Genomic DNA, 57,671 nt, shown 5'->3' with positions numbered 1-57,671 from the left:
CAAATTTATAGTATTGATATTCGCTCACGATGCCCTGCTATCCGTTAATGTGGAATTGAAAGGTTTGTTCTAACAGCGGCTGAGTCTGAGCGGTGAGCGCAATGGGTTCGCCGTTTATAAAACGCCTTGGATCCATCGTCACAAATCCCCAAAACTGCAAAAAGCGCTCAATAAATCGCGTTTCGATAAGTCCGCTTAACAACGCTTCCGGCGGGGCGTAATCGTCCGTTGGGAACGCCTTTAACACATCAGGAAAAGCAACCATCACTTCTTGAGTAAGCTGATCGACGCTGTGATGCGCTCAGTACCTCATCAATACTCGAGGGCGCAGTGACGCGCTCTTTATGCGGCTGGGTGAGCTGATAAAGCCTATCCAATGAGTCTAGAGTCTGCCAAAGCAACAGCAATTGGCGAAAGGAAATTTGCCCAGTCAGCTCAAGCTTTTGCTGATGAAGCACCCCCGATGTTGGATATCCAACTACTGGGGGTTACCTCATTTTTACCAGAGGGGCCTGGGCGTGTACTTAACTCACCGCTTCAGGCTTTTTTTCGGCCACCGGTTGCTCAGCGCGGCGCTTGTGTTTGCGGTATTTAGGATGGGTGATCGGAATGGCAGAGAGTAGCGTTTGGGTGTACTCGTGCTGCGGCTGATGGTAGACGGTTTCGGTCGGCCCTTCTTCCACCACATGACCAAAGTACATCACTGCCACCTTATCGGAGATATGACGGACCACCGATAAGTCGTGCGAGATAAAAATCATCGCCAAGTTCATCTCTTGCTGGAGTTTCAACAACAGATTAAGAATTTGTGCCTGCACCGACACATCCAAAGCGGAGACCGACTCGTCACAAATCAGCAGTTTCGGTTTGAGGGCGATCGCCCGCGCAATACCAATCCGCTGCCGCTGACCGCCCGAAAACTCATGCGGGTAGCGGTTTACCGCATCGTGGGGCAAGCCGACTTTATCCAACAGCTCAAGCACCCATTGGCGACGCTCTTTCGCGGTACCAACATTGTGAATAATAAAGGGCTCTTCTAAGATCCCGCCGATGGTATGACGCTGGTTGAGCGACTCGAGCGGGTCTTGAAAGACAATCTGCATGTCTTTACGCAGTGGCCGCATCTGACGTGGCGACAACGGGGTGATGTCTTTACCTTCAAAGAAGATCTTACCCTCGGTGGGTTCAAACAACTTGAGAATGGTACGACCCAGGGTACTTTTGCCACACCCCGACTCCCCCACCAGACCAAGTGTTTCACCTTGGGACACCGACAACGATACGCCATCGACGGCTTTAATGGTGTAGCCTTGACGAAGCAGGCCTTTGCCGGAGACAAAATACTGCTTCAGATTTTCTACTCTGAGGACTTCCTTGCTCATCGCGTTCTCCTGCAACTATGTCGATGATGGCGCTGCATCAAAGTCTTCCAACGGGCGAATATCAATCATCTGCTTGGGTTGGTGAGTACGCCCCGGCATTAACCCCAGCAAACGCTTGGTATACGGATGGGCGGGGTTGTCAAATAAAGTAAAAATATCGGCCCGTTCGCGAATTTGGCCATCGTACATCACTGCCACGTCGTCACACACCTCGGCGACCACGCCCAGATCGTGGGTGATAAAAATCACCGCCATGCCGGTTTCTTCTTGCAGCTCGTTAATCAAGTCCAAAATCGAGGCCTGCACCGTCACATCTAGGGCGGTGGTTGGCTCATCACATATCAAGATATCGGGCTTACAGGCCAGTGCCATGGCAATCATGACCCGTTGACGCATCCCCCCGGACAGGTTATGCGGGTACTCGTTCAATCGCTTTTCTGGCATCGGGATTTTCACCTTGGCCAGCATGTCGAGCGCACATGCCGCGCGCGCTTTTTTATCCAGCTCTGGGCGGTGTAGCATCAAGACTTCATTGATTTGCCGACCCACGGTATGCACCGGATTCAGCGCCGTCATCGGGTCTTGAAAAATAATAGAGATCCGATTGCCACGCATCGCATAGCGCTCTTTGGCGGGCAGAGTGACCAAGTCAGTCCCGCGATACAGAATCTCGCCGCCGGTCACTTGCCCATAGGGTTTAGGCAGCAAGCCCATAATTGACATCGCAGTAACACTTTTGCCACTGCCCGACTCTCCCACCAAGCCGAGCGTGCGCCCGGCTTTTACTTCAAAGCTCACCCCGTGAAGTACCTCACGGGGGCCATCGTCAGTGGTAAAATTAACGGTCAAATCCTTAACCGAAAGAATGACATCCTGGGTCATAAGCGCCTCTACAGCTTGTATCTGTCATCAATGATGGTCACCGGCTCAAAGGCTTTATCGTCGTCCATGGCCTCTTCGGTAGCGTCTTTCATCGCTTCATCAATCCAGAAGGTGCCAAAGCCCATCACGCGGCCGCTGGTGACCATGTTTTCGGTGCGCTTGGTCATCGCGTTATCTGGGATTTGTACATAACGCCAAAAACCTTGACGCACATACGGCACCATGTACCCCGGTACAATCACACTGGCTTCTGAGATCTTAGCGCGGATCTGGTGCGACAGCTGGTATTTCTTCGCCATATCGAATTCGGTCTTGTACGCCATGATCAGCTTATCCAGCGCCGGGGAGCTGTAATTGGTGTGGTTATTGGTTTGCGTTTTATTAGCGTTATCCGAGTGGAAGTACTCCCAATAGGCCGGAATTTCCGAGGTACCCATATTAAGAAAGGCCAACTGATGCTTTTTCTCGAGTACGTATTTAAACGCCGATGAGCCATCGACCAAGTTAATAGTAAATTCCAGCCCTGCTTGCTTAGCCTGCTCTTTTAAGTAAGCAATGCGTGGTGTGTGCTGCTGATACCCATAAGTAATCGCGAAGCTTAAACGCTCGCCTTTGTCATTGACGCGAATACCATCGGCGCCAACCTGGTCAAAGCCGGCTTGTTCGAAATGGCTGATCGCTTTTTTAGGATCAAACGCTGGCGGTGTTGCACCATCATTGTCGTATTCACCATGACCAAAGCCCATTGCATGCGGTTTACGCGAGTAATCGCCACGGGTGATTTTTTCAATCATGCCGTCAAAATCGGTGGCATAGAGAATCCCTTTGCGTACATTGATATCATCCAGCATTGGCATGGCCGAGTTCATCCACAAACCGCCCGCGCCAACCGGCACTTCGTTATACCCCCAGAACTTGGTGATATAGCCTTTTTTATAAGGTTCAGATTGGGTTTTTTCATGCCAGATATCTGGAAGAACCAAATCGAACACATCCAAATTGCCCTTTTCAAAATGCTTCATGGCAATGTCGTTATCGCGGATCACGCGCATTCGAATACGCTCAACATTGTAGCGATTTTGGTAATAGGGGTTGGTATAACCCCACCAATCGTCGACATGATTAAAGGTAAGTCGGCGTCCTTTTTGCACACGGCCCAGCTCATAGGGCCCCATGGTGGGCTCGGCTTTAAAGTTATAGCGGCGCACATAGTCGTCAGCAATGCCGTCTTGGTTTTCATCTTTGCGCGGATTAGCGTAAAAATGCGCAGGGCGCGGAATTAAGCTTCCTAAGGTATACATTAATTCTTCTTGGTTTTTCTCTACTGCACTCGATATGGCCACAGTATGGGCGTCAATTTTCTCCACGCTACCAATGGTGTTGGTGTAATAGTCGTTATACCAAGGGGCAACAATGTCTTTAGAGCGATAAAACTGCATCATAAACACAAAATCATCGGCGGTCATTGGCTCGCCATCTGACCAGGTCGCCTCAGGGTTGAGCTTAAAATAGATGGTTTTGTTATCGTCGCCATAGGCCCACTCGTTGGCCAAGTCCGGAATCCATTCCAGTGTATCTGGGTGGCGCTTTACCAGTGAGGGCATTTCATCAAGAAAGTAACTGCGCAGGCCTGAGTTTGAATCCGGCCCCACAGTGCGTAATGTCTGCGGAAAACTCTGCAAATGGGTACGCAGTGTACCCCCGCGCTTGGCGTCGGGAGACCCTATTTTGGGGGCATCCCAGTTAGTTTGCCAATTGAGATTTTCAGGCAATTCCGCCGCCCAGCCGCTGAGGCTAAACAGGGAAACGGAGGTAGCAAAGATCAGTTTTTTCATCGTGATGTCCTTATCTTGATGCACACATTGCTTGTTATATTTAAAAATTGCTGGTTGTATTTAAAATCAGTCATAACGGGTGAACTTTTTCGGATCAAACGCGGCTCGGACCGCTTCCCCAATAAAGGTCACCATCACCAACACCAACACCAGAGACGACACCACAGAGGCAACAATCCATGGCGCATCCAGATTTGATTTACCTTGCTGTAACAGCTCGCCCCAACTTGGCGTCGGTGGCATCAGCCCCAAACCGAGATAATCCAGCGCCGTTAACGCGGTAATATTGAGGGCGATGGTAAAGGGCGCCAAGGTCACAATCATCACCATGGTGTTGGGCAAAATATGGCGAAACAGGATCCGGCTAGTAGAGGCACCCAATGCACGCGCCGCCATCACATAATCACGCGACGATTCTTTGTACGTCATGGTGCGCATATACCAGGTAATCGCCATCCAGCCGAATAGCACGTTAATCCCCACAAACAGGGCAAACGTGGGTTGGAGAATCGAGACTAGAATCATGATCACGTACAAAAACGGCACCATCGACCAAACCTCGATAAAGCGTTGGAAAAACAAATCAAACTTACCGCCCCAAAAACCCATCGCACAGCCCACCGCGGTACCAATCGCATAAGACGCAGCCATGGTGAGTAACGCAAAGCCCATGGCAATACGAAATCCGTACACCAAGCGAGCGAGGATATCGCGACCAATCTCATCGGTGCCAAGGTAATGCTTGTCTGCGGCACTTGGCGCCGTGGGCGGAAAGTCGCCACTAAAGTCTTGCTCAAGCGGGTTCCACGGCACCAGAGGCATGACTACATAATTGTCGCCACTTTGTGCCTCAAAGGCTTTGGCGAGTTGACGATAGTTGGCTTCGCTGGTGCCCACTTGACCAAAATCACTCGCCAAATACACATCACTCAGTACCGGGAAGTAATACTCGCCGTTGTATTTGACCATTAACGCTTTACTGTTGATCAATAGCTCGGCAAATAGCGACAGCACCAACATGGTGGTCAAGATCATAAACGACCAGTAACCACGTTTAATTTGCTTAAAACTGCGGATTTTCTTTTGAGTTAAAGGGCTCATCGTCAACATATCAAGATCCAAACTTCACGCGAGGGTCAATCAAGGCAACACAGATATCAGAGATGATATTGCCCGCCAGCAGTAATAGCGCATTGATGGCAACAATCCCCATCACCACCGGATAGTCACGCTCCATAATCGATTCATAGCCAAGTAAGCCGATGCCGTTGATGTTGAAAATGACTTCAATCAAAAACGCCCCCGTCATAAAGAACAGCAAGGAATTACCAAAGTGACTAGCAATCGGGATCAAGCTATTGCGCAGCGCGTGCTTGCGTACCGCCGAACGAAACGGTAACCCTTTGGCAATGGCGGTGCGGATATAATCCGCGGAGAGGTTTTCCATCAGGTTGTTTTTCATCGTCATGGTCAGGGTGGCAAAATCCCCAATCAGATAACAAATCAGCGGCAGTACCGCATGCCACATCACATCTTTGGCGCGTTCCCAAAAACTGGTCGCGTCATAGTAGGCATCGCCAACAAAGCCGCCCATCGGGAACCATTCGAGGTGATAACTAAATAGGGTGATCAGCAAGACCCCCACCACATAACCCGGCAGGGCAAAACCAATAAAGATAAGTACTGAGGAGGACGAATCAAACACCGAGCCGTGCTTGAGGGCTTTGTAATAGCCAAGCGGAAGAGAGATAAAATAACTGATGAAGAAGGTCATTCCGCCGTAAAACAACGAGACGGGCAGACGCTCGGCGATCATGTCGGTGACCGGCTCGTAGTAGCGGGTTGATTCACCCAAATCGAAGTTGGCAAGTTTACCGAGCCAATCGACATAGGCTTCTAGCACAGGTTTATCGAGGCCGTAAAATGCCTTAAGTTCGGCAATCTGATCGTCCGATAACGCCGAGCTGTCACCAGCACGTTGCAAGCTCGAGCCGCCATCGGCTTGTGCCTGCATTTGCGTCATCATTCGCTCGACCGGCCCACCCGGCACAAGACGGGTGATACCAAAGATCAAAATGGTAATGCCGAGAAATGTCGGGATCACCAACAGTAACCGGCGTAAAAAGTACGACAGCATAGTCCACTACTCCCTGTTAACTGTCTGATATTTTTGCAGGTCATTGATCCTGCCGTTGTGCTCTCTTGGCCATCCTAAGCACTGAAAGCAACAATACGTATTACACACTTACATAATGTGGCCTATATTTATCTCGATTTTTAGTCACGATCAACGATAACAGCCTGTCAGAAGTGATTTTTTTGCTACAAAACAGCGAAAGCCATGCTATTTTTATACTGCGTTGTGCTAGCTTTCTTATCACTAAAAGCAATAAATATTTCAATCAATAGTCAAAAAGGTTTGGTTTAAAATGCAATAAAACTGACATTTCACCGAAACCTTGTGTCTTCTCGTGATCGCACGCACCGATAATCCACCACAGCGCCTGCATTGATAAGCAGACAGCCATCCTCCCGCTCCCCCCTCAATCTCATATTCATTCATCAGGATCAGTGCAATAGAGATAGTGACTTGTTTCACTAAAAACCATAGCTACCAGCATGAGTCACTAACTCCAATGATTGTGTGCAGTCGCCCCCCTGAACGTCCATCGCATCGCTAGGGTCAGGCTCGCTGACACTGAATAACCGTATTTATTAGGGGTTGGTAATTTTTAGCATTCCTCTACAATTGGTGCGACTATGCCGAGCATGCCAATGCTCGGCTTTTTTCACCCTATTAATGTAAAGAGTGCCTGATGGAATCCGTTTCTCGCGCCAAGCGCCTCTTCTCTACCACCCTACCGATGCTGTTTGGTGTGCTGTCACTGATGAGCTTTCAGTTGGTCGATAGTGCCTTCATTGGTCAATTGGGTGTACTCCCGCTCGCCGCACAAGGTTTCACCTTGCCGATTCAGATGATCATTATCGGGTTGCAAGTTGGCCTCGGCATTGCGACCACAGCGGTGATCTCGCGCGCGCTCGGCGCCGATCAGTGTCGCTATGCCAAGCAATTAGGCGGTCTGATTTTATTTATTGGCACCACAGGCGTGGCATTGTTTGCCGGCTTGCTCTATGCCTTGCGCCATCCGATCTTGCTGTTACTCGATGCGCCGGACAAGGTGTTCCCGGTGATTGATACTTATTGGCAAATTTGGCTCGTCAGTGCCTGGACAGGGGCGGTGCTTTACTTCTTCTATAGCTTGGCTCGCGCTAATGGCAACACAGTGTTGCCCGGCTCCATGATGGTGGTTACCAGCTTATTAAACCTTATCCTCGATCCTATCTTTATTTTTTGGCTCGATTGGGGCATCAATGGCGCAGCGGTGGCCACTCTGATTGCTTTTGGCGCTGGCATTGCCATTGTCGCCCCTCGCGTACTCGGCAAAGGTTGGGTTTCTTTTGACTGGCATGACGTCAACGTTAAGCAAAGTATAGGATCGATTGGTCACATTATGGGGCCAGCGATGATTAGTCAGCTGCTACCACCCGTCTCATCGATGCTGGCGACCAAGTTACTTGCGAGTTTTGGCTCAGCGGCAGTCGCCGCCTGGGCACTGGGCTCGCGGTTTGAGTTTTTCGCGATTGTCTCGGTACTGGCATTAACCATGTCGATGCCACCTATGGTGGGTCGTTTGCTGGGTAAAGGCGATTTGACCGAAGTGCGCCATTTGGTCAAGTTAGCGTGTCAGTTTATTCTCGGCTTTCAATTGCTGATCGCCGTGGTCACTTGGCTTGCCGCCGCTCCCCTCGCCGACTTGATGACCAGCGATCAGCAAGTTACCGATATCTTGCACACTCATCTTACGCTAGTACCCTTTAGCCTGGGCGCGCTGGGGGTGTGTATGTTGATGGTGTCAATTACCAATGCATTAGGCCGCTCATACACCGCCCTAACCATTTCTGCGCTCCGCCTATTTGCGTTTTTCCTGCCCTGCCTTTGGTTAGGGGCACAAATTGGCGAGCTGTTTGGCCTATTTGCCGGTGCCTTAATCGGTAACCTACTTGCGGGCGCGGTGGCTTATGCCATGTACCGACGTACGCTGGCTAAACTCATGGCGAGCGAGTAGATAGCCAAAACGTTAACCTTGGGGCACCGGCTCAGTTCGCACACAGACACGCCGTCAATCCATCCCTGGAGGCTCCGCCGCGCCATCCATGGCGCGGAGGGTCTGTTTAGCGAAATAAGCCGAACCGAACCCTATCTAGCGTTTGCCCCCAACGAAAAAGCCCGCTAATAACAGGCGGGCTCAAAGGGTAAATACAATTAACGCGCGGGGTTAATAACCCAGTTGCGTTAAGGTTGCCTCAATGTCTTTACCGTCGCTATCCGTTAACGTTTTCACCGCCATATTCGGACGATTGGTAAAGAAGCCATCCACACCGCGATCACGGTAGCGAATCATATCCTCGCGATCATCCAGAGTGTACATGTGCATCAGCAAGCCTTTTTCATGGCTCATGTCCACCATCCAGGTCTTCGCCAGATCCATATAGCTAAATTGGCTTGACCAGGCATCATCGAAGTTGGCTTGGGTACCTGAAGGCCCTACACCGATGGCACCGTTTTGTTTGGCGTAATCGAGCCACTCTGCGTAGTCCGCTTTCGAGGCTACTTCCTGACGCGCGTAGTACTGGGCGTAAGATTCGTCATCCGCTTTCGGTGCGCTATCTTTGGTCGGAATATAGCCATCACCTGCCCATAGTAGCAAGATTTTTGGCACATTCGGCATCACATCTTGCAGTGCTTCAAGGCTCGATTTATTGAAGGTTTGCAGGATCACTTTGCCCTTGGCGTCCTTATCTAGCCAACCGTGTTGGGTTAAATCTTGTTTCAAATCCTCTTCAATGCCAGGGAAGAATTCAGGCACCTTGGTCTCGATGTAAAGTCCTGGCTGATGGGCGCAGCCTTCGGCGATTTCTCGGACCTGGTCAAGTGTCACCAACTTCAAGCCACGAAAGCTTTCGCGTGCGCGTTCGGGATAGGCTTGGTTATACCAGCTACCGGCATCCAGTTTTTCCAGCTCTGCCCACGTAAAGGTGTTAACCGGATCACTGGCACGCTCAGGATAGACTGTCTCAATATTGGTGTTGCGCTTGAGGTTATCGTCATGCACGGCGATCAGTTTGCCATCTTTTGTGCGCTGCAGGTCCAGCTCGAGGTAATCCGCGCCCACTTCACAGGCAAGCTGATAGGCTGGCAACGTGGATTCTGGCGCGTTGTAGGAATCACCACGGTGGGCAATGACCGCGTGATCGGCCATGCCAAGTTGTTCGCTTAGCGCAGTGTCACTGGCTTGGGCAAAAGAAGAGAAGGATACGGCACTGGCCACATTCAGGGCAGTAGCTGTCACGCTCAGGGTCGCTTTTAATGATGTGTTCAACGGAAACTCCTTAATGTCGTTGAAGTTGGCGAGATAATTAAACGCTTGTTCAATTATCGAGACAGCATAGCAAAACCCTGATTTAAAGCGAAAAAATAAAAACGCCCTCAAAGAGGTGGGCGTCAACACGGTTAGGAAGCCAGCGGCCAGAGTGACTCTACTGCCTGCAGGGGGCGTTGATCGGGGTTAGATAAATAGTGGGGGCGCGGTGGCAACCCACTAAAGGGCTTCACCGTTTTGTTTTCCACACTATTGTAGACGAACATTAAAATCGAACGTGGGTCGTTGGCGATATTATCGGGTGAGCCATGCATCAAGTTACAATCATGGAACACCAAGGTACCGGCTTGTCCCGTTACAGAGGCAATGCCATTGTCTTCTAACAATGCCTCCATGGTCTCTGGCTTGGGCACCCCCAGCATTTGTTTTTTCAGCGATTGCTGATAGTTCTTCTCGCCGGTGTTGCCTTCACAAGACGCATAGTGATGGTGCGAGCCGGGGATTACATACAAAGGCCCATTGTGCTCGGTGTTGTCGGTTAACATCAGCCATACGGTCACGGCTCGCATCCGTGGCATTCCATCCTCAACGTGCCAAGTCTCGAAGTCAGAATGCCAAGGAAACGACTTGCCTTTAAACGCAGGCTTAATATTGACGCGCGATTGCATCAAATATGCGTCCGAACCCAAAATTTGCCGCACTTTATTGAAAATGCGCGGATCGCGTGAGAAGCGATCAATCAAATCACTGTAGGCAAAAGGTTTAAAAATAGTACGCAGCTCATCACTATCCGGCTCGGTATATAGCTCTTCATAGCCGGCCATATCATCGCGCAAACGGGTTATTTCACGCTTAAGCGGTGCCACCATTTCCGGCATGTAATCCTTCATAACCAGAAAGCCCTGGCGCTCGAACGTATCCAGCTCGTGCTGGCTTAAGCTATGCGGTACCTCTGGCTGCGCACTGCCGTACACAACAGGGTCTAGACGTGGGGAGAGGGTTTCTTTTCCATTGACGCGTGAGGGATACAAATCGGGAGTACCTTCCATTATTGACACCTCCTTCATGTCGTTCGTTTTTTAGTGATATCTTCTCGCTGTTTGAGGCCCTAAAGGGCGTGAATTGCACACAACACAGTTGCGGGCGGCTAATCAAAAATCAACCCCCAGCGCGTGCTATGCATCTTCTTGGATAACTGCGCGCTACCCTACCAGCTCCACATCGAACAGTGAACCTTTGTAAACCCACAACCGCTATGCGTCATAGTAAGCCATCCTAATGATCGCTTTCACCGCGATCCCGTTCAAATCCAAATGAGTTCGTGCTACCCTGCGCGCCTCCCACGGGAGACAAACATCTATTCGTCGATCGACTCCCATACGCATACGCTATACTGCGGATGGGCATCAGCCAGTGAAAGTGATCAATCCATGAGCCAAGGTACGCTTTACATTGTTTCCGCCCCGAGTGGCGCGGGCAAATCTAGCCTGATTTCAGCGCTACTGAATGATAATCCTCGCTATGACATGAAAGTGTCGGTATCGCACACCACCCGCGCCATGCGCCCGGGAGAAGAAGATGGCGTGCATTATCACTTTGTTGAGGTAGAAGCATTTAAGGCCTTAATCGACCAAGGTGCTTTTTTAGAGCATGCAGAGGTATTCGGCAATTATTACGGCACGTCCAGGGTCTGGATTGAAAAAATGCTTAACAATGGCGTCGATATTTTTCTTGATATCGATTGGCAAGGTGCCGAGCAAATTCGTCAGCAAATGCCCGCAAGTAAGAGTATTTTTATTTTGCCGCCAAGCCGTGAAGAGCTGGAACGACGCTTGACAACGCGTGGCCAAGACAGTGATGAGGTCATTGCCACACGCATGCAAGAGGCACGTTCGGAAATCTCTCACTATGCTGATTATGATTACCTGATTATTAATGATGACTTTGACGTCGCATTAATGGATATTAAGGCCATCGTCCGCGCAGAGCGGATGGGGCAAACCAAGCAAGCCAGCAAATATCATACAATGATCGACGACCTGCTGGCCGACTAACCCAAATATTGAGACGTGGCCGCATTGCAGCACAAAGCTAGCAATAGGTCGCGGCCTTTTGTATACTTTTCGGTCATTTTTAATGACCTGTTTATTACATAGCTGGAGTCCTTCATGGCACGCGTAACTGTTCAAGACGCCGTTGAAAAAATTGGTAACCGTTTCGATCTCGTTCTGGTTGCGGCTCGCCGCGCCCGCCAAATGCAAACCGGTGGTAAAGACGCCTTAGTCGCAGAAGAAAACGACAAGTACACTGTGCTCTCTCTACGCGAAGTAGAAGAAGGACTGATTAACAAAGAAGTACTCGACGCCCGCGAGCGTCAAGAGAAGCAAGAGCAAGAAGCCGCCGAAATGGCAGCGGTTAGCACCATTTCTGGTCAACGTTAAACGCGTCATTTATCAGGGACAGGCCGTTTGTATCTATTTGATAGCCTGAAAGAAGTTGCTAGTCAATATTTGCCGGAGTCACAGCTTGAAGCGCTCCGGCAAGCTTACCTAGTAGCACGGGATGCCCATGACGGGCAGACTCGTTCAACGGGCGAACCTTACATCATTCACCCCATTGCGGTAGCACGGATCCTGGCAGAAATGCGTTTGGATTGTGAAACCCTCATGGCGGCGTTATTGCACGATGTCATTGAAGACACCGAGGTGACCAAAGACGATCTGCAGCAGCGCTTTGGTGATGTGGTGGCTGAGCTGGTTGACGGCGTATCTAAGCTCGACAAGCTCAAATTCCGTGATCGCAAAGAAGCCCAAGCCGAGAACTTTCGCAAAATGGTCATGGCCATGGCGCATGACATTCGCGTTATTTTGATCAAACTCGGCGATCGTACTCATAACATGCGCACACTCGGCGCCCTACGTCCGGATAAAAAGCGTCGTATTGCCCGCGAAACCCTAGAGATTTTTGCCCCACTCGCTCATCGTTTAGGTATCCATAATATAAAAGTCGAGCTCGAAGAGCTGGGCTTTGAAGCCCTCTACCCCAATCGCTATCGCGTGCTCAAAAAAGTGATTGCGCAAGCTCGGGGAAACCGCAAAGAGATGATTCAAAAAATCCATGCGGAAATCGAAGGGCGGCTTGAAGATGCCGGCATTGAGGCCCGTGTACTGGGCCGAGAAAAAAATCTCTATTCCATCTACAACAAGATGAGAAACAAAGAGCAGCGTTTCCATACCATCATGGATTTGTATGCATTTCGGGTGATCGTGCGCGATCTCGATACCTGTTATCGGGTGCTGGGGCAAATGCACAGCCTCTATAAGCCTCGCCCTAGCCGCGTCAAAGATTATATCGCCGTTCCCAAAGCGAACGGCTATCAATCACTGCATACGTCGATGATCGGCCCCCACGGTGTCCCGGTTGAAGTGCAGATTCGTACCGAAGATATGGATCAAATGGCGGATAAAGGGGTCGCGGCGCACTGGGCTTATAAAAACGGCTCCGATCGTCCATCAGGGACCACCGCGCAAAAACGGGCGCAACGATGGATGCAAAACATTATCGAGCTGCAACAAAGTGCCGGGAGCTCCTTTGAGTTCATCGAAAGCGTTAAGTCAGACCTTTTCCCCGATGAGCTTTACGTCTTTACGCCGAAAGGGCGAATTGTCGAGCTGCCGGTCGATGCGACCGCGGTCGATTTTGCCTATGCAGTGCATACGGATGTCGGCAATACCTGTGTCGGTGCGCGAGTTAATCGTCAGCCCTATCCGCTCAGTCAGCCGTTAAAAAACGGCCAGACCGTCGAGATCATCACTGCGCCAGGCGCGCGCCCCAATGCCGCTTGGCTTAACTATGTGGTCACGGCACGGGCGCGTACCAAGATTCGTCAGGTACTGAAAACCATGCGTCGGGAGGAGTCGGTGACCTTAGGCCGCCGCTTACTCAATCATGCGCTTGGGGAACAAAACTTGCCGGACATCGACGCCGCGCGAGTCGATACCGTGTTAAGCGATCTCAAGCTCAAAACCAGCGACGACTTACTCGCCTCGATTGGTTTAGGTGAACTCATGAGCGTGGTGATAGCACGTCGCTTACTGAATCAAGACCCGGCCGCGCCTACCGAAGGTAAAATGCCGATTCGCGGTGCCGATGGCATTCTAGTGACCTATGCCAACTGTTGTCGCCCCATTCCAGGCGATCCTATCATTGCCCATGTTAGTCCCGGCAAGGGGTTGGTGATTCACCGTGAAACCTGTGCCAATATTCGCGGCCATCGCCAAGAGCCGGATAAGTATATGCCGGTGGAATGGGCGGATGATTTTGAGCAAGAGTTCAGTACCCGCGTCAGAGTCGATATGCAAAACCATCAAGGCGCGTTGGCCGATTTAACCAACACCATTGCCTCAACGGGCTCCAATATCCAAGGGCTCTCCACTGAAGAACGTGATGGTCGCTTGTACACTATCTTTGTTCGATTAACGACCAAAGATCGGGTGCACCTCGCCAACATTATGCGCCGCCTGCGGGTGATGCCCAATGTGGTGAAGGTCAGCCGCCAAAAGAACTGATCGTCGCGATACATTATTATTGTCTGTCGCCCACCCTTTTGGTGGGCGCGTTTGTCTTTCGTCTGTCATTTACGGAATTGAATCATGACACCTGAACGCTTTGAACGCATTCATCAGGTGCTGGCAAAGCGCCAGCCTGATCTCACTGTGTGTATGGAGCAAGTCCACAAGCCCAATAACATTTCTGCCATCATTCGTACTGCCGATGCGGTGGGCATTCATCGTATGCATGCGGTATGGCCAGAAGGCACCAAAATGCGGACCTTAGGCGGTACATCTGCCGGTTCACGCAATTGGATTGACGTGGTCACCCATAACACGACCGCGGATGCTTTTGAGGCCATGCAAGCGCAAGGCATGCAAGTATTGGTCACTAACCTATCGGAAACGGCCATCGACTTTCGTGAGGTTGATTACACCCGACCAACCGCCATTATCCTCGGCCAAGAAAAACATGGCATCAGTCGCGAAGCGCTCGATAAAGCCGATCAAGACATCCTCATTCCAATGGTGGGTATGGTACAGTCGCTGAACGTGTCAGTGGCTAGCGCCTTGATTTTGTACGAAGCGCAACGCCAACGCCAAGCGGCAGGCATGTACCAGTTGGCGAAGACACGCTTGCCCGACGATGAAGTGCATCACATCCTGTTTGAGCGCGGTCATCCGGTGCTCGCCCGCGTGGCCAAGCAAAAGGGGCTGCCTTATCCGCCACTCGATGACAATGGGCAAATTATTGCTGACGAAACATGGTGGGCGAGCATGCAGGCGGCAAAACACGCGCGTTAATCGCTTAGCAAGCTCAACCTGACGGATAAAGAAACGGATGCAATCTTCCATGCTTAGCGCAGTAACCGTCGATACCTTTAAGGGTGTCGGCAGTAAAATGGCTGAAAAGCTGGCTAAAATCGGCCTGCATACGGTGCAGGACGTGTTGTTTCATCTGCCGTATCGCTATGAAGATCGCACCCGAGTGTGGCCGGTTGCCAGTCTATTGCCTGGTCAGCATGCCACCATCGAAGGTGAAATCACCCATAATGACACCGTGTTTGGCCGCCGCCGGATGCTCACGGTTCGGGTGCAAGATGGCAGCGGCGCGTTAACGCTACGCTTTTTCAATTTTAATGCCGCGATGAAAAATAGCTTGGCGGTCGGCAAACAGGTGAAAGCCTATGGCGAACTTAAACGGGGCAAACACGGGCTAGAAATCATTCACCCCGAGTATCAAGTCTTTTCCGAGCCCTCCGAGTTGGTGATGGAAGAAACGCTGACGCCGGTCTACCCGACCACCGAGGGGCTGCGCCAAGCAACGCTACGTCAGCTCACCGACCAAGCGCTAGCTTTATTAGATAAAAGCGGTGTCGAAGAATTACTCCCTGAAGGCTTGTACGATCGACAGCTGTCTTTGCGTGACGCCTTACACCTATTGCACCGCCCTCCGCCAGAGACGGTACTGGATGATTTATTAACGGGCCAACATCCCGCCCAGCGACGCTTAATCATTGAAGAGCTCCTTGCCCAGCACCTGTCGATGCTGTCAGTTCGTCATCACGCACAGCAAGTGAAAGGGGTCGCCCTCGCCCCGAGTCACTCGCTCGGACAACGCCTGTTAGACAATTTGCCCTTCTCTCCCACAGGGGCACAATCACGAGTGGTTAGCGAGATCAGTGCCGATTTAGCCAAACCATTCCCGATGATGCGCTTAGTCCAAGGTGATGTCGGCGCCGGTAAAACCTTGGTCGCCGTACTCGCCGCCTTACAAGCTATCGAGCAAGGCCATCAGGTTGCGTTAATGGCACCGACCGAGCTATTGGCCGAGCAACACGCCACCAATTTTGCCCAATGGCTAGAGCCGCTAGGTATCCAAGTCGGCTGGCTTGCCGGCAAATTAAAAGGCAAGGCACGGACACAAACCTTGGCACACATCGCCGACGGCGAGGCGCAAATGGTGGTCGGTACTCATGCGTTATTTCAAGCCAGTGTCCAATTTAAAAGCTTGGCGTTGGTGATCATCGACGAGCAACACCGGTTTGGTGTCCACCAACGGCTTGCCTTGCGTGAAAAAGGCGAGCAACAGGGCGCGCATCCACATCAGTTGATCATGACCGCTACGCCTATTCCACGCACCTTGGCGATGACCGCCTATGCCGACTTAGAAACCTCGGTGATTGATGAATTGCCACCAGGACGCACGCCGATTCAAACCGTTGCGGTGCCGGACACGCGCCGTGATGACATTATTGCCCGGGTCAACGCCGCCTGCAGTGATGGTCGGCAAGCCTATTGGGTATGCACATTAATTGAAGAGTCTGACGCTTTAGAGGCGCAAGCCGCTGAAGATACGACTACGGCACTCAAAGAAGCGTTACCGAATCTGACCATTGGCCTGGTTCATGGCCGAATGAAAGCGGCGGAAAAACACGCAGTAATGGATGCCTTTAAGCAAGGCGAGGTGCAGTTATTGGTGGCAACCACTGTCATTGAAGTGGGCGTCGATGTCCCTAACGCCAGCCTAATGATTATCGAAAACCCTGAACGACTCGGGCTGGCACAACTCCACCAGCTACGTGGCCGTGTCGGTCGTGGATCCGTCGCCAGCCATTGTGTGCTGCTTTATCATGCCCCTTTGTCGACAACAGCCACTCAGCGCTTGGGCGTACTGCGAGACAGCAATGACGGCTTTGTCATTGCTCAACGCGATCTCGATATCCGTGGGCCAGGCGAGTTATTGGGCACCCGCCAGACCGGTTTGGCTGAGTTTAAAATTGCCGATTTAGTCCGCGACCAAGCGCTGATCCCCGAGGTACAAAAGCTGGCCAGTCATTTGCACCAGCACTACCCCAAACATGCACAGGCCATCATTCGCCGCTGGTTGGGACATAAAACCCACTATTCCAACGCCTAATGGCCGCTTAACGCGGCCTATTTACCGACCGGGAACGTCATTTGGATCCGCAGCCCGCCTTCGGTCCGAGATGATAAACGAATATCGCCATGAAGCTGTTCAACAATCCGTTTCACGATTGCAAGCCCTAGCCCTGTTCCTTCGCTACCCCGCGCCGTATCGCCGCGAGTAAACGGCTGGAACAAGGTATTTTCGAGACTCGCATCAATGCCCGAGCCATTATCTTCCACTTCCACCCATTGATACGTATGGTCGGCATTGCTACCACACCGCAGCCTTACCCAGCCATTGCCATAACGCACCGCATTAACCACGAGGTTGGTAACCGCCCGTTTTAGCGCCACCGAGTTGGCATATAAATCACCGTGCAGCGATTCTAAGTCCAAGACAATATCAACGCCCATTGACTGCTGATGGTTGGCTACATCGCGACAGATGGTGGATAAATCAACGGGATCCGGATCTTGCTGTTGCACCGCGCGTAAATAATCCATGAATTGATTAATGATCTCATTACACTCTTCCGTGTCTTCGGTGATGCTATCGGCCAAATACGCATCGTCGGATGACATCATTTCAGTCGCCAGTCGAATGCGCGTGAGTGGCGTGCGTAAATCATGGCTGACGCCCGCCATTAACAAGGCGCGATCTTCTTCGAGTTTACGTATCCCTGCTGACATTTTATTAAAGGCCACGGTCACCGCCTGAATTTCTGACGCCCCCCGGGGTGGGACGGGATCAGGAAAGCGACCATCGGCGACATCGAGCGCGGCCCGCTCCAACGCAACCAGGGGTCGGTTTTGCATCTTAATAAACAACCAGCCGCCGGCAATCACCAACAACGCAATCACCAAGCTATATTGAAACAGCGGCGCAAAGTCATCTTGATGCAGCTCCGATAAGGGGATCCGCATTAAAAAATCATCAATGGCCTCAAACTTCAGCCATAACACATAGCTTTCTTCGCCACTGACCAGGCGCACTTGGGTCTTTGTTCCGAGCTCTTCGCTAATATGTTCGCTTAAGTAGTCAATCTCCATCGCATCTTGGAACGCGCTTGCGCGCTCACTGCTTGGCGCATGGAGGGTTACCCCAATTTGTTCCAGCAATTGTCGGCGCACCGGCTCACCCAGATGAAGGACTTCACCATCTTTCAGATACCAGTCTTCTTCCAGCATCAAGCGGACTTCAAAGGCTAAAATCTTATTGAACTGCTGCAAGCTCGGCAGCAACGCATAATTAACAATGGTCAGGTAAGAAAAAACTTGGCTGGCAATTAATAAGCCAGCCAAAATCAATAAGGTTCGCGCAAAGCTCGTCCGCGGTGACATCCGCATCGCTACACCTCACCATCAGGCACAAACACGTAGCCGAGTCCCCACACCGTTTGGATATAACGCGGTTTGCTTGGATCCTCCTCGACCATACGGCGTAAACGGGAGATTTGTACATCAATCGAGCGCTCCATCGCTGAGTACTCGCGGCCACGCGCCATGTTCATGAGTTTGTCCCGAGAAAGCGGCTCACGCGCATTGGTCACTAAAGCTTTGAGCACTGCAAATTCCCCCGAGGTGAGTGTCATCGGTTCGTCATTACGAAACATCTCACGCGTGCCCAAATTAAGACGAAACTCACCAAAGGTGACCGTGGTGGAGTCAGCACTCGGCGCGCCAGGCGCTTCTATTGTTTGACGGCGTAAAACCGCACGCACCCGAGCCAGTAATTCTCGTGGGTTAAACGGCTTAGGTAAGTAATCGTCGGCTCCGACCTCCAAACCGACAATTCGGTCAATTTCATCCCCTTTCGCCGTCAGCATTAAAATGGGCAATTGATTATTGGCTTGGCGCAAGCGGCGGCATATCGACAGGCCATCTTCCCCAGGGAGCATTAAATCAAGCACCATAAGATTAAAGGCTTCACGCGCCAATAATCGATCCATTTGTTCGGCATTGGCGACACTTCGTACCTGAAACCCTTGCTCGGTCAGGTAGCGCTCTAGCAGTGAACGCAGACGCATATCATCATCCACGACTAGAATTTTATAGTTCTCTTGCATGCTTCGCCCTCAATGCTGTTCGCTGCCTAATCATCAAGCAGCTATTACCGTCATCTGATTGAATTTTGCCACAGTTGTGCGCCAGGCCGCGTGTTTGTCCGCACAGAACTGTACGGTAAATTGTTACCGAGTGTTGCCTCGACAAGCTCACTCGCTTCTTGTACTTTCCTGAACAAGGTTATATCGCACGACGCCAGTTGGCTAGTGAAAGGAGAGGTAACGTGAAAACCAAATTGGTGACCCGTGAAGGGTTTAATGCGCTCAAAACCGAGCACGATTACCTGTGGCACGAGCGACGTCCAGAAGTGACCAAAATTGTCAGCTGGGCCGCCAGTTTAGGGGATCGTTCAGAAAACGCGGACTACACCTATAATAAACGGCTGTTGCGGCAAATCGACCGCCGTGTCCGCTACCTGCGCAAGCGGCTGAACGACTTAACCATTGTCGATTATGCGCCCGAGCAAGAGGGCCGAGTGTTTTTTGGCGCCTGGGTCGAGATTGAAAACGAGGCCGGCGACACCAAGCAATTTCGCATTGTCGGTCCCGATGAAATTTATGAGCGCAAAGACTACATTTCGATTGATGCCCCCATGGCGCGCGCGTTATTGAAAAAAGAGGTCGACGATGACGTCGTGGTGTCAACGCCGGAAGGCGAAAAACAGTGGTTTATCAATACTATCACCTATCCCAAGCCAGGCAATGATTCAGTCTGAGCATCACTCATCTTGATGACCTTGATGGGAACGAAAAGGAAACACATGCACACATCGATTATCCAAACCCTGGCCCAAGAGCTTAATGTCGCGCCTGGCCAGGTCAACACCGCGGTGACACTGCTGGACGACGGAAACACTGTCCCTTTTATCGCCCGCTACCGTAAAGAAGCCACGCAAGGTTTAGACGATTCGCAGTTACGCACCCTTGAGACCCGTTTGGTCTATCTGCGCGAATTAGACGCCCGTCGTGACACCATCCTCAAATCGATTGACGAACAAGGCAAGCTGACCGAGGGGCTGCGCCGCGATATTGTCGCCGCAGAGAGCAAAAACCGACTGGAAGATTTATACCTTCCCTACAAACCGAAACGCCGGACTAAAGGGCAGATTGCCATCGAAGCAGGGCTGGAGCCTCTTGCTGATACGCTATGGCACGATCCATCCCAAACACCTGAGACCACCGCCGCACCATTTGTGGCCCCTGATAAAGGCGTGGCCGATACCAAAGCGGCGCTGGATGGTGCCCGCGCGATCATGATGGAGCGTCTTGCCGAAGATGCCAGCCTGCTTGAAACGCTACGCCAATACCTGAAGCAATATGCGGTGCTGCGCGCCACCGTGGTTGCTGGTCAGGAAGACGCCGGTGCCAAGTTTAAAGACTACTTTGATCACCAAGAGTCGATTGCCAAAGTGCCTTCTCACCGCGCGCTGGCCATGTTGCGCGGCCGCAACGAAGGCGTATTACAGCTGGCATTGATTGCCGATCCGGATCAAGATCCAGCAAGCAAGCAAAGCGTGTGCGAGACCATGATCGCTCAGCATTATCAGCTTTCTTTGGGCAGCGCCCCGGCTGACCGCTGGCGCCAACAAGTGATAGCCTTTGCCTGGCGGGTCAAAATCTTGATGCACCTAGAAACTGAGTTTATGGCTAACCTCAAAGAGCGGGCGGAAAACGATGCCATTGATGTGTTTGCCGCCAACCTCAAAGATGTATTGATGGCCGCGCCAGCAGGTCCTCGCTGCACCTTAGGTATTGATCCAGGCCTGCGTACCGGCTGTAAGGTCGCCGTGGTTGACGGCACCGGCAAACTCCTCGATACCGCCACCATTTATCCCACCGCACCTCGACATGATATAGACGGCGCAAGCAAAGTGCTGCACCGCTTTATTAAAAGCCATAACGTGAGTTTGATTGCCGTGGGCAATGGCACTGCCTCTCGCGAGACAGAAAGCTTTGTGACCACCTTGCTCAAGCAGGCTGATTTAAGCATTCAAACGGTGATGGTCAGCGAAGCCGGTGCCTCGGTTTACTCAGCCTCTGAGCTAGCGGCTAACGAGTTTCCAGACTTAGATGTGTCGCTCCGTGGCGCCGTCTCAATCGCTCGTCGTCTGCAAGATCCTTTGGCGGAGCTGGTAAAAATTGATCCTAAGTCGATTGGGGTGGGCCAATACCAGCATGATGTCTCTCAGCACCAACTGGCCAAAAAGCTTGATGCGGTGGTGGAAGATTGTGTCAACGCCGTGGGCGTAGATTTGAATATTGCCTCTGCACCGTTGCTCACGCGCGTGGCGGGCTTAAGCCAAACGATAGCACACAATATTGTTGCGTTTCGCGACCAAAACGGCCGCTTTAATGAGCGAAAAACGCTGCTGAAAGTACCTCGTTTGGGCCCCAAAGCCTATGAACAGTGCGCGGGATTTTTACGCGTCATRGACGGTACCAATCCGCTCGACCGCTCCGGCGTTCACCCAGAAACCTACCCACTGGTCAAACACATCGCCCAAAAGACGGGTAAAGCGGTCGATGCATTAATCGGCAACGGGGGCGTACTGCAAAGTTTAAACGCCAATGATTATGCCAATGACACCTTTGGGGCGATCACTGTCGCCGATGTGCTGAGTGAGCTTGCGAAACCCGGTCGCGATCCACGTCCAGAGTTCAAAACGGCGACCTTTGCCGATGGCATTAACCAAATTAGTGATTTGAAGCCTGGGATGCAGCTCGAAGGTGTGGTGACTAATGTCACTCACTTTGGCGCTTTCGTCGACGTAGGTGTTCATCAAGACGGTTTAGTCCATATCTCTGCGCTGTCGACGCGCTTTGTCAGCGACCCACGTGAGGTGGTCAAAGCCGGTGATGTAGTAAAAGTTAAAGTCATGGAAGTGGACGTGGCGCGCAAACGGATTGGCTTATCGATGCGTCTTGATGATACGCCCGAGGCATCGGAAGCAAACGCGAAAGCGAGGCCGACTAAGCAGCGCGAAAGCAAAGCGCCCAAACAGCAATCATCATCTTCCCTAGGAGGGAGCATGGCCGATGCCTTTGCGCGCGCCAAACGCTCTTAAAGTCAAAGGCTTCTAGAGCTAACCTAATAGTGCCTAACAAATGGCATATTTAGACACTAATGGCCCCGCCAATACTGGCGGGGCTTTTTATATTTTGTCTTAATCAGGACATGGCTTAAGGACTGGATCGCATTAAATCACAATCAATACTTCGGAGGGCATGTTCGCCACGCTTGCCTGCTGGTAGCGCATCGCCACTACCGCACGCGTTTGCTCAAACCGTTTTAGCTGCTCAATTTTTTCTAACACTTCTTCGGGCATTTTTAAGCCCATCGTGTAGCCATTATCTTGGCGAGCTTGCTCACTGGGATCCGTGCGTGCTATGGCATCGATACGACCTGCGATATTGGCGCCATCGTAGTCGGCATGCGTTAATGAATCACGCTGATAGTCCAGCGAGTAGTTGGGGTGTTGGGCAGGATCCCAGGATGAACGTCCCAGCTGCTTATCTTGATCAGAAGGGGCTTTACCATTGTCGGGCTCGGGAGATGACTTAGCAGGGACGATTTTTTCGCGCAAGCGATTGTCCCGCGCAACTTGCTCCGTTGGCGGGTTCACCGATGGCGCGACAGTTGGAATACTGACGCTGGCTGGCGATATGTTCATCTGATGCTACCTCCCACACCAGCTGAAGGCCTAATTGTTAGTGCGGCCTTGTCGTCTTTCTATCAGTTTAGACGATAACCGCGAGTATTGTACCTATTGTACCTAAGGCCGACACAAATTTACCCGCAGTGTACGATGAATCATCGCTTTCTTGGACTTTCTCCGGATGCTCCATCCCCAATGCGCCGTAGGTAAACGACTTTACGGCGGACGTTTCTTCCGGCTCTTTTCCCTCTTGGGCTTTAGCGACCGCACCAGCGTTGGCGCCGTCTTTCACGTCAGCGCCGCCTTTCGCGTCAACATTATTTTTTGCGGCTTGAGGCGAAGCGGGTTTATCACCTTCTTTGACCCCATTCGCTTTTGCGACATGATCCTTAAAAGTATTGGCTTTGGACACCTGCTCAGCTTGTTTGTCCGCATTTTGCTGCGGCTGTGCCGGCGTTTTGGACTTCATCGCTTGATGATACGCCGGAGACTGCCCAACGTTACCTACGTTCATTATGGTCTCTCCTTATGCCAAAACAAGTGACATAGTTAACTTATCGGCAGAACCGTGACAGGATTGAGTCAATTCTACCAAAAAAATGATCCGCACTGGCTATGTTGCCGGCAACTTGTTGCCTAAAAAGGCTTTTAGCTTGTCTACCACCGCTTCAGGCTCGGTCACGAACGGCGCGTGAGCACTGTGTGTCAGGACCTCACTGTGTGAGTCCGGAGCCAATGTTGATACCGCATCAGCCACCGATACCGGCACTAAACCATCTAACCGCCCATACATTCTCAACCAAGGCACCTTGATAGCGCCACAGCCCTGACGCAAATCCGTGTCCGCTAACATGGCTAAGCCATCCGCAAGCGCACGAGGGTCCGGTGTTGGCCGCGAAAATACCGCTTGCTTAAGCGCTTTTACGTCTTTTTTCGCGGTCGGTGATCCCATCGCTTGCAGCGCCATAAAGCGCTCAACTGTCAGCGAAAAGTCACGCTCAAGCTGACGAGCAAAGTCACTGAGCACCCCAGATTTAATTCCTCGCCACCCAGGTTCGGCAACAAACTTGGGTGAGCTGGCGATGGTAACCAATCCAGTTACACGCTGTGGCGATAAAAGCGCGGCTTGTGTTGCCACTAACCCACCTAACGACCAGCCTATCCAAGTGGCATCTACTGGTGATGCTTTAAGCAACACTTGTGCCAGATCTTCGATATTAAGCCCCGGTTGTGCCGCGCTATAGCCAAAACCGGGTAAATCAACACAGTGCACCCGGAAGTGTGGTGTTAGGTACGGCAAGATTAATGACCACACCGCGCTGTTCATTCCCCAACCATGAATGAGAACCAGATCGGGTCCTTGCCCGTGCGACTGCCAATCACATTCCGCCATGTTTACACTGCCTTGGTTGCTTTTTACTCAGGACGCTTATGATATCAACAATTGCGCCACGGCGCTTTACACGTGTACTGACCCACTGGCGAGGCAAACTCTTGCCCTTACAGTGTCCCGTTTGCCACCTCGCCTTGCCTGCCCATCACTCTCTGTGCTGTGATGCGTGTTGGGATGCCCATCATCAGTGTTTGCTTTGTCAGTGTTGTGGACTGCCTGTTTCACAACCACAAGCGCGATGTGGCGCCTGCCTCAGCCAGCCGCCAGCTTGGGACCGCTTGGTTGCTATCAGTGGCTATCATGATCCTCTCCCGCAGTTAATTCACGCGTTCAAATACCAAGGAGCCTTCGAGCTGGCGTTGCCGTTTGCCCAGCAGCTCAGTGATCGTATTCTCACCCCCGCACCGGTGCTGTTGCCGGTGCCGCTGCATTGGCGACGTCGTTGGCAACGAGGGTTTAATCAAAGCCTGCACTTGGCTTGGGCACTTGCCGACAAACTTGATACTCGGGTGGTTGATACGTACTTATCTCGCGCCCGACATACCGCGCCACAACAAGGTCTCAGTCGGCAAGACAGGTTACATAATCTGCATGGTGCTTTTTCTCTTCATGGCTCGCTCCCCGCTTCTCATGTCGCTGTCGTCGACGATGTCGTCACCACCGGACAAACGGTATCGCAATTATGTCGATTACTGCGCAAAGCCGGTGCAAAAACGATCGATGTTTACTGTTTGGCCCGTACCGATCTACCCTAGCGGTAAGCGTGCTACCCCTGCACATAAAGTAGCCACATGGTTCAAGGGGTGATAGCCAAAGCAAACCGGAGTACACTGTATAAAACACACTGGATTAGTCAGGTATTTGTCGTGTCAGAAGTCAATATTTCAGAAAATGCACAAAGCCACTTTGTGAAGTTGCTTGAGCAGCAGCCCGAGGGCACCCATATTCGCGTGTTTGTTGTCAATCCAGGCACGCCAAACGCAGAGTGCGGTGTCTCATACTGTCCGCCGGAAGCGGTAGAAAGCAGTGATACCGAGATAAAATTCAACGGTTTTTCTGCGTTTATCGACGAACTGAGTCTCCCTTTTCTCGACGAAGCAGAGATCGACTTTGTCACCGATAAAATGGGCTCGCAGCTCACGCTGAAAGCACCGAACGCCAAAATGCGTAAAGTCGCCGATGATGCACCTTTGATGGAGCGCGTCGATTATGTGATTCAAAGCCAGGTAAACCCACAACTTGCCAGCCATGGCGGCCATGTGAACCTGGTTGAAATCACTGATGATTCGGTGGCTATCCTCCAATTTGGTGGCGGGTGTAACGGTTGCTCCATGGTGGATGTAACCTTGAAAGAAGGGATTGAAAAGCAGCTATTGGCTGAATTTAGTGGTGAGCTACACGGTGTGCGCGATGTGACCGAGCACGCCCGGGGCGATCACTCTTACTACTAATAGACACCACCACGTTAATAGCAAAACAGGCCATGAGGCCTGTTTTTTGATCACATCAGTGAGTGAGGTATTGTTATGCGCGTCTTTTTTGCCTGTGTCTTGGTCGTCTTTCTCGCCGGTTGCTCGAAAGTGACTAAGCAAAACTACGATCAGTTGGAGGTCGGCATGAGTTATGACGTGGTAGTTGCTCACGTTGGCAAGCCAAGCCAATGTGATGACACCATGGGATTAACCCATTGCGTGTGGGGCGGTGATGGCAAACACATTAAGGTCTCGTTTGTCGCCGACAAAGCCACGGTACTGTCGGCAAAAGGGCTTAAGTAGTCCCTCCAATAGCGCCACTTAATAGCGCAACGCGTGGTCGGCAAGCAGCACCACAAAGGTCGCGAAGATATGCCATATCGAAAACTTAAAAGTCTGCCACGCGATGCCTTTTTGCGACTGGGTTTTCAGTCGCCAAGCATAGCCGACAAAAGCGAGGTTAAGGGCAGTCGCGCCCACCAGATATAGCCAACCACTCATCCCGGTCAGCCAAGGGAAAATCCCCACCACCACCAGCAATAAGGTGTAAAGCAAAACCATGGTCTGAGTAAAGCGAACCCCGTGGGTGACGGGCAGCATCGGCACATCGGCTTTGGCATAATCATGGCGCCGATGAATCGCCAGCGCCCAAAAGTGGGGCGGCGTCCACGTGAATATAATCATCACCAGCAGCAGCGCATGCGCGTGGACCTCGCCTGTCACCGCCGTCCAACCAAGTAGTGGCGGCATTGCGCCGGCCAAACCGCCAATGACAATGTTTTGCGGTGTCGCGGGTTTAAGCCACTGGGTGTATACCAACGCATAACCCACCAGGCTGGCAAAGGTCAGCCACGCGGTGAGCGGATTCAGCCACCAACAGGTAATAAAGCCGCTCACCATCAGTGCCACCGCAAACACCAAAGCGGCACCTTGACTGACACGGCCTTCAGCAACAGGACGATGGCGAGTACGCTGCATTTTGGTATCAATTTTCCAATCGATCACGTGATTAAACACCGCCGCAGCACTGGCTTGTGCGCCAATGCCAAATAATCCCACCAGCACCGCCGACCAGGGTGGCCAGCCGGGCGTGGCTAAACACATCCCCACCAGCGCGGTGAGAAGCAGCATGGCAACCACGCGCGGTTTGGTGAGCTCGTAATAATCACGCCAATTAGCGCCAGCAGGCGTCGATACATTAGCGGTGCGTTGATACTGTGCCATGGTGAGATCCTTGTCGGGCCGACGGTGAAAGACATAAAAACCGGGAGAGCAGTAATATGGCCAGTAGCGACAATCCACCGAGGTTATGCGCCACCGCCACACTTAAGGGCAAGAGCGCGACCACATTGGTCACCCCCAGGCTGATTTGCACGGCCAGAACCACAATCACCCCAAGCCCAACGGCGCGCGCGCCAGCATGCCAAAGTACCCATGCCCAGCCCAGCACCAAGGCAGTGACCACCATGGCGCCGAGACGGTGCGTGGCATGAATGGTCACCCGCTCGGCATGATTCAGTACGCCAAACTGGTAGGTCTCGCTGTGAGGGCTGATAGGATTAAACGCCGAGGGGGTGAAAAGCTGCCACCAAGGGCTTTCGCAGATGGGTAACTGCGTACAGACCGTGGCGGCATAATTTGCTGAGGTCCAACCGCCCAATCCTATCTGTATGATCACGGCGACCACTGCCACACTGCCCACGCGGCGTGCGGGCGGCGATATTTGCATAACGGGCAGCTTGATTGCCCCTGCCAACACCACAAGCCAAGCCAGCAAACACACCGTAGTGAAGCCACCGAGCAAATGTGCCATCACCACCACCGGCATTAAGCTTAAGGTGACCGTCCACATCCCGAGCGCCGCTTGCATGACTACCACCACACTCAGCAGCGTGGTCATCGGCCGTAACGCCCGATAATCGGAGCGTCGCCAGCTTATCCAAGTCAACGCAAAAATAGCCAATGCTAAGGTGCCTGCGACATAGCGGTGCAGCATTTCATTCCACGCTTTCGTCACATCCAAGGGCGCGTCGGGGAACCGCAACATCGCCACCGATTGCGCAGTTCCACTGTCGGGCACGCCCAAGTGGCCATAACATCCGGGCCAATCAGGGCAGCCAAGTCCGGCTTCAGTTAAACGGGTAAACGCGCCCAGCCCAACCACCAGCACGGCCAGTATCAGTGTCGATAAGACGGCGAGTTGGTAGCGACGTGTTGCCATAATCAGCCTACCTTAGACAACTTGAGAAGCCGTTTGAGATCGCGCAATAAGCCTTTACCTTGCGCAATCCACTGGGTGTTATCATCACTGACTGGATAGGCCAGCACCACATTGTTCATCGGATCGCTAAGATAAATAGTATTTTTATCAAATGCTTGCTGCTGCCATGCCTGCGCCTGCTCGGTCGTCAAAGTTTGCCATGTCAGTACCTCCGGCGCTTTCGGTGCAGTACTTGTCAGGGCCACGCTAGTGACGCGATCGCGCTCTTTACCCACCGCAATAGGAATTTGCGTTAACTGAAAAAGGGCTTGCTCACACACCAAGTCACACTGTTCTGGCACCCGATAAATCAACCGCCACTGCCCTTGCTCGGGTAACCAATTCAAGGTCGCTGGCTCAGCAAGAAACTGGCCGTAATTGGTGACACCTTTTTGGTACCAACTTTGCTCGAGCACTAATTTGGCCACCACCACCGGCAGTATAAAGATCCCTATCAATGCCACGACAAGCATGCGTCCTTTCATTCGCACTCCTTCCTTTATGTTTTGTGCCACCATATGCCCGCACCGATACCGACTGCGAGAGCCATCAGTGCCCATTGCAAGGCATAGCCATAGTGCTTCGTCGGCGGCATCACCACTGGCTGCCACACCGGCCTCACCCCTGCTTGCGCCAAGGCATCCCGGCTCGGCGCTGTCACATCCACCAGTTTTTCTGCCCGTATCAGCCACTGCACCTCTAGCGCGGGTAGTCGTGCCTGCAATGTGGGTAAATCAATGCGTTGTACCCGCACCGGCCAGGTTTGCGTTTCCGTCTGTTGCTTAAGCACAACGCGCTTTGACGGTGTGTCAGCAAATCCGAACAGTTGATAGCGCGATGCTAACGTGGGTACGTCCGGCAATGCACGAAGCGCAGGCGCGGCCATCCAGCCCAATTCAACCAACCACCACTGCGATGGCTGCTGGCTTGGAATAAAAGGAAGAAAAAGGCGATAGCCTACGCGGCCTTGGTGAATCTGATTGTCGAGCCACACGGCGAACTCGGGGCGAAACTGGCCATCGATCACCAGGTATTGCCCTTTTTGCACCGAGCCTGTGAGTGATTGTGGTGTTTGGTTGGCGTCAAACCGTGCCAGATGTTGGGCTTTTTGCGCGCCACGCGTCCATTGCCAATGGCTTAACTTGACGAGCAGCAAGACCACAACCACAGTCAATATCAGAAATCCCATTCGTCGTCCTTGTTTCATACTTACCCATTGCGCGAAGGAGCGCTTATGTTGATCAAAGCCATACTGATTTGTTTACTGGTTTTTATTTTGTTTAACCTCTTTCGTGCCTTGCCCGTGTTATTAAAAGGCGATAATTCAGTGCCTTTATCCCGTTATCTCGGTCGCCGGGTGCTGTTTTCCGTGATTGTCTTCGTGTTATTGCTGATTGCGCTCTCCATGGGCTGGGTTGCCCCCAATCCGCGCCCATACTGAGTTAAAGAATGTAAACCAACACAAACAAGCACAGCCACACCACATCCACAAAGTGCCAATACCACGCACTGGCTTGAAAGCCAAAGTGATGCTCAGGACTAAAATGTCCACGCATCACGCGCAACCAAATAACCAAGAGCATTACGGTTCCCAAGGTCACGTGTAAACCATGGAAGCCCGTCAGTAAGTAGAAGGTGTTGCCATACACGCCTGAATCGAGGCGCAAGTTCATTTCTTGATAGGCATGCACATACTCTTCGCCTTGAAAGAACATAAACACCGCCCCAAGTAAGACGGTAGCCAGTAAAAATCCCTTCAGCCGTCCGCGTTGGTTTTTTTCAATCGCAGTATGGGCAATATGGAGCGTGACCGACGAGGTCAGGAGGATCAGCGTGTTAAGCAAGGGCAGTCCCATCGCGGGCATTGCCGTGGTTTCTATCCCGCCCGGTGTGACAGTCAGTGGCCACTGGGCAACAAAATCCGGCCACAATACCGCCGCGGTCATCGCATTATTGCTAGCCCCGCCTAGCCAAGGTACGGCGATAAAGCGGGCGTAAAAGAGCGCACCAAAGAAGGCACCAAAAAACATCACCTCAGAGAAAATAAACCAGCTCATTCCTTGGCGAAAAGAACGGTCCATTTGAGCCGAGTAGAGGCCTTGCATGGATTCGCGGATCACATCGCGAAACCAGCCGGTCAGCATCACCACAATCAGTACGGTGCCCGCAAGCAACAACCAAGGGCCGTATCCCCCAAACAAGCCGCCTACCGTGGCACCGGCCCCTGCCGCAATTAAAAACAGCGCCAGCGCACCGACAATCGGCCATATACTGGCAGCTGGGACGTAGTAACGTTCAGGCGTCGCCATGATCGCCTCCTTATTCCTTGGCACTGGCGGTGACATCAAACAGCGTATAGGCCAGCGTTAAATGGTTAATGTCATCCGGCAGCTCAGGATCCACATAAAACACCAGGGGCAACGCCGCGTCCTCGCCACGTGGCAATGGCTGCCGGTTAAAACAAAAGCATTCAATCTTGTTAAAGTATTGCGCGGCTATCCCCGGTGAGACCGAGGGTACGGCTTGACCAATGGTGTCATAGCGTGCGTTATTCGTTGCGAGATAATTAATCGTGTGAGTCGCACCAGGGTGCACTTGCATCTGGTTGACTTGGGGCTCAAATGTCCAACGCATCCCCGGATTGGTGTAGGCAATAAATTCAATGGTCACCAAGCGATCTTGGTTAATGCCAGCACTGGATGCGGCCGCCTCGGTATCCGTTTTGCCATTAATGCCCGTCACGTCGCAAAACACGTCGTAGAGCGGAACTAAGGCAAAGGCAAAACCAAACATACCCACGGCGAGCAACAGTAGACGACGAGCGGAGCGCGTTGATTTAGTGACCATAGCGCGCTTCCTCCAGATCCGGCGGTATCTCAAAGGTGTGGTAAGGCGCGGGCGATGGCACGGTCCACTCCAGACCTTCGGCCCCCTCCCAAGGTTTAGCGGCAGCAGGCTCGCCACCACGCGCGCATTTAATGACGACGGCTAAAAAGATGAGTTGCGACAGACCAAAGGCAAAGCCACCAATGCTGACAATGGCGTTCACGTCGGCAAACTGCAGGGCATAATCGGGGATCCGGCGTGGCATGCCTGCGAGGCCGAGAAAATGCATCGGAAAAAAAAGAATATTGACGGAAATCACTGAGCACCAAAAATGCCACTGTGCCAGGGTTTCATTAAACATATGCCCAGTCCATTTAGGCAGCCAGTAATAGGCGGCTGCCATGATCGAGAACACCGCCCCTGAGACTAAAACATAGTGAAAGTGCGCCACCACAAAGTAGGTGTCGTGGTACTGAAAATCAGCCGGTGTGATCGCCAACATTAGCCCAGAAAACCCGCCAATGGTAAATAAGACGATAAATGCAATCGCAAACAGCATCGGCACTTCAAACGTTAGCGAGCCTCGCCACATGGTCGCCACCCAGTTAAACACTTTGACCCCAGTCGGCACCGAGATCAGCATGGTACAGAACATGAAAAACAGCTCGGCAAACACCGGCATCCCGGTAGTGAACATATGATGTGCCCATACCAGAAAGCTTAATCCTGCAATCGAGGCGGTGGCATACACCATGGAGCTGTAACCAAATAGCCGTTTGCGTGAGAACGCCGGCACGATGGCCGAGATAATGCCAAAACTGGGCAAAATCATGATGTAAACTTCTGGGTGACCAAAGAACCAGAAAATGTGCTGGAACAAAACCGGATCACCGCCCCCCGCTGCATCAAAAAAGCTGGTGCCAAAGTATTTATCGGTCAGCACCATGGTCGCTGCTCCCGCTAATACCGGCATCACCGCAATCAGCAAAAAGGCGGTTATCAGCCAGGTCCAGACAAACAGCGGCATTTTCATATAGGTCATGCCAGGCGCGCGCATATTGATAATTGTCACAATCACATTGATCGCCCCCATAATGGAGCTGATCCCCATAATATGTAGGGCAAACACAAATAAGCCGGTGCTATCGGGGCTATAGGTAGTCGACAGTGGCGCGTAGAAGGTCCAGCCAAAGTTGGGGCCGCCACCTTCCATAAATAACGAGCCGATCAATAATAGAAACGCAAACGGCAGAATCCAAAAGCTCCAGTTATTCATCCGTGGTAGCGCCATATCCGGCGCCCCTATCATCATCGGCACCATCCAGTTAGCGAGCCCAGTAAAGGCAGGCATGACCGCGCCAAACACCATAATCAAACCATGAACCGTAGTCATTTGATTAAAAAAATTGGGCTCTATCAGTTGCAGGCCGGGCTGGAATAATTCCGCACGGATCACCATTGCCATCGCGCCACCCAGCAAAAACATGGTGAAGCTGAAAATCAGATACATGGATCCGATGTCTTTGTGGTTAGTGGTCAGCACCCAGCGCATGATGCCGCGCGGTTTATGGTGGTGGTCGTCATGAACGGATTCTGGCGTTGTATCTGTCATAGTGCGCTCCTAAAGCTCTTCGCCCGACATCACCGCGTTAACCTGAGCGGCTTGTACCGTCTCGCCGGTGTCATTGCCCCACGCATTGCGCTCGTATGTCACCACCGCTGCTAACTCTTTGAGTGACAATTGCGGTCCAAACGCTTGCATGGCAGTGCCGGCTTTGCCGTTGACGACAATATCGATATGATCGACCAATCGATTTGGTTGCGTCGCAATCTCAGCATCCGCTAACGCTGGGAATACGCCAGGCATGCCTTGCCCTTCACTTTGATGGCACATGCCGCAGCGGCTGTCATAGACTTGTTTGCCCAGCGCCATCAGTTCATCCATCGGCATTTCCATCCCCAATAAGCGTTGCTCTTCTTCGCGAGCTTGTTGCTGAGTGAGTGCGGTTTTTTGCACCCAAGCATCAAATTCTTCTTGCGGCTTGGCGATCACCACAATCGGCATAAAACCGTGGTCTTTACCGCACAGCTCGGCACACTGCCCACGATAAATGCCGGGTTTGTCGATTTTGGTCCAAGCCTCATTGATAAACCCAGGGTTGGCATCCTTTTTCACCGCGAAGGCCGGTACCCACCAAGAATGAATCACATCTTGCGACGTGATCAAAAAGCGCACCTTGCGTCCCACCGGTAACACCAAGGGTTGGTCGACTTCTAACAAATAGTTATCGCGTTTTTGTCTTTCGTTGCGGATCTGTTCAGGGCTAGAGGCAAGCAAGGAAAAAAAGGCAACATCGTGATCAAAGTAGCGGTAATGCCACTTCCATTGTGAGCCAGTCACTTGAACGGTTAAATCAGGCTTGGTGGTATCTTCCATATCGAGTAAGACTTGGGTGGCGGGGATCGCCATACCCACCAAAATGAGAAACGGTACGAGCGTCCACGCAATTTCTACCTTGGTACTTTCATGAAACGAAGCAGGCTTGGCGCCTTTGGATTTACGATGGCGGATAATGGCCCAAAACATTACGCCGAACACCAATACCCCTATCGCCACGCAAATATAGAAAATCGTCATATGCAGGTCATACACCTGCTGACTGATGGCCGTGACCCCTTGAGTCAGGTTCCACCCTTCACGTTCGGCAGCCTGCACTTGCCCAGGCAGCAAAGCCATTCCCGATGCCAGTATTGATTTATGGTAACTCGACACGGCCCCCTCCTGCTCACAGGCATGAATGCGTTGCACCTTTGCTTAAACCCACGCAGCTTAAGCAAAGGTTAAGGAAACAACGCGATACATACGATCACAAAAATTAACGTTTTGTTTACATTCAATCTAGGAGAGGTTTGCCCAAAGGACAAAAAATAGACAAAGAAAGATCGTGAGGCTAAGCACAGACTGGAAAGCGAAAGGTGGCACCCGCGCCGCGCTAGATCTCAATATGCAACACCATCGGGGTAAAACGCAGACGATAACGCGGCATCGCCGCCAGTGCGCGCTGCCAAAAACGCCACCTTGGGCAGGGTTTATCAAGTGGGGAGTGTTCTTCAACCCGACAGGCCCAGGGCAAGGCTTGAATGATCGCCATACGCGGATCGGCAAAACCATGTTGATAAGATTCACACCCCAGTTTCTGGCCGATCCGGCTATGGCACTTATCTCCCGCTAAGACTAAACAGGCCTCAACTTGCGGAAAATAGCGACTAATATGCTGGCAAAATGCAGAAATTTCTTGGTTGGTGCACTCAAGTAAGGCTTGATCGCAAATTAACATGGTCGGATGACCCGCAGGGACCGCCAGTTGCGCCAGCCAATCAAGCTGTTTGACCGACCCTTGCACCATCCGGAAACGCTCACTGGTGTGGAATAAACGCTCTCGCCATAACAAGGTTTCGTCAACATCGACTTCTAACCAACGACAACGGCCGTTATCCAGTCGATAAAAGCGGGTATCTAACCCACCACCAACATTAATGATCCATGCCGTGGGATGCTGAGCAAGAAACTGTTTAACAATGGCATCACACTGGCTAGTGAGCGTGGCATAAAGAAGCTGGGTTTGATCGAGATTGTGCCAATCACATTCGGGCTGCATGACACACCCTTGGCATGCGGCGGCCGCCATGGGGTCATAGATCACGCCATTGTCAGTCAGGCTCTCACGACTGCGCAGCCACATGGGCTTAAATAGCTTACTGGGAACAGAATGCTGTTGCGTACGCACGGACACCTCCACACACGATAATCAAGGATGATAATAATTATCGTTTAAATGTAGAGAAATGCAAAGATGTTTTTTTAACCGCATTCCATTGGCGGACATCAATGTCCGCCAACGTGAGAAATCACATCCAATCGGTATTACGAATCACACCAACAGCAACACCTTCAATCGTCAGTGATTGTGCAGTTAAATCCACCGAGATCGGCATAAATTCATCGTTTTCAGCATGAAGAACAACATTCGACCCTTTCTTCTCTAGCCGTTTGACGGTGACATCGTCATCCACTCGCGCGACGACCACTTGGCCATTATGTACATCTTGTGTTTTGTGCACCGCCAGTAAGTCACCGTCGAGAATGCCAATATCTTTCATGCTCATGCCGCTAACTCGCAGTAAAAAGTCGGCACTTGGCTTAAACAAGGCTGGATCGACCTGATAGAGGCTCTCAACATGCTCTTGTGCCAAGATGGGCTCACCCGCCGCGACACGGCCAATTAAAGGCAAGCCTTGGTCATCAGGCGTCACCACTTCTTCTTCGCTAATTAAGCGAATACCGCGTGATGCCCCGGGAATAATCTCGAGTACGCCTTTGCGCGCCAACGCTTTCAAATGCTCTTCGGCAGCGTTCGCGGAGCGAAACCCCAGCTGACGGGCGATTTCGGCACGTGTTGGGGGCATCCCTGTGTCTTCAATATGGGTTTTAATCAGCTCGAAGATTTGTTGCTGTCTCGCGGTTAACGGCTTCATGCTCTTACCTGTCTTTTTATACAGTTAACTGTGAGTATATCCAGTAACATACGGCTTGAAAAGGACTAATTATAGACACGAGAAGCGGATCTCATTGTCGGTAGCCGATTCAAACGCGCGCAATCTCGCGTCAATTCTCTGCCTTTGGTTGCAAGTTCGCAGCCATTTTCTGCTATCCTTGGCGCGCATTTTGAATTTGAGGCACTGACAATCATGGCGCTCTGGCAAAAGATTTATTACAAGCTATTGAATTTGCCGCTTTCTGCCTGGGTAAAAACCCAATGTATCCCCTCTGAACCGGTCGAGCAGCTAAACCTGTCTCTCGCACGTCCTATTGTGTACGTGTTGCCGTTTCAGTCTCATTCGGATTTATTAACGCTACGGCGAACCTGTTTACGTCAAGGATTACCGGATCCATTAAAGCCCCTCATTATTGGCGATACCACACTGCCGCGCTATGTCTTTATTAGTCACGGTCGTAAGGTCTTTTCCGCGGATCAAGACTTGCCCAAACGCTCCTTAGCGCATTTTCAAGATCTGCTGCGCTTACATCGTCAAGATAGTGAATTGGATATCCAGCTGGTTCCCGCTTCCGTGTTGTGGCAACGCGATCCGGGTAACGAAACACAACGCCACCAAGCAACGCTGCACGCAATGAATGGGCCAGAAAAATTCTGGACCATCCTTACGCGTGGCCGTGATGGCATGGTGCGGTTAAGCCAAGCGGTATCCTTGCGCTATATGGCGGATAAACACGGCACCGATCAGGCGATCGCCCATAAACTGGCGCGAGTGGCAATGATCCACTTTTCGCGTCAAAAACTCGCGGCTTCAGGCCCACGCTTACCTAATCGTGCTTTGCTCTTCAAACGCCTACTGGCGTCAAAGGCCATCGACAAAGTCGTCCACGATGAAGCACAAAGCCGTGATGTGTCAGTTGAAAAAGTTCGTAAAGAAGCCGTCGACATGATGGAAGAGATTGCGGCAAACTTTTCGTATCGTTTGATTCGATACAGCGACCGCATTCTAACCTGGCTTTGGAATAAACTGTATCAAGGCCTTCATGTTAACAATGCCGAACGGGTTCGCCAGCTGGCACAAGATGGTCACGAGATTGTCTATGTGCCTTGCCATCGCTCGCACATGGATTACCTGCTGCTCTCTTACGTACTGTATAAAGAAGGCTTAGTGCCGCCGCATATTGCCGCGGGTGTCAACCTCAACTTCTTCCCTGCCGGGCCGCTCTTCCGTCGCGGTGGCGCCTTTTTTATTCGCCGCAGTTTTAAAGGCAATCGCTTATATTCCACCGTTTTTCGTGAATACTTGGCCGAGTTGTTTGCCCGCGGTTATTCGGTCGAATATTTCGCTGAAGGCGGGCGCTCGCGCACTGGTCGCTTACTGTCGGCCAAAACGGGGATGTTATCGATGACCTTGCAAGCCATGCTGCGCGGGCAACAGCGTCCTATCACCTTAGTGCCTGTCTATATCGGCTACGAGCATGTGATGGAAGTGAACACTTATGCCAAAGAGCTACAGGGCCAGCGTAAAGAAAAAGAGAGCTTTGGTCAGGTACTCGGGATCGTGCGTAAGTTGCGCAATTATGGCCTTGGCTATGTCAACTTCGGTGAGCCGATTGCGCTCAATCAACACCTCAATGAGAAAGTGCCAGATTGGCATGATTATATTGATCCAATGGAGCCTCAAAAGCCGGCTTGGATGAATCCAGTGGTGAGTGAGTTAGCGACCAAGGTCATGACCCATATCAACGATGCCGCCGCGACCAATGCGCTGAACCTCTGTGCGACCGCGCTGCTCGCCTCGCGCCAACGAGCCCTGAGCCGAGAAGCCTTAGAAGCACAGCTTGCGGTCTATCAAGGCCTACTGACTCAGGCCCCATATTCCACCAGTAGCAGTGTCCCACAAGCCTCGCCGGTAGAATTGGTCGAGCATGCGTTGTCGTTAAATAAACTGGTGGTCGAGAAAGACACCATGGGTGAAGTCATTTCGCTTGACCGCCAGCAAGCCATCTTAATGACTTACTATCGCAATAATGTGATCCACCTAGTGGCACTGCCATCACTGATTGCACAAATCCTGGTAACCCACCAAACCATCAGTCAATCCGGCTTGCGGGCTTGTGTGCAGCAGTTGTATCCCTTGCTCAAAGCAGAACTCTTTATGAGCTTTGATGATGCCGGACTCGACAGCTACTTTGATGCACTCTTACATGCCATGCATGCGCAGTCCTTGTTGTGCTGTGAGGGCGACAAAGTCACCATGAATAATGCCAAGCTCGGCGAGCTACAATTACTCGGCCGTACCATTGCCGAAACCCTGCAGCGCTATGCCATTACCTTGACCTTGTTCACCCATCAGCCACACATTGATAAGCGCGATTTGGAAAAACACAGCCAAATGCTAGCGCAACGACTCAGCCGTTTGCATGGTATCAATGCGCCTGAGTTTTTCGATAAACAGGTCTTTACCATCTTTATCGATACCCTGCGCGAGCAAGGCTATTTAGACGATGATGCCAAAGCCAATGCTGAGCGCATCCAGGCCTTAAATGACTTTGTCTGTGGTTTGATCTCACCAGAAGTGCAATTAACAATTCAAGCCGTGCTAAATCAGCCGCTGAATGAAAGATAACTGAAGAAAAACATCAACACTGTATGAGATAAACCAGGGGCGTTGCCGCCCCTGATTCGATTTAGCCAATAATGACGTCCCCGGAGCCTGATATCAGTACGCCACCACAGTTGAGCGCATCGCCAATGCGGGCGGCGGGTTTACCATCAATCATCACCCCAGTTGCGCCCGCAGCAATCTGGCGACCATGAGAGCCATGTGGGGTTTTCGGGCACGGGCAGCCGTGTGGGGCGGCGGTATCCCCCACTCTTGCCGCCGGCTTGCCATTAATCATCACCCCAGCGCTAGCGCTGGTCACTGCGGTGGGCGGAAAACAACCATGCCCACCGGCGGTATCCCCTAATCGTGCTGCCCCTGGCATAGCGCCTCCTTAACGTGCAATCACCATACGTCCATCAATGATGGCAAATAGCGGTAGAAAACTATTTATCCAGCCAGACTCTTGAGAGCTGATACGAAGTGGCGAATGTCCTCGTTGGTCTTCGAGCTTCACTAGCTTTCCGCCCATATAGCTTTTCACTGTGTACTCATGCCACTCTCTTCGTGGAACAACCGCTGCGTCCTCTGCACGCTCAAAGTCACCAGATATATCCATCACATCAAAAAACTCATCCGGATCAGTCATATAGGCTTCTGCTTTAGCCTGCTCTCGCCCCGCTAGTGACCAGGCCATTTTTAAACCGTCAAAATCCCGCTTGTTGAGCAAGATGATAAGGTTACTGTAAGCGCGATACAGCATTTTCATGTGCCGTGGGTTATTTTCATCGAACGGGGTCGCATCCACCCAACGCCAACGTGGCAGGGTTTTTATATGGAGGGGGCGAGAGAACATGGTTAAACGGCCATCAAGCGTTCCATCCACATTCACCAGTGGCGTTCGGTATTTTGCCGGATAGGTGGTGGAGTCTTTAATTGTCGGTTTCCCGTCTTCCACCGTGACGGTCAGGTTGGACATCTCTTTTTTAGTGCCATCCGGGAATGCACCATACAGAGTAACCTGACAGGTATCGTCCGCGCGATAGGTAAAGTCATCCTCATACGCACCTGATGGTACCGTGCCGAGCTCTAGGTGGTTTTCTCCCGGCTGTAAGTAAGCGGTAGCGTTAAACCCCGATGAGAAGGTGGCCGCGCTCGAGCCTAGGTTGTCTATGGCATCTATGTTATTGATGACACCAAAGCAATACATGGTTTGTGAACGGATATTGGCGGTGTATAACACAGGCGGATTCTCGCCTTCGTTATCAATCTCGATATCAACGGTCGACACCTGCTCTCTCGCTTGCCTCATTTGTTTATCTCCAAAACATCCTGCTAATAAAATGACAGTTAAAATTAACGTTATGGCTCTCATGGTATCCTCTGCTAGTCGCTACCGAATAATGTGGTGCGGTGCGGGGAGTCATCGGCACTTAAAGGCTCAACCCACACCCATTCTTGTGTTTCTTCTTTACTTTTTTTTGCCTCACTATCAGCTCGCCAGCCGCCACGGCCGCCTTGGTTGTTTGATTCGGTATCATCAGATGCTTTCTTCTTAAACGTGACCTTCATTTTGACATACGCCTTAATGCCTTCATGGCAGAAGATAAGCTCGGTTTTGTCCTCTCCGCCTTTGAGTACGCACTTGGCATTGGCGACCACACCGCCTTTTAATTCGAACAGCCCCTCTAACACCCAGACCTTAACGCCGCCTCGTATTCCTATCTCGGTGGTCATTGTGACGGCCTGCTGGGCATCAAAGGCATAGGCTGGCTTGGCATCTGGGATAAACTCAATGCTGCCTTGAGTGTTGATTTTGGTTGAGGCCATGACAAAAAACTCAGCGCCAAAATATGCCCCAACGTTGCCTTCTTTGACTTTTTTTTCCAGCTTCTTGGCTTCTTCTTGGAGCTTTTTCACCAGGTTTTTGATTTTAAAGTAAGCGGCGGCCGCAAGTATCACATCCAAGGTGATCGAAAAGTCCAACAAGGGGTCGAGGGCCAGCGTGGTTTTACCCGATGTGGTTATCGCGCCCTTATCAGTCAACGCGGTGGCTTGACTGCCCGTTAACTTGATCACCGGAGGCTTAAATTCCCAAGTGACCAGCTTGATTTTTTCTGCCCCCGCGTCTTTATACATGCCTGACTTGATCATACCGACGGTGTCGATAATGCTGGAGATGAGTTTTAATTGGTCGCGTATATTTTCAAATTCATCTTGCACGTCACGTGTGTGTAAATAGTTGCTATTTTCGTACGTTAACCCGGTGCCAAACTTCGTTTCCGTGCTGCCTTCTTTGATCGAGAGGCTTCCCTCCAGCGAAAATTTCTCTTTGATTTCATCCTTGGGGATCTCGGTGCGGTCATGCGCTTCCGCGCCGCCGTTTCTGAGATATTCCTCGTAGCGCGCGGTGCGCTCGTCATAACGCTCTTCATCCGATTTTTCTTCTGTCTCTTTTTTAAAGGAAAGCGTCAGTTCACTTTTTAGTACGACTTTGGGATAAACCTTAAAAGACAGACTGTCATTCGACAGTACACCGACGATGGCTTTAGCAATGCTACCAATCAAGGGTATGTCATAGATAAGATGGGTTTCTTCTTGTGGCTGGCCATCACATTGCGTCACGCACACCTGATAGGTTTTATAAGGCAGCACATTTTGTGCGTCTTCCGCCAGCATCAACATTAAGACATTCCACAGCTCATGCGCCTCGGTGGGCGGGGAATGCACCATAATCCCGCTGTTTTGTCCAACCGATAAATCTTTCGCAAAGGCGTCATTATCGGTCACATAGCCGTTCGGGCAAGTCGGTTTTGCGTCTTGGCAACTGCCTTCAAGGGTAATGTCAACCTCTGCGCCCTCGCCTTCATCAATCACAACAACCGGCTCGCCAATCACTTCGCCACCACGGTATTGTTGTGTGCTATCGCCCGCGGTCACCGCATAACCAATCAGGCAAGGCTCGGTGCGATTGCAATGACACGCCTCGCCGGGGGGATGATTACAGCTCATGTTGGCCTCCTAATTTGGCTACCAGTGTTTTCACGCGGTAGCTGCCAGGTCGTTGGGAATGAGAGAGCTCGGCATGCCATGCGGCGGGCAAGGCCTCCCAATCTGGAACCTTGTGTGAGACACACAAGGACGCGATGGTTTTGATATCGGTCACGACGGTGACGCCCCATTGGGTTAATTGCGTCACGAGGGTATCGGTGAATACGCCTCTGTCTGGGTCATCGTCTGAGACAGGTGTGGGCAGCGCCTGTAATATCTCTTGCACATCTTGCTTGAGGTTAACCATGCACTGGTCGAGCACCGCTTGATATTGCGTGTCAGATAACACCAATTCGGTCAGCGGGCGATGTACTTTAATGGGCGTGAGCGCCATCTCACGCGCCTGTGGGTACCCGGTTTGTATCTCTGTCATGGGACCAAACACATAGTACTGTTGCGGTACCTTGCAGGCATCTAACAGCGCCCAGATGATCCGCGGATCGTAGTAGCGACAGAAAATGGGGGCCGGATTGCCTTCTTTGTACACCGAGAGCAAGGCTCTTAGGTGGTTGAGCACAACCTTCGCTGGTTCCTCGGTGGTAAAGATAAATCCCCACGGCTCACGGCGCGCTTGCAGATAATCCTCAAGCGCAGGAGGAAGCTCGACCAAATAAGGGGCTACCTGGGCAAAAGCGTCATCCACCGGAGGCAGAAAGACACACCACGACGCTGCCTCATGGTCGTCAGCTAAGGAGAGGATGTAGGGCACCACCGCACGGTCTACCACTGCATAACGGTATTCGCTCATGGCTTAGCCCTCACTTGGCGGACAATTAGCAACAAACGCACTGCCTTCTGCGGCCGCGGCGCTGAGGGTTGCCGGACTGGAAGGCAAAGGGATCCCGCCTGGTGAGCCGCCTGACTTGATCAGGATTTTGGCCCCATCAATGGCCACGCCACTGCTATCAATCACCACAAAACTGCCGCCCACTTGCAGGGTGATTTTGGCGCCGCTTTTAATGGTGATGTCGCCGTCGGCATTAAAGCCAATCGCACTCGCGACTTTGGCCGCCCAGTCGCCATCGACTTTTTGGTGCTTATCGCCGTTGACCTCGCTCACATGACTCCCTTTCGTGGCATGCGATTGTGACCCTTCTACGGTTAACGTGCGATCGTTGGCGACCACATGGTTTTCATCATGACCAATGTCGAGCTTGTGGTCATGATTGACACGGATCTGCTGTGAGTTGCCGACATCGACTTGATTGTCTTTTTGTGCTTTTAGGTACACACGCTCACTGTCGGCTTGGTCTTCAAAACTGAGCTCGTTGTAGCCTTCACCTTGATGGCTGTCACTGCGCCATACCGTTTTGGTTTTAAACTCAGGGAGTGGATACGGCGGGGTGTTGGTGGCGTGATAAGTCCGCCCGGTAATAATGGGCTGGTCGGGATCGCCATTTAAGAACGATACAATCACTTCATGGCCAATACGCGGGATGGCCATAAAGCCGTACTGCGCCCCGGCCCAGCCTTGCGACACGCGCACCCAGCACGAGCTATGTTCGTCTCTTTCTGACTCTCTGTCCCAAGGGAAATGCACCTTCACTCGACCATGTTCATCACAGAAGATTTCTTCGCCTTCCGGTCCAACAACGGTCGCCATCATTGGTCCATCCACCTGAGGTTTAGGCTGTGGCGTCGCCCGCCAAGGCGTGGAGGCAGGCACGACTTTAAATTGGTTAGAATAGGTGGTTTGCCCTGTGCTGCCGGCCTCTTCTAGTGCTTGGGGTTGCTCGCCCTTGCGCGTGATAGAGACCACCAACCAATCGGCGTTCATCTCATCGGCTAAATGCTCACTGAGTGTGAACTTAGTACCTGCACGCAGCAACGGTTGATTGCTTTGCCCGGTAGCCAGGCGCGCATCACGGCGTAGATAATCGAGCCTTGCTTGGCTAAAGGCGCGACCGTTGGCATCATCTTTATAACGGCCTGGCGCATCAAAGTGTTGATAAGTCTGCCGCTGGTAAGCCATATCATCACCGACCTGTTGTTGCATAAAGCTATAGGCAGGCTTTTTGAAGCTATAGTCTTTAAGATACACATCAGAGACCGCGGTTTGAGTTTGCTTGGCGAAAGACCAGATATAAGGCGTATCGGCTTCACCACCCGCGGTGCTGTTATAAATGATCGGGGCTTCGAGGGCGGTCAGTGCGCTGTTGTCATCACAAAAGATGAGCATGTGCTTGTCTTGGCTATGCTCAAAGTAGTAAACCAAGCCTTCTTCGGCGGCAAGACGCTCAATAAAGGCTAAATCCGTCTCACGATACTGAACACAGAACTCACGCTCTTCAAGCTTGCGAGACAGGGAGAATTGGTGGTCTTCCACCCCCATTTCCAGCAGCAGCTCAGCAATAATGTCTTGTACCGTCTTATGCTGAAAAATACGGCTGTTATGACGAAGTGCAAGTCGCTCGAGGGCTGGGACCAAGGTGAGCGAGTAAAAGGTATGGTGGTGACCAATATCGCCTTGAGTGAAGCGCTTGACAACACCATGAAAGCGCTGCGCCACCTCACCATTGCGGTACATAGTGAGTACTGCCGTTGCATCAATCACTTGCTCCGGTTTTAAGTCGGTATGTCGGCTTGCCAGCTCAATATCGTAGCGAAAGCCGTGGCATCCTCCATCAACGCGGTTATCATCCGAAAGGACTTCTTGGCCCTCAAACCCTCTCACGACAAAGCATTCATCCGCTAGGCCTTTAATACTGAATGTATAATGAAGTGTTGCCATCACTTACCTTCCTTTCTGTCGAAACAAGTCGATACTCTCAATGTGCACATGGCTGAACGCGGTGCAGCCCGCCCAATAGGCAGGCTGCGGTTTCCTCATCAAGGCGAGGGTTAGGCTTCGATAGGCTTGCGCCAGTCGTCTGAGCCAGATGTGCCCGCGTTAACGTGCTCCCAGATAACTTTACGGTATGACATAGAGACCGTAAGGTTCTGGGTGAAATCAGACTTGGCAGGGTCTTGGCAGTGTGGCATTTCGCAATGGATGTCTACGATAGAGGCGCTTTCTAGCTTAGTGGTAAAGAAGTTTTCTTGTTTGCCCTCAATCGAAGTGCGGTACCACTTCAGCTCGACGGTAGACATTTTCTCACCTGAAGACAGCGCGTTATAAAGCAGCGGCACCGCTTTGTTGAGCGCAACAGTGAATTTGAATGGCTTGTGAACACGTTGGCCAGAAGGCTGGCCTGACTGTGGGTCGGTGGGGACGGTTACATTGTGGTCAAACTGCTGAACCAGCATTTCATCTTCATGACCTTCGACGAAAGAATCACCAATAGAGTCAGCGGTACACGCACCGGCAGTAATCAGTCCCTGGGTTTCACCTTCAATCGAGATATAACATGGCGTTGGCATAATCGCTCCTATAAACATTTAATCATTAAGCACAGCCTATTCACTGTGGTAATGGTCATATTGCGAAAAGCATGCCAAGTTTTATTTTGTTATTTTACAGACACTTACTAATTGCCTTGGCAACTTCTTGCTCGACCGCAAGCAAGAAGTTGCCAAGCTGAGCAAAAAGTTGCTTGGGGAGAAAAAGTTGATTCACCCACCCAGCGCTTTTGTTATCACACCGACAACATTAACCGTAAATACCGGCCAAAACACCAATGAATACCACTAAACCGACATAGTTATTGTTTAAAAAAGCCTGAAAACATGCCATGCGTTCCCGTTCACGGGCAAGATAGTGTTGATAAACAAATAGCGCAAAGGCCGCTAATAGGCTCCATTGGTAACCGGCCGCCAGCTCTAGCCATTGCCCGGCGAGCATCAATAGCGCAAGCGTCAATAACTGCAATACACCAACCGCGGCTTTATCCCAACGTCCGAACAAGATGGCGGTCGATTTAATCCCAATCTTTAGATCATCATCGCGGTCCACCATGGCGTACAAGGTGTCGTAAGCAATAGTCCAGCAAATATTGGCCATAAATAGCAGCCAAATCACCGGAGGGAGTGCCCCTTGTGCCGCGGCAAACGCCATCGGGATCGCCCAGCTAAACGCCAGCCCCAACACCAGCTGGGGAAGATGGGTATAGCGCTTCATAAACGGGTAAATAAACGCCAGCGCCACCCCAACAAACGAGAGCTGAATGGTGAGCGTATTTTGGGTTAATACCAATAAAAATGCACCTAACACTAGCGCAATAAAGAAACCCAGCGCTTCTTTCTCGCCAATCCGCCCTGAGGGCAAAGGGCGCGCTTTGGTGCGTTTGACGTGACCATCAAAGTGGCGATCCGCATAATCGTTAATCACGCAGCCGGCAGCACGCATCATATACACCCCGAGCACAAATACGACCAGGGTCAGCAACGCCGGCATGCCATCGGCGGCTAAAAATAACGCCCATAATGTTGGCCAGAGTAATAATAAGGTACCAATGGGACGGTCTAAACGTGCAAGCTGGCCATAAGCAGCCAATTTCGTGCTCATGCAGGCGCCTCCTTGCCATATAAGGGCGAGTGAGGCAAAAAGAGTTCGGCCACTAACATGGGTCGATTATGGAGCCAAAGACGTGAGCGACGGGCATAAAGCTGGTGTGACAAGCAAGAGACATGCGCGGTTTCAATCGCATCGCGGCGAGAGGCCCGCTGTTTAAACACATGCTGACCCAGTGGTTCGGTCCCCAGCGCGTGTAAGTGACCACCCTGTCCCTCTAAGGTAGAAGCCGGCATTAGCGTTCGCGCACAGAGCCAAGCTTGTCCGTCACCTTTGAGGACGACTTCCCGTACCACACAGGCCTCTGGGCCAATCAAAGCGGTTTCATGATCGGTCAATTTGTCCGGCGTCAGTTGATAGACCTGGAGCACATCGACATCGAAGTCCTGACAGTGGCGTTTAAGTCGCGCCGTCATGGAGTGTGATTCTAACAACCAGCTGCCTTCTGCGGTGCGCTTTAACGCCGCAATATCGGGTCGCTCCCAGCGTGCCTGTTGCAGCGCCTCTAGATAGGTATGATTTAAGTCTGACATTATTTCCTGTGCCACATCGCGCAAAATTCGCCTGTCCGTCCCCCTATGAGGCGGACAATGTTGCTATACTCGGCGGGTAATTGTATCAGGCTGACCGCGATTGGAGAATGCGCACGGCCTACTCCTATCACATCATCAACCGAATTTTTGGGTAGCTATGAGTAAACGACAACCCCTATTGATGGTACTGCTGAGCCTGTTGTTATGGGTCAGTACCGCCGTCCAGGCACAAGAAGAAGGCAGTAACGGCAACCAAGCAAAGTACAGTTACTTTTCCTTAGAGCCTGAAATTACCACCAATTATGTCACCGAAGGCCCACGGCTCGGTTTTATCAAGGTGAAAGTTGAATTGATGGTTGATGACCCTAAGTGGGTCAGCGAGCTGGAATACCACTCTCCGCTGATCCGCGATGTCATCATAGAAACCTTGGCGCAACAGACCGCGAGCAAAATTAAATCGCTGTCGGGACGCGAAGCGATTCGCAAAGCATGCCTAGAAAAGGTCAACGCGCTTCTTCTTGCCGAAACCAATCGCAGAATGCTGGCCGACCTTTTATTTACCAAGTACCTCTATCAGTAATCACCCAACTGATGGCATATCCTCAGAGACGGCATGGCTGATCACCTCTAGGTGGCTGCCTTGTGCCGCTAACATCTCCTGAATTTGCGCGGGCGGAGTGACATCGGTAAAGACCATATCCAGTTGGGTAATATTGCCCAAGTTCACCATCGCATTACGGCCAAATTTAGTATGGTCAGCGGCCAACATCACACAGCGGCTATTGTCTAAAATGGCTTTTTTAACCCTCACCTCATGATAGTCAAAGTCCAGTAATGACCCATCATCGTCAATACCACTGATCCCCAAGATGCCAAAGTCGAGTCGAAACTGAGAGACAAAATCGAGCGTGGCCTCTCCCACAATCCCACCATCACGATTGCGTACCTCACCACCGGCAATAATCACCGTAAAATCCTGTTTCGGCATTAAGATCGCCGCCGCATTGAGGTTATTGGTGACTACCCGTAAGTTATGATGATCCAGCAATGCGCGCGCCACCGCCTCTGGGGTGGTCCCAATATCAATAAATAACGTTGCGCCGTCGGGAATATGCTGCACCAGCGCCTGAGCGATGGTGTCTTTTTCCTGTTGTTGCAGTACTTTGCGGGTCGCATACGCGGTGTTTTCAGAGCTGGAGGGCACGGTGGCACCACCGTGATGGCGGCGAATTTGATTTTCTGCTGCCAACTCATTGAGATCACGTCGAATCGTTTGTGGGCTGACATTGAAGCGCTCAACCAAGTCTTCCGTGCTCACGTATCCTTGTGATTTAACCAGATCAATGATTTGCTGATGACGTTTGTTTTGCTTCACTGCATCTCCCCTTACAAAAAAAGCCCCCGCGATCACGAGGGCTTCCTAGTTTACGCATAGCCACTAGGCAATGCCAAGACAGATCATTTAGGCAGCGTGCACAGCCGCGTCACGGCGCACACGATGCTCTCCCACCCACGCGAGGCACAAGAAGAAGATGGCCAAGCCACAGCCACCCGTGAGCAGCATAAAGCCACCGTCCCAGCCAAAGTGATCCACGGTATAACCCAGAGCAATGTTCGCGACAACCGCGCCACCTAGGTAACCAAATAGTCCGGTCAGTCCTGCCGCGGTACCCGCCGCTTTTTTCGGTGCAAGCTCCAAGGCATACAGACCAATGAGCATCACGGGGCCATAAATTAAGAAGCCAATCGCAACCAGTGCCACCATATCAATGCCTGGGTTGCCGGCGGGGTTAAACCAATACACCAACACAGCGACCGTCACCAGCACCATAAATAGCACCCCGGCTGGCGCGCGAGCCCCTTTAAAGAACTTATCGGACATCCAACCGCACAACAGTGTGCCTGGGATACCGGCCCATTCATATAAGAAGTAGGCCCAAGACGATTTATCCACAGTAAAGCCTTTGGCTTCATCCAGGTAAACCGGCGCCCAATCGAGCACGCCATAGCGAATCAAGTAAACAAAGGCATTGGCAATCGCGATATACCACAACAGACGGTTTTTCATCACATAAGTGATAAAGATGTCTTTGGCAGACATTTCTTTTTCAAATGCTTCTTCGTCATAGTTATCCGGATAATCGTCTTTGTACTCTTCAATCGGCGGCAAGCCACACGATTGTGGGGTATCTCGCAAGGTAAACCAGATAAAGACAGCGACCAACGCAGCAAAGAATGCCGGCACATAGAAAGAAGCGCGCCAGTCGTCGTTAAACAGCCATAAACCCAGTAAGAACAAAGGACCAATCAGTCCGCCACCAATGTTATGGGCAACGTTCCAGACGGAGACTAGCTCACCACGCTCTTTCCGTGACCACCAGTGCACCATGGTGCGTCCACAAGCCGGCCAGCCCATACCTTGCACCCAGCCATTGATAAACAGCAGCACAAACATGATGGCAATACTGCTTGTCGTCCATGGCAAAAAGCCAAAGCTGAACATCACCAGTGATGACATTAACAGACCGGCACTTAAGAAATATCTTGGGTTTGAGCGATCAGACACGCTGCCCATGAGGAACTTGGACAAACCATAAGCGATGGATACCGCTGCCAATGCGACACCTAGATCGCCGCGACTAAAGCCATATTCATCAATCAGAAACGGCATCGCCAAGCTAAAGTTTTTACGCACCAGATAATAACCGGCATAGCCGATAAAAATACCAAAAAATAATTGCCAGCGCAGTCGGGTATAAGTGTCACCGATCTGTGACTCTGGCAATCTTTGCCGGTGAGCTGCCGGCCGAAAGATTCCAAACATGGGAGGGTCCTCAGTAAGATGTACGCGATGGATTAATTAAAAAGATAAAAATCAAACAAGTGAGCAACTAAAATTTCGATTTCGCTCAACAAATGGAATAATTACTCAAAATGAAAACCAAAACCGTGAAAGCGAACATAAAAACATAGATCTAACGCAAAAAAGGCATGCGTTCGAACAAAAAAAGAGCAATTTATTGCTCTTTTTTTAGGGCACAGTGGTATCTGTCGATGAACGAGGGGTTAGCGGATAGTCAGGCGTGGCGTTTTGCGTCCCATAAACCCAAGACACAACCGATGATTAAGCCAAATAAATGCGCCATATTGGCGATATTCATGCCCATAGGCTGGAAAAATCCAATCACAAGCCATGCCAGCATAAAGATCACATAGGGTTTTTCGATGGTTAATCCACGCTCAGGAGCCAACCAAGTTAGCCACCATAAATAGCCCAGTAGCGCATAAACCACGCCGGAAAGCCCACCAAAATACGGGCCGTCTAACCAATATTGGCCTAAGCCTGAGAAAAGTGCGGCAAAGAGAAAGATCTGCATCAGCTTACTGCTACTATCGAGACGCTCAATTCGACCTCCAAGCACCCACCACCACAACAAATTAAAGATGATGTGTAAGGCAGAAAAATGCAGCAGTGCATGGCTGAATAAACGCCATAATTGCCATTGTTGGCTGCTGTCTGCAGGAAACAGCAGACGACGCGCCACCACATCAAAGCCGCCGAGGGTCATCAGCGTAAACAAGGCCACACAGATAAACATGATACTCAAGGTAACCGGGCCAGATTTCTCTTTGACCGTTTGCCATAATCGGGCTGAGGGGTAGTGAAAGCGTGCTTGGCGCGTCTCGGCAACTTGCCAAGACGCCGCTTGATAACGACTATGTGTTGGATCGGCAATAAAACGTTCTAGCTCGTTGTCGACCCATGCTTTGTCGTCGTCATTAATCAACCAAACCGCAACGTGTGCGTCTGGCTCTGGCGCGAGCTCAAGGCTAACATCATGCGCGGCCGCGTAATCGATAAAAGCTTGTGCCAAGCGCGCATTGGGCAATACCGCGATTTTTTGCATGGGCTGTCCTATTTTATATCGATCCCTGATGCGGTCGGCAGTGACTGTCGATGCCAGGCTTCAAACCCACCATCGACACTATAAACCGCATCGAAGCCTTGATTGATCAAATACTGTGCCGCCCCTTGGCTACTGATCCCGTGATAACACATCACCAAGACGGGTTGATCAAAATCGACCTGATCCATAAACGCCACCAGCGTGTCGTTGGTAAGGTGATAGGCCTCTTGAGGATGCGCGACCTGAAAGGTTTGAGGATCACGAATATCCACTAATACTGCATTTTGCTGATCATCGTTCAGCATTTCCCACGCATCGGTCACAGAGATATGTGCGAACTGATCCATACCTTATACCTCTCCACTCACAAAGTTATTCCCAGCAGATGTTACACGAGGATCGCGTGCGCCTCGAGATGAACCCGCATTGTACCTGAGTTTGTCTCCCCCCGCCTGCCTAGCAATACTCGCTTTGTTTGATTTTTGATCGTTTGTGGACAAAGGTGTGAATTGCGTTGATAAGCGATGATCGTAGCTAAGGATCCACTACATATAGTATGGATCCAGGATAAGCTGTGCATAACTTGCTATCGTGATAAGTACCGCCTGGTTTTCAGGCATAAAAAAACCGGCCAACGGGCCGGTTTTTCTGCACGAAACCAATACAAGGATCAGGAGGCGCTATAGCGCATCGCCAATGGCTTGCTTTAATTTCTTCATCGCATTTTTTTCTAGTTGTCGCACACGCTCTGCGGAGACTTGATAATGCGTTGCCAAGTCTTGCAACGTTGCCTTATTGTCCTCTAACCAACGAGCACGAACAATATGCTGACTACGTTCATCCAAGCCTGATAACGCATTCGCCAAGCGACGATTAGCGTGCGCTTCCCAGTTTTCTGCCTCTAGAGACTCGGCAATATCTGAGCTTTTGTCCTCTAGGTAGTAAACCGGCGCCATTGGGCCATTTTCACGCTCATCGTCTGCCGATGCGGGCGCTTCAAAGGTCGGATCTTGTGCCGCTAAACGGGCTTCCATCTCACGAACTTCTGACGCCTCAACGCCAAGTTGCTCCGCGACCATATTCACTTCGTCGTTATTAAACCAACCCAAGCGCTTCTTATTTTTACGTAAGTTGAAAAACAGCTTACGTTGCGCTTTGGTCGTTGCCACTTTAACGATACGCCAGTTACGTAATACGTACTCGTGAATTTCGGCTTTGATCCAATGGACAGCAAATGACACCAGACGTACGCCAACTTCAGGGTTGAAACGTTTGACCGCCTTCATCAAGCCAATGTTGCCTTCTTGAACCAAATCCGCGATGGGTAAGCCGTATCCGGTGTATCCACGGGCGATGTGAACAACAAAACGCAAGTGAGATAAGATCAGCAACTTTGCCGCCTCCAAATCACCATGATAATGGAGACGCTCGGCCAGCGAATGCTCCTCTTCCGCGCTGAGCATAGGGTGGCTGTTAACCGCTTGCAGATAACCATCGATGTTACCTTGTACAATCGGTGCCAATGCGTTCATCTCTTTTGTCATTCAAACCTCGTTTCCGAATCGTCGAAGACCGAATTGCTATTAAGCATGCAAAAATATACCCAAGCGGGGGAAAACTGCAAGCCCTGATGTCTCTCTCGTTGTTCTATGACCGTATTACCCCTATACAGGTTCAATCTCTTTTAAGTGACGGCGCGTCGCCAGCAAGGCAGCGCCTACGCCAAGCAAAACGGACCCCATCAATAATAGCAAAGACTCATCCCAACTCAGTCCGCTGAGGGTAAAGGGCTTGTCATATAGCTGTGCAAATTGGTGGACGGCACCATCCATCAGCCACGTATTCATGGCAGTGAGAATCCAGGCCACGACTGCGGCTAAGCTCCCCAGCCAAGCCCCCATATATAAATAGGGACGCAAAATAAAACTGTCCGTTGCGCCCACCATTTTCATCACCTGGATCCGGGGTTGATGATGCAGGACCTGTAAGCGCAGCGTATTCCCGACCAGCAAAACAACAGCCGCCAGCATTAAAATAGAAAATAACCACGCCATCGTCATCGCCAAGGTCTTTATGGCATCAAGACGCGCGAGCCAGTCGGTATCGAGCCGCACTTCAGCGACCTCATCCCGTTGCCTTAATTGCTCTGCTAATCCACTCGCGCGATCCGACAGTGTCCGAGCGCTGTCACTGTCAGCATCTCCCCTGGGAACCACCACGATCACGCTGGGAAGAGGATTGTCCTCCAATAAAGTGACCGCTTGATGAAAGCCACGCTGCTTTTTAAGCGCGGTCATGCCTTCAGACGGTGACACATAGGTGACGCTATCAATACCTGGCCACGTTTTCAGTGTGTCCGCCAGCGCCTGTCCCTGTTGCTCAGTTTGTGTCGGCGACAAGAAAACATTGATCTCTGCTGGGCTTTGCCACTGCGCACTTACCGCGACCACATTTTTAGCTAGCAAATAGAAGGTCGCCGGCAAAGACAAGGCAACGGCCAACACCATCAGCGTGAGTAAATTACCCATCGGACGCTGAAAAAGATCACGCCAAGCCGTCAATGCGTGACGTTGCTGGGTCTGCATAAATGATTCAGCCATGCCCCACCTCCGCTAAGCTTCCGTGTTGAAGGTCAAAGCGCCGTAAATGGTTGTATTGTTCGAGCAGGCTGGTGTCATGCGTTGCCATCAAGATGGTCACCCCGACTTGATTGAATAAGCGGAATAATTCCATAATTTGCGCAGACAACGCCGCATCTAAATTTCCGGTCGGCTCATCAGCCAACAGCACTTGGGGACGATTGACCACCGCACGCGCAATCCCTACCCGCTGTTGCTCACCACCGGACAGTTGTATGGGGTTACAACGCGCTTTATCAAGCAAACCAACTTTATCGAGCGCGGCTGAAACCCGCTTTTTGATTTCATTGTCTGACTGCTGCTCAATCCGCAAGGGCAAGGCGACATTTTCGAACACGGTCGCGTCCATCAGCAGTTTATGATCTTGAAAGATAATCCCTAAATGACGACGCAAAAAGGGAATATCTTGACGCGGGAGACGCGATATATCGTGGCCGTTGAAATAAATATGTCCATCACTGGGACGTTCAATGGCACAAATTAGTTTCAACAAGGTGCTCTTCCCTGCGCCTGAATGACCCGTGAGCAGGGCCATGTCGCCTTTAGGCAATTCAAAATTAACCTTTTGTAAGGCCTGACGTCCCCCGCGATAGGCTTTGCTGACTTGCTGAAACTGGATCACGGTTATTCCTCCCGGCTAAACAGCGCCTCGATAAAGTCATTGGCGTTAAAGGTGCGTAAATCTTCAATGCCTTCACCGACACCAATATAGCGAATCGGAATATTAAATTGTTCAGCCACCGCAAAAATCACCCCGCCTTTTGCGGTACCATCTAATTTAGTGAGGGTAATACCGGTGATCGGTGCTATCTCATTAAATAACTTGGCCTGACTGATCGCATTTTGCCCGGTGCCTGCATCAAGGGTAAGCATCACTTCGTGCGGGGCACCTACGTCCAGTTTTTGCATCACACGGACAATTTTGCGTAGCTCTTCCATCAAGTTGGCTTTGTTTTGCAAGCGTCCGGCGGTATCGGCAATCACCACATCGACATTTCGTGCTTTGGCCGCTTCAATCGCATCATAAAGCACAGACGCGCTATCAGCGCCGGTATGCTGGGCAATCACGGGCACGTGGTTACGCTCACCCCAAGCTTGCAGTTGTTCAACGGCGGCAGCACGGAAGGTGTCACCGGCGGCTAACATGACCGATTTGCCTTGATCCTGAAATTGGCGTGCCATTTTGCCGATCGTGGTCGTTTTACCCACGCCATTAACGCCAACCATCAAGATCACATAAGGCTTTTGATCCGTCAGCACCAAGGGTTGCTCAACGCTTTCCAGCATGTGCGCCATTTCTTGTTTGAGAATGCCGTACAGGGCTTCACCATCTTTGAGATCGCGACGGCTGGCCTTATCAGTGAGGTTATCAATGATTTTGGTCGTGGCTTCCATCCCTACATCAGAGATCAGCAACTGTTCCTCAAGCTCTTCAAATAGCTCTTCATCGATTTTCTTGCCACTAAACAAGCTAAAGAAGCCGGAGCCGAGGTTGGTTTTGGTTTTTTGCAGCTCTGGCTCTGGCTCTGGCTCTGGCTCTGGCTCTGGCTCTGGCTCTGGCTCTGGCTCTGGCTCTGGCTCTGGCAAGCTACCCGTGTTGATTTCGCCCTCAGATGCAAGGCTTTCTTGTTGATTTTGTGAAGCAGTTTCAACAGACGTATCCGTCGACGTCACTGACGCCACCGTATCGTCCGCCACGTCTGGCGAATGCGTTGATGATTCTTGTTCTGGGTCCGGCTGTGCCTGGTCTTTTTTACGACCCAAGCCCAACCATGACATAAATCCACGTTTCTTTTTTTCTGCCATTGGCAAATCCTAAAGCATGCTTGATACAATCAGCGGCACAATACCGAATCGGCATAGTCTACCACCTTCTTAACGGTCAAAAAATCTATGGTTAAACGCGCCAACCGCAAACCCTCATCGCCTACCCCTTTTCGTGGGGTTGGGTCTGTCCGTATTATTGCTGGCCGCTGGCGTGGCCGTAAGCTTGCGGTACAAGACGCGCAAGGGCTCCGCCCCACCACTGACAGGGTGAAAGAAACCGTTTTTAACTGGCTCGCGCCTTATTTGCCAGAGGCTCGCTGCCTCGATATTTTCGCAGGAAGTGGCGGACTCGGCTTTGAAGCGCTCTCTCGTGGCGCAAGCTGGGTCCATTTTTGTGAGAAACATCCCGCGGCAGCCAAACAATTACGGGCTAATGTAGATCACCTTGGGGCGCAAAACGCACACATTGATTGCGGCGATGCGCTCGCCCTACTTGCCACCGCCCCCAAAGACGGTCCGTATGATATTGTGTTTGTCGATCCGCCTTTTCATCAAGGCCTACTCGAGGACACCTTGGCCGCGTTAGACGCCAATCATTGGCTTGCGCCAAACGCCTGTGTTTATGTCGAAGCCGAGAGTGATTTAGAGGCCTATCAGATCCCCGCGCATTGGCACTGTCACCGTGAAAAACGCGCAGGACAAGTCAACTACCGGTTATATTTTACTGAACCCGATCATTAAGCAAACAAGACCCGTGAGAGAAAAACTATGAAAGTGTTAATCTTATTGGCGAAAGCCGCCATCGCCTTTGTGTGGCTGGTGTTGATTGCCAATATTGTCCATCCTTTTCCTGGTGTCGCCGCCATGGCACTGTACATCATGACGGGCTTTTTGTTGGTCATGCACGGCTTACAAATGCTGATCTTTTTAGGGGCCTTCGGCGATAAAGTTGCCATGAGCCGCTGGGAGAAGTGGTCAATTCTGATTTTTGGGATCTTTGCGCTGCTCGATATTCGCCGTAAGTATATGGTGTAACGCAATCACTCGCGACTATGCTGGCACTGCCAGCATAGTTCAAAGCTACCGGCATTCTCTTCACCGCATGCTAGGCAAATCCAATGGGTGTGACTTTGGGCTTCGTATTCCTGTAGCAACGTCCGCGCCTGAGTCACCTTTTCTGGCTCGACCCACAAGGTGACCCCCTGAACATCTGGGGGTAGCTCTCCCACCGCGGCACTCAATGTTTCACCTTTTAACACACAATCAATCTGGTGGCTGACCAGTAACCCTTTTAGGCTGTGTGCTTCTAAGAGGTTCATCGCTTGATAGACTTGCTCCATGGTTATCCTCCTTGGGCGATCACCACCGAGGCGCTAATCAATGCTTGCGCCACAAAGTAACTCGACATCACCATCGCTTGTGCTGCACGGAACTCACCTTTAAAACGCGCAAAGGCAAGCACCGTATCTGAGAACATGAATAATATTGCTCCCGCTAACGTCATCCCTGCTGCGAGAGAGTGGGTGTTCAACCAGTACTCGCCTGCGGCCCATACCATCTGTGTGATCACGGCAATGTAGATAGCAACCGGCAAGGCAAAACGCCCAAGGTTGGGAAGTAGCAAAAGAAAGACGATCACCCCAAGGCCTGAGAGCATGGCGGGTAACCACCACACCATGTGGCCGTCAAATTGTGCCCAGAACGCAAATATATAAACGAGATGTGCGAATAAAAAGCTGGTTAACCCATGGACAAATCTGTCTTTGGGTAGCATTAAAAAGACATCACCAACCACTGACAGTAATAGTGCAACGAATACCCATTGCGCATAATGGGAGACGCTAAGGTGTGCACCAACAATGAGCATCAGCAGCACAATGGTCAGCGGTTTAAAAAGATAAAACTGCCAGCGCGGGCCCCGGTAGGCTGCGGAGATATGCAGCAGTCCAGAACAACAGACAGCGAACCAGCTCCACATGATTATCATTCCTTTCACAACAAGGACGCCAAGTCTAGGCAGGCTAGCGAAGATGTCCAGTGTACCTTGATAAGAACAAGATCCAGTTTAAAAAAATCGTAATGTTAACGAGGCGGTGACAGTCGCGGCGAGTCGTTCGTTAGCCGCTCCATTGCGGCCAAACTTGCGCGTAAAAACCTATCGCTCCCGCGGTAAACAGCAGAATAAGGGCAGCAGCAAGGCGCCATATTAAGCGGTTGCTTCGCGGTACCAGTTCCGACTCACAATACTTGCTTACCGATATAAATTTACGCATATCATCGACTTGGTAACCGTCTTCATGCACCACTTTATTCCTAATGGTCGCCACGAAGCGCAGCTTTTTGACCACATCATGGGGAAGCCGTTTTTGACTGCTGTCGATAAGCTGGTGGAGCCCTTTCCCTTCCGCGTGGTAGTGCTGGCGCAGTAAGCTTTCTAGGCGCTTACTGTGCTTAATAACCACTGCTACATCATCCATGATCTCTCTCCTTGCTGGCTCACTGCCATCTTTCTAGTATGACGGTTTTTACGCCCTTTAGGGATTCGCGATTTCATGATTGGGATCTGACTCCGTATACATGCTTTCAATTACTTATGACTGCTTTTATCGCAAAAAGTGTCATCCACTAGGGAACCAGCCACGCGGTGATGCGCTGACGCTGTAATAATGCCGTTATCAACGCCGCGCCTGCAAACGCATAAATCGTCAGAGCCGGGATCCATAGCCACGATGGCGATAAAGTGGGCCAGTATGCGCGCACCGGCCAAAGGAAAATCGGATGAATCAAATAAATGCCGAGGCTATAACGACTTAGCGTGGCCACCCATGATGGTGTGGTTCGTCCCTGCCGCCACTGCCGAACCGCCAAAAAGACCGCGGCGCTAATCAGTACCGTGTTGATCGTCGTGTAAGATAACCAGCCTTCGGTGATATAACGCTGGTATTGGATACTGGTACCAAGCACATGGTATCCGGTCATTCCCACGGCGAGTAACCCTAAAACCCACCAAAGAGGCCGCGCGCGTGGGTAATAATGAAGCCAAAATCCCAGCCACAAATAACCGCCATAAAGAATAAAGTCATTCCGCCACCACCCCTGCGCGCCCGATAAATACCAGGCGGTGACGCCCATCCACGCAAGCCCCACCGCCGCCACGCCCGGTGCCGATAAATGCGCGACAATGGGACGCAGTATCGGAATCCAAAGTAACAGCGGGATGTAATAGTAAAAAAAACCTAGGTGATAATAGGTCTCATGGTCGGGCGCAGCGTGTAATGTTTGCGCTACCGTCTGCCAAGAAAAGCCTTCAGCAGTGAGTCCAGATAAGCCCGCGAACAATAGCGACCAAAGCACAAAAGGCACCACCACTTTCATCACCCGACGCTGAATAAAGTGTCTAAGCGTGAACCGGTGCGAGGACGACAACAGCAACACCCCTGAAATCATAATAAATATAGGGACCACCCAGCGGCTGGCGCTATTGAGTCCAAC

The 57,671-nt window shown here is 51.4% G+C and carries 59 protein-coding genes and 1 pseudogene (2 of these 60 cut by a window edge); 16 read left to right on the top strand and 44 right to left on the bottom strand.

Annotated elements, in window-relative coordinates; all coding sequences use genetic code 11:
• The 7 genes and pseudogenes from BZG81_RS00590 to BZG81_RS00555 form a co-directional block, all read right to left on the bottom strand.
• On the bottom strand, window positions 1-28 hold the 5' portion of the coding sequence (locus BZG81_RS00590; RefSeq protein WP_077676521.1) for a hypothetical protein. The gene continues 1,094 nt to the left of window position 1, outside the view; 28 of the gene's 1,122 nt are visible here — the first part of the coding sequence; the start codon lies at window positions 26-28; its stop codon lies off the left edge, out of view.
• Window positions 29-248: 220 nt separating this feature from the next.
• Window positions 249-446 (bottom strand): annotated as a pseudogene (locus tag BZG81_RS00580) (hypothetical protein); the annotation flags it as partial.
• 78 nt (window positions 447-524) lie between these two features.
• Window positions 525-1,382, bottom strand: a complete 858-nt coding sequence (locus BZG81_RS00575; protein WP_077576354.1) for an ABC transporter ATP-binding protein — start codon at window positions 1,380-1,382, stop codon at window positions 525-527.
• A gap of 15 nt (window positions 1,383-1,397) precedes the next feature.
• A complete protein-coding gene (locus BZG81_RS00570) occupies window positions 1,398-2,264 on the bottom strand; it encodes an ABC transporter ATP-binding protein (RefSeq protein ID WP_077650753.1) in 867 nt (288 codons plus the stop codon).
• Window positions 2,265-2,272: 8 nt separating this feature from the next.
• The gene (locus BZG81_RS00565; protein ID WP_077676519.1) at window positions 2,273-4,099 is read right to left on the bottom strand and encodes an extracellular solute-binding protein; all 1,827 of its coding nucleotides are present in this window, start codon (window positions 4,097-4,099) and stop codon (window positions 2,273-2,275) included.
• A 66-nt stretch (window positions 4,100-4,165) separates the two neighbouring features.
• The gene (locus tag BZG81_RS00560) at window positions 4,166-5,209 is read right to left on the bottom strand and encodes an ABC transporter permease (protein WP_077676518.1); all 1,044 of its coding nucleotides are present in this window, start codon (window positions 5,207-5,209) and stop codon (window positions 4,166-4,168) included.
• Window position 5,210: 1 nt separating this feature from the next.
• On the bottom strand, window positions 5,211-6,236 hold the full coding sequence (locus tag BZG81_RS00555) for an ABC transporter permease subunit (RefSeq protein ID WP_077676517.1): 1,026 nt from the start codon (window positions 6,234-6,236) through the stop codon (window positions 5,211-5,213).
• Between the two features lie 679 nt (window positions 6,237-6,915).
• Between BZG81_RS00555 and BZG81_RS00550 the strand changes: the two genes are divergently transcribed.
• Window positions 6,916-8,226, top strand: coding sequence for an MATE family efflux transporter (locus BZG81_RS00550; RefSeq protein ID WP_077676516.1), 1,311 nt, complete (start codon window positions 6,916-6,918; stop codon window positions 8,224-8,226).
• Window positions 8,227-8,436: 210 nt separating this feature from the next.
• Here BZG81_RS00550 and BZG81_RS00545 read toward each other — a convergent pair whose 3' ends face one another.
• A complete protein-coding gene (locus tag BZG81_RS00545; RefSeq protein WP_241827337.1) occupies window positions 8,437-9,540 on the bottom strand; it encodes a glycerophosphodiester phosphodiesterase in 1,104 nt (367 codons plus the stop codon).
• A gap of 131 nt (window positions 9,541-9,671) precedes the next feature.
• Window positions 9,672-10,589 carry a phytanoyl-CoA dioxygenase family protein gene (locus tag BZG81_RS00540; protein ID WP_077676515.1) on the bottom strand — a complete coding sequence of 306 codons (918 nt, stop codon included), beginning with the start codon at window positions 10,587-10,589 and terminating at the stop codon, window positions 9,672-9,674.
• Between the two features lie 381 nt (window positions 10,590-10,970).
• On the opposite strand from BZG81_RS00540, the gene gmk reads away from it, so the two are divergent.
• The 5 genes from gmk to recG all read left to right on the top strand — a co-directional run bounded on the left by gmk (window position 10,971) and on the right by recG (window position 17,010).
• Window positions 10,971-11,594: a guanylate kinase gene (gene gmk / locus BZG81_RS00535; protein WP_025744374.1), complete on the top strand. Its 624-nt coding sequence runs from the start codon at window positions 10,971-10,973 to the stop codon at window positions 11,592-11,594.
• 114 nt (window positions 11,595-11,708) lie between these two features.
• On the top strand, window positions 11,709-11,981 hold the full coding sequence (gene rpoZ, locus BZG81_RS00530; protein ID WP_077461490.1) for a DNA-directed RNA polymerase subunit omega: 273 nt from the start codon (window positions 11,709-11,711) through the stop codon (window positions 11,979-11,981).
• A 27-nt stretch (window positions 11,982-12,008) separates the two neighbouring features.
• Window positions 12,009-14,108: a bifunctional GTP diphosphokinase/guanosine-3',5'-bis pyrophosphate 3'-pyrophosphohydrolase gene (gene spoT / locus BZG81_RS00525; RefSeq protein WP_077576361.1), complete on the top strand. Its 2,100-nt coding sequence runs from the start codon at window positions 12,009-12,011 to the stop codon at window positions 14,106-14,108.
• Window positions 14,109-14,192: 84 nt separating this feature from the next.
• Window positions 14,193-14,894 (top strand): tRNA (guanosine(18)-2'-O)-methyltransferase TrmH, encoded by a 702-nt coding sequence (gene trmH / locus BZG81_RS00520; RefSeq protein WP_025744372.1) that lies wholly within the window; start codon window positions 14,193-14,195, stop codon window positions 14,892-14,894.
• Between the two features lie 37 nt (window positions 14,895-14,931).
• Entirely contained in the window at window positions 14,932-17,010 is a 2,079-nt protein-coding gene (recG, locus tag BZG81_RS00515; RefSeq protein ID WP_077660369.1) for an ATP-dependent DNA helicase RecG, read from the top strand.
• Window positions 17,011-17,027: 17 nt separating this feature from the next.
• Here the strand turns inward: recG and envZ are convergent, their stop codons facing one another.
• Window positions 17,028-18,347, bottom strand: a complete 1,320-nt coding sequence (envZ, locus tag BZG81_RS00510; protein ID WP_077660370.1) for a two-component system sensor histidine kinase EnvZ — start codon at window positions 18,345-18,347, stop codon at window positions 17,028-17,030.
• Between the two features lie 2 nt (window positions 18,348-18,349).
• Window positions 18,350-19,066: an osmolarity response regulator transcription factor OmpR gene (gene ompR / locus BZG81_RS00505; protein ID WP_077461486.1), complete on the bottom strand. Its 717-nt coding sequence runs from the start codon at window positions 19,064-19,066 to the stop codon at window positions 18,350-18,352.
• 221 nt (window positions 19,067-19,287) lie between these two features.
• On the opposite strand from ompR, the gene greB reads away from it, so the two are divergent.
• Complete coding sequence (gene greB / locus BZG81_RS00500) at window positions 19,288-19,779, top strand: transcription elongation factor GreB (RefSeq protein ID WP_077676514.1); 492 nt, start codon at window positions 19,288-19,290, stop codon at window positions 19,777-19,779.
• 45 nt (window positions 19,780-19,824) lie between these two features.
• Window positions 19,825-22,128, top strand: coding sequence for a Tex family protein (locus tag BZG81_RS00495; RefSeq protein WP_077676513.1), 2,304 nt, complete (start codon window positions 19,825-19,827; stop codon window positions 22,126-22,128).
• A 132-nt stretch (window positions 22,129-22,260) separates the two neighbouring features.
• Here BZG81_RS00495 and BZG81_RS00490 read toward each other — a convergent pair whose 3' ends face one another.
• The 3 genes from BZG81_RS00490 to bioH all read right to left on the bottom strand — a co-directional run bounded on the left by BZG81_RS00490 (window position 22,261) and on the right by bioH (window position 24,112).
• Entirely contained in the window at window positions 22,261-22,734 is a 474-nt protein-coding gene (locus BZG81_RS00490; protein WP_025744367.1) for a hypothetical protein, read from the bottom strand.
• Between the two features lie 67 nt (window positions 22,735-22,801).
• Window positions 22,802-23,233: a hypothetical protein gene (locus BZG81_RS00485; RefSeq protein ID WP_077676512.1), complete on the bottom strand. Its 432-nt coding sequence runs from the start codon at window positions 23,231-23,233 to the stop codon at window positions 22,802-22,804.
• A gap of 99 nt (window positions 23,234-23,332) precedes the next feature.
• A complete protein-coding gene (bioH, locus tag BZG81_RS00480; protein WP_077676511.1) occupies window positions 23,333-24,112 on the bottom strand; it encodes a pimeloyl-ACP methyl ester esterase BioH in 780 nt (259 codons plus the stop codon).
• 38 nt (window positions 24,113-24,150) lie between these two features.
• Between bioH and BZG81_RS00475 the strand changes: the two genes are divergently transcribed.
• From BZG81_RS00475 to BZG81_RS00465, 3 genes are all read left to right on the top strand, one after another.
• A complete protein-coding gene (locus tag BZG81_RS00475) occupies window positions 24,151-24,867 on the top strand; it encodes a phosphoribosyltransferase family protein (protein WP_077676510.1) in 717 nt (238 codons plus the stop codon).
• A 36-nt stretch (window positions 24,868-24,903) separates the two neighbouring features.
• Entirely contained in the window at window positions 24,904-25,563 is a 660-nt protein-coding gene (nfuA, locus tag BZG81_RS00470) for a Fe-S biogenesis protein NfuA (RefSeq protein ID WP_198533610.1), read from the top strand.
• A gap of 75 nt (window positions 25,564-25,638) precedes the next feature.
• Window positions 25,639-25,887: a DUF3862 domain-containing protein gene (locus BZG81_RS00465; RefSeq protein WP_077461480.1), complete on the top strand. Its 249-nt coding sequence runs from the start codon at window positions 25,639-25,641 to the stop codon at window positions 25,885-25,887.
• An 18-nt stretch (window positions 25,888-25,905) separates the two neighbouring features.
• Here BZG81_RS00465 and cyoE read toward each other — a convergent pair whose 3' ends face one another.
• The 4 genes from cyoE to BZG81_RS00445 are packed head-to-tail and all read right to left on the bottom strand — an operon-like array spanning window position 25,906 to window position 29,033.
• A complete protein-coding gene (gene cyoE / locus BZG81_RS00460; protein ID WP_077461479.1) occupies window positions 25,906-26,808 on the bottom strand; it encodes a heme o synthase in 903 nt (300 codons plus the stop codon).
• Window positions 26,783-27,805 carry a COX15/CtaA family protein gene (locus BZG81_RS00455; RefSeq protein ID WP_077676509.1) on the bottom strand — a complete coding sequence of 341 codons (1,023 nt, stop codon included), beginning with the start codon at window positions 27,803-27,805 and terminating at the stop codon, window positions 26,783-26,785. Before BZG81_RS00455 ends, cyoE begins: the two co-directional genes overlap by 26 nt.
• Window positions 27,806-27,807: 2 nt before the next feature.
• Complete coding sequence (locus tag BZG81_RS00450; RefSeq protein WP_077660377.1) at window positions 27,808-28,329, bottom strand: hypothetical protein; 522 nt, start codon at window positions 28,327-28,329, stop codon at window positions 27,808-27,810.
• A gap of 14 nt (window positions 28,330-28,343) precedes the next feature.
• The gene (locus tag BZG81_RS00445) at window positions 28,344-29,033 is read right to left on the bottom strand and encodes an SURF1 family protein (RefSeq protein ID WP_158011817.1); all 690 of its coding nucleotides are present in this window, start codon (window positions 29,031-29,033) and stop codon (window positions 28,344-28,346) included.
• Window positions 29,034-29,078: 45 nt separating this feature from the next.
• Between BZG81_RS00445 and BZG81_RS00440 the strand changes: the two genes are divergently transcribed.
• Window positions 29,079-29,285 carry a DUF2909 domain-containing protein gene (locus BZG81_RS00440; protein WP_077461475.1) on the top strand — a complete coding sequence of 69 codons (207 nt, stop codon included), beginning with the start codon at window positions 29,079-29,081 and terminating at the stop codon, window positions 29,283-29,285.
• 1 nt (window position 29,286) lies between these two features.
• Here the strand turns inward: BZG81_RS00440 and BZG81_RS00435 are convergent, their stop codons facing one another.
• The 6 genes from BZG81_RS00435 to lexA form a co-directional block, all read right to left on the bottom strand.
• Window positions 29,287-30,153, bottom strand: a complete 867-nt coding sequence (locus BZG81_RS00435) for a cytochrome c oxidase subunit 3 (RefSeq protein ID WP_236719577.1) — start codon at window positions 30,151-30,153, stop codon at window positions 29,287-29,289.
• A 10-nt stretch (window positions 30,154-30,163) separates the two neighbouring features.
• Window positions 30,164-30,691, bottom strand: coding sequence for a cytochrome c oxidase assembly protein (locus BZG81_RS00430; protein WP_077670153.1), 528 nt, complete (start codon window positions 30,689-30,691; stop codon window positions 30,164-30,166).
• Entirely contained in the window at window positions 30,681-32,282 is a 1,602-nt protein-coding gene (ctaD, locus tag BZG81_RS00425; protein ID WP_077676508.1) for a cytochrome c oxidase subunit I, read from the bottom strand. Before ctaD ends, BZG81_RS00430 begins: the two co-directional genes overlap by 11 nt.
• 9 nt (window positions 32,283-32,291) lie before the next feature.
• Entirely contained in the window at window positions 32,292-33,407 is a 1,116-nt protein-coding gene (coxB, locus tag BZG81_RS00420; RefSeq protein ID WP_077576375.1) for a cytochrome c oxidase subunit II, read from the bottom strand.
• A gap of 256 nt (window positions 33,408-33,663) precedes the next feature.
• Window positions 33,664-34,458: a class I SAM-dependent methyltransferase gene (locus tag BZG81_RS00415; RefSeq protein ID WP_025744362.1), complete on the bottom strand. Its 795-nt coding sequence runs from the start codon at window positions 34,456-34,458 to the stop codon at window positions 33,664-33,666.
• A gap of 121 nt (window positions 34,459-34,579) precedes the next feature.
• A complete protein-coding gene (gene lexA / locus BZG81_RS00410) occupies window positions 34,580-35,206 on the bottom strand; it encodes a transcriptional repressor LexA (protein ID WP_025744361.1) in 627 nt (208 codons plus the stop codon).
• A 213-nt stretch (window positions 35,207-35,419) separates the two neighbouring features.
• Here lexA and plsB point away from each other — a divergent pair, with 213 nt between their 5' ends.
• The gene (gene plsB, locus BZG81_RS00405; RefSeq protein ID WP_077676574.1) at window positions 35,420-37,855 is read left to right on the top strand and encodes a glycerol-3-phosphate 1-O-acyltransferase PlsB; all 2,436 of its coding nucleotides are present in this window, start codon (window positions 35,420-35,422) and stop codon (window positions 37,853-37,855) included.
• Window positions 37,856-37,916: 61 nt separating this feature from the next.
• Here plsB and BZG81_RS00400 read toward each other — a convergent pair whose 3' ends face one another.
• The 8 genes from BZG81_RS00400 to BZG81_RS00365 form a co-directional block, all read right to left on the bottom strand.
• Window positions 37,917-38,216 (bottom strand): PAAR domain-containing protein, encoded by a 300-nt coding sequence (locus BZG81_RS00400; protein WP_077676507.1) that lies wholly within the window; start codon window positions 38,214-38,216, stop codon window positions 37,917-37,919.
• Window positions 38,217-38,225: 9 nt separating this feature from the next.
• Window positions 38,226-39,014 carry a glycosyl hydrolase family 26 gene (locus BZG81_RS00395; protein WP_077676573.1) on the bottom strand — a complete coding sequence of 263 codons (789 nt, stop codon included), beginning with the start codon at window positions 39,012-39,014 and terminating at the stop codon, window positions 38,226-38,228.
• 203 nt (window positions 39,015-39,217) lie between these two features.
• Entirely contained in the window at window positions 39,218-40,843 is a 1,626-nt protein-coding gene (locus tag BZG81_RS00390; protein ID WP_077676506.1) for a hypothetical protein, read from the bottom strand.
• The gene (locus BZG81_RS00385; protein WP_077676505.1) at window positions 40,833-41,630 is read right to left on the bottom strand and encodes a DUF4123 domain-containing protein; all 798 of its coding nucleotides are present in this window, start codon (window positions 41,628-41,630) and stop codon (window positions 40,833-40,835) included. Before BZG81_RS00385 ends, BZG81_RS00390 begins: the two co-directional genes overlap by 11 nt.
• A gap of 3 nt (window positions 41,631-41,633) precedes the next feature.
• Complete coding sequence (tssI, locus tag BZG81_RS00380; RefSeq protein WP_077676504.1) at window positions 41,634-43,613, bottom strand: type VI secretion system Vgr family protein; 1,980 nt, start codon at window positions 43,611-43,613, stop codon at window positions 41,634-41,636.
• 110 nt (window positions 43,614-43,723) lie between these two features.
• Window positions 43,724-44,242, bottom strand: a complete 519-nt coding sequence (gene hcp-2, locus BZG81_RS00375; RefSeq protein ID WP_021023756.1) for a type VI secretion system effector Hcp-2 — start codon at window positions 44,240-44,242, stop codon at window positions 43,724-43,726.
• Between the two features lie 229 nt (window positions 44,243-44,471).
• The gene (ubiA, locus tag BZG81_RS00370; protein ID WP_077461468.1) at window positions 44,472-45,326 is read right to left on the bottom strand and encodes a 4-hydroxybenzoate octaprenyltransferase; all 855 of its coding nucleotides are present in this window, start codon (window positions 45,324-45,326) and stop codon (window positions 44,472-44,474) included.
• Window positions 45,323-45,865, bottom strand: coding sequence for a chorismate lyase (locus tag BZG81_RS00365; RefSeq protein WP_077576378.1), 543 nt, complete (start codon window positions 45,863-45,865; stop codon window positions 45,323-45,325). Before BZG81_RS00365 ends, ubiA begins: the two co-directional genes overlap by 4 nt.
• Before the next feature lie 157 nt (window positions 45,866-46,022).
• Between BZG81_RS00365 and BZG81_RS00360 the strand changes: the two genes are divergently transcribed.
• Entirely contained in the window at window positions 46,023-46,445 is a 423-nt protein-coding gene (locus tag BZG81_RS00360) for a flagellar basal body-associated protein FliL (protein WP_077646474.1), read from the top strand.
• Here BZG81_RS00360 and BZG81_RS00355 read toward each other — a convergent pair whose 3' ends face one another.
• The 8 genes from BZG81_RS00355 to ftsY all read right to left on the bottom strand — a co-directional run bounded on the left by BZG81_RS00355 (window position 46,446) and on the right by ftsY (window position 54,218).
• The gene (locus BZG81_RS00355; protein WP_077461465.1) at window positions 46,446-47,240 is read right to left on the bottom strand and encodes a DeoR/GlpR family transcriptional regulator; all 795 of its coding nucleotides are present in this window, start codon (window positions 47,238-47,240) and stop codon (window positions 46,446-46,448) included.
• Between the two features lie 87 nt (window positions 47,241-47,327).
• Window positions 47,328-48,689, bottom strand: coding sequence for a glycerol-3-phosphate transporter (gene glpT, locus BZG81_RS00350; protein WP_077670170.1), 1,362 nt, complete (start codon window positions 48,687-48,689; stop codon window positions 47,328-47,330).
• Window positions 48,690-48,942: 253 nt separating this feature from the next.
• A complete protein-coding gene (gene glpG / locus BZG81_RS00345) occupies window positions 48,943-49,773 on the bottom strand; it encodes a rhomboid family intramembrane serine protease GlpG (protein WP_077676503.1) in 831 nt (276 codons plus the stop codon).
• A gap of 8 nt (window positions 49,774-49,781) precedes the next feature.
• Window positions 49,782-50,120 (bottom strand): thiosulfate sulfurtransferase GlpE, encoded by a 339-nt coding sequence (glpE, locus tag BZG81_RS00340; RefSeq protein ID WP_021022239.1) that lies wholly within the window; start codon window positions 50,118-50,120, stop codon window positions 49,782-49,784.
• A gap of 333 nt (window positions 50,121-50,453) precedes the next feature.
• Complete coding sequence (rpoH, locus tag BZG81_RS00335) at window positions 50,454-51,317, bottom strand: RNA polymerase sigma factor RpoH (protein WP_077676502.1); 864 nt, start codon at window positions 51,315-51,317, stop codon at window positions 50,454-50,456.
• A 120-nt stretch (window positions 51,318-51,437) separates the two neighbouring features.
• On the bottom strand, window positions 51,438-52,373 hold the full coding sequence (gene ftsX, locus BZG81_RS00330) for a permease-like cell division protein FtsX (protein ID WP_077676501.1): 936 nt from the start codon (window positions 52,371-52,373) through the stop codon (window positions 51,438-51,440).
• A complete protein-coding gene (gene ftsE, locus BZG81_RS00325) occupies window positions 52,366-53,034 on the bottom strand; it encodes a cell division ATP-binding protein FtsE (protein ID WP_077576383.1) in 669 nt (222 codons plus the stop codon). Before ftsE ends, ftsX begins: the two co-directional genes overlap by 8 nt.
• A 2-nt stretch (window positions 53,035-53,036) precedes the next feature.
• Window positions 53,037-54,218, bottom strand: coding sequence for a signal recognition particle-docking protein FtsY (gene ftsY, locus BZG81_RS00320; RefSeq protein ID WP_077676500.1), 1,182 nt, complete (start codon window positions 54,216-54,218; stop codon window positions 53,037-53,039).
• 87 nt (window positions 54,219-54,305) lie between these two features.
• Here ftsY and rsmD point away from each other — a divergent pair, with 87 nt between their 5' ends.
• Complete coding sequence (gene rsmD / locus BZG81_RS00315; protein WP_077676499.1) at window positions 54,306-54,920, top strand: 16S rRNA (guanine(966)-N(2))-methyltransferase RsmD; 615 nt, start codon at window positions 54,306-54,308, stop codon at window positions 54,918-54,920.
• 27 nt (window positions 54,921-54,947) lie between these two features.
• Entirely contained in the window at window positions 54,948-55,214 is a 267-nt protein-coding gene (locus BZG81_RS00310; protein WP_021022233.1) for a DUF1145 domain-containing protein, read from the top strand.
• A gap of 5 nt (window positions 55,215-55,219) precedes the next feature.
• Here the strand turns inward: BZG81_RS00310 and BZG81_RS00305 are convergent, their stop codons facing one another.
• From BZG81_RS00305 to BZG81_RS00290, 4 genes are all read right to left on the bottom strand, one after another.
• Window positions 55,220-55,519 (bottom strand): putative signal transducing protein, encoded by a 300-nt coding sequence (locus BZG81_RS00305; RefSeq protein ID WP_077676498.1) that lies wholly within the window; start codon window positions 55,517-55,519, stop codon window positions 55,220-55,222.
• 2 nt (window positions 55,520-55,521) lie between these two features.
• Entirely contained in the window at window positions 55,522-56,157 is a 636-nt protein-coding gene (locus tag BZG81_RS00300; RefSeq protein ID WP_077669695.1) for a lysoplasmalogenase, read from the bottom strand.
• Between the two features lie 139 nt (window positions 56,158-56,296).
• Entirely contained in the window at window positions 56,297-56,656 is a 360-nt protein-coding gene (locus BZG81_RS00295; protein WP_077461876.1) for a DUF4145 domain-containing protein, read from the bottom strand.
• Between the two features lie 148 nt (window positions 56,657-56,804).
• Window positions 56,805-57,671: the 3' portion of an acyltransferase gene (locus tag BZG81_RS00290; protein WP_077660386.1), read on the bottom strand. It continues 144 nt past the right edge of the window; the window shows 867 of its 1,011 coding nt (coding positions 145-1,011); the start codon falls outside the window, past its right edge; its stop codon occupies window positions 56,805-56,807.

This window comes from Salinivibrio sp. MA607 (genome assembly GCF_001996245.1).
Taxonomy (GTDB): domain Bacteria; phylum Pseudomonadota; class Gammaproteobacteria; order Enterobacterales; family Vibrionaceae; genus Salinivibrio; species Salinivibrio costicola.
Note: the sequence above shows the minus strand (reverse complement) of the source record. Positions and strands in the feature narration are given on the sequence as shown.

Coding starts and splice junctions, on each gene's coding strand:
- BZG81_RS00490 (WP_025744367.1), bottom strand. CDS start 22,734: ATGAACATATCGCCAGCCAGCGTCAGTATTCCAACTGTCGCGCCATCG.
- nfuA (WP_198533610.1), top strand. CDS start 24,904: ATGGTTCAAGGGGTGATAGCCAAAGCAAACCGGAGTACACTGTATAAA.
- rsmD (WP_077676499.1), top strand. CDS start 54,306: ATGGTTAAACGCGCCAACCGCAAACCCTCATCGCCTACCCCTTTTCGT.
- gmk (WP_025744374.1), top strand. CDS start 10,971: ATGAGCCAAGGTACGCTTTACATTGTTTCCGCCCCGAGTGGCGCGGGC.
- hcp-2 (WP_021023756.1), bottom strand. CDS start 44,242: ATGCCAACGCCATGTTATATCTCGATTGAAGGTGAAACCCAGGGACTG.
- bioH (WP_077676511.1), bottom strand. CDS start 24,112: ATGGCGGAATGTGATTGGCAGTCGCACGGGCAAGGACCCGATCTGGTT.
- envZ (WP_077660370.1), bottom strand. CDS start 18,347: ATGCGGATGTCACCGCGGACGAGCTTTGCGCGAACCTTATTGATTTTG.
- glpE (WP_021022239.1), bottom strand. CDS start 50,120: ATGGATCAGTTCGCACATATCTCTGTGACCGATGCGTGGGAAATGCTG.
- BZG81_RS00365 (WP_077576378.1), bottom strand. CDS start 45,865: ATGTCAGACTTAAATCATACCTATCTAGAGGCGCTGCAACAGGCACGC.
- BZG81_RS00360 (WP_077646474.1), top strand. CDS start 46,023: ATGAGTAAACGACAACCCCTATTGATGGTACTGCTGAGCCTGTTGTTA.
- BZG81_RS00575 (WP_077576354.1), bottom strand. CDS start 1,382: ATGAGCAAGGAAGTCCTCAGAGTAGAAAATCTGAAGCAGTATTTTGTC.
- BZG81_RS00305 (WP_077676498.1), bottom strand. CDS start 55,519: ATGGAGCAAGTCTATCAAGCGATGAACCTCTTAGAAGCACACAGCCTA.
- ompR (WP_077461486.1), bottom strand. CDS start 19,066: ATGCAAGAGAACTATAAAATTCTAGTCGTGGATGATGATATGCGTCTG.
- BZG81_RS00390 (WP_077676506.1), bottom strand. CDS start 40,843: ATGAGCTGTAATCATCCCCCCGGCGAGGCGTGTCATTGCAATCGCACC.
- BZG81_RS00445 (WP_158011817.1), bottom strand. CDS start 29,033: ATGGGATTTCTGATATTGACTGTGGTTGTGGTCTTGCTGCTCGTCAAG.
- BZG81_RS00385 (WP_077676505.1), bottom strand. CDS start 41,630: ATGAGCGAATACCGTTATGCAGTGGTAGACCGTGCGGTGGTGCCCTAC.
- BZG81_RS00430 (WP_077670153.1), bottom strand. CDS start 30,691: ATGGTCACTAAATCAACGCGCTCCGCTCGTCGTCTACTGTTGCTCGCC.
- BZG81_RS00465 (WP_077461480.1), top strand. CDS start 25,639: ATGCGCGTCTTTTTTGCCTGTGTCTTGGTCGTCTTTCTCGCCGGTTGC.
- cyoE (WP_077461479.1), bottom strand. CDS start 26,808: ATGGCACAGTATCAACGCACCGCTAATGTATCGACGCCTGCTGGCGCT.
- ftsY (WP_077676500.1), bottom strand. CDS start 54,218: ATGGCAGAAAAAAAGAAACGTGGATTTATGTCATGGTTGGGCTTGGGT.
- ctaD (WP_077676508.1), bottom strand. CDS start 32,282: ATGACAGATACAACGCCAGAATCCGTTCATGACGACCACCACCATAAA.
- BZG81_RS00435 (WP_236719577.1), bottom strand. CDS start 30,153: ATGGCGACGCCTGAACGTTACTACGTCCCAGCTGCCAGTATATGGCCG.
- tssI (WP_077676504.1), bottom strand. CDS start 43,613: ATGGCAACACTTCATTATACATTCAGTATTAAAGGCCTAGCGGATGAA.
- glpG (WP_077676503.1), bottom strand. CDS start 49,773: ATGCAAAAAATCGCGGTATTGCCCAATGCGCGCTTGGCACAAGCTTTT.
- ubiA (WP_077461468.1), bottom strand. CDS start 45,326: ATGAGCACGAAATTGGCTGCTTATGGCCAGCTTGCACGTTTAGACCGT.
- BZG81_RS00310 (WP_021022233.1), top strand. CDS start 54,948: ATGAAAGTGTTAATCTTATTGGCGAAAGCCGCCATCGCCTTTGTGTGG.
- glpT (WP_077670170.1), bottom strand. CDS start 48,689: ATGTTTGGAATCTTTCGGCCGGCAGCTCACCGGCAAAGATTGCCAGAG.
- lexA (WP_025744361.1), bottom strand. CDS start 35,206: ATGAAGCCGTTAACCGCGAGACAGCAACAAATCTTCGAGCTGATTAAA.
- BZG81_RS00565 (WP_077676519.1), bottom strand. CDS start 4,099: ATGAAAAAACTGATCTTTGCTACCTCCGTTTCCCTGTTTAGCCTCAGC.
- plsB (WP_077676574.1), top strand. CDS start 35,420: ATGGCGCTCTGGCAAAAGATTTATTACAAGCTATTGAATTTGCCGCTT.
- BZG81_RS00455 (WP_077676509.1), bottom strand. CDS start 27,805: ATGGCAACACGTCGCTACCAACTCGCCGTCTTATCGACACTGATACTG.
- BZG81_RS00475 (WP_077676510.1), top strand. CDS start 24,151: ATGATATCAACAATTGCGCCACGGCGCTTTACACGTGTACTGACCCAC.
- BZG81_RS00570 (WP_077650753.1), bottom strand. CDS start 2,264: ATGACCCAGGATGTCATTCTTTCGGTTAAGGATTTGACCGTTAATTTT.
- BZG81_RS00400 (WP_077676507.1), bottom strand. CDS start 38,216: ATGCCAGGGGCAGCACGATTAGGGGATACCGCCGGTGGGCATGGTTGT.
- BZG81_RS00560 (WP_077676518.1), bottom strand. CDS start 5,209: ATGTTGACGATGAGCCCTTTAACTCAAAAGAAAATCCGCAGTTTTAAG.
- BZG81_RS00295 (WP_077461876.1), bottom strand. CDS start 56,656: ATGGATGATGTAGCAGTGGTTATTAAGCACAGTAAGCGCCTAGAAAGC.
- BZG81_RS00555 (WP_077676517.1), bottom strand. CDS start 6,236: ATGCTGTCGTACTTTTTACGCCGGTTACTGTTGGTGATCCCGACATTT.
- recG (WP_077660369.1), top strand. CDS start 14,932: ATGCAATCTTCCATGCTTAGCGCAGTAACCGTCGATACCTTTAAGGGT.
- BZG81_RS00450 (WP_077660377.1), bottom strand. CDS start 28,329: ATGAAAGGACGCATGCTTGTCGTGGCATTGATAGGGATCTTTATACTG.
- coxB (WP_077576375.1), bottom strand. CDS start 33,407: ATGGCTTTGCTGCCTGGGCAAGTGCAGGCTGCCGAACGTGAAGGGTGG.
- ftsX (WP_077676501.1), bottom strand. CDS start 52,373: ATGGCTGAATCATTTATGCAGACCCAGCAACGTCACGCATTGACGGCT.
- rpoH (WP_077676502.1), bottom strand. CDS start 51,317: ATGACAAAAGAGATGAACGCATTGGCACCGATTGTACAAGGTAACATC.
- BZG81_RS00550 (WP_077676516.1), top strand. CDS start 6,916: ATGGAATCCGTTTCTCGCGCCAAGCGCCTCTTCTCTACCACCCTACCG.
- BZG81_RS00440 (WP_077461475.1), top strand. CDS start 29,079: ATGTTGATCAAAGCCATACTGATTTGTTTACTGGTTTTTATTTTGTTT.
- rpoZ (WP_077461490.1), top strand. CDS start 11,709: ATGGCACGCGTAACTGTTCAAGACGCCGTTGAAAAAATTGGTAACCGT.
- BZG81_RS00540 (WP_077676515.1), bottom strand. CDS start 10,589: ATGGAAGGTACTCCCGATTTGTATCCCTCACGCGTCAATGGAAAAGAA.
- trmH (WP_025744372.1), top strand. CDS start 14,193: ATGACACCTGAACGCTTTGAACGCATTCATCAGGTGCTGGCAAAGCGC.
- BZG81_RS00300 (WP_077669695.1), bottom strand. CDS start 56,157: ATGTGGAGCTGGTTCGCTGTCTGTTGTTCTGGACTGCTGCATATCTCC.
- BZG81_RS00485 (WP_077676512.1), bottom strand. CDS start 23,233: ATGAACGTAGGTAACGTTGGGCAGTCTCCGGCGTATCATCAAGCGATG.